54 protein-coding genes and 1 pseudogene (2 of these 55 cut by a window edge) are annotated in these 56,931 nt (G+C 61.0%); 25 read left to right on the top strand and 30 right to left on the bottom strand.

Translation table 11 applies throughout. The features are described 5' to 3' along the window. The 8 genes from P3T17_RS05025 to P3T17_RS04990 form a co-directional block, all read right to left on the bottom strand. Positions 1-479: the 5' portion of a beta-ketoacyl synthase chain length factor gene (locus P3T17_RS05025; protein ID WP_429405518.1), read on the bottom strand. It extends 364 nt beyond the left edge of the window; only the first 479 of its 843 coding nucleotides appear in the window; the start codon lies at positions 477-479; its stop codon lies off the left edge, out of view. Then, a complete protein-coding gene (locus P3T17_RS05020) occupies positions 479-1,744 on the bottom strand; it encodes a beta-ketoacyl-[acyl-carrier-protein] synthase family protein (RefSeq protein ID WP_429405077.1) in 1,266 nt (421 codons plus the stop codon). Before P3T17_RS05020 ends, P3T17_RS05025 begins: the two co-directional genes overlap by 1 nt. A gap of 126 nt (positions 1,745-1,870) precedes the next feature. Continuing rightward, positions 1,871-2,743, bottom strand: coding sequence for a polysaccharide deacetylase family protein (locus tag P3T17_RS05015; protein WP_429405075.1), 873 nt, complete (start codon positions 2,741-2,743; stop codon positions 1,871-1,873). Continuing rightward, positions 2,740-5,301 (bottom strand): MMPL family transporter, encoded by a 2,562-nt coding sequence (locus tag P3T17_RS05010; protein WP_429405073.1) that lies wholly within the window; start codon positions 5,299-5,301, stop codon positions 2,740-2,742. Before P3T17_RS05010 ends, P3T17_RS05015 begins: the two co-directional genes overlap by 4 nt. Then, entirely contained in the window at positions 5,301-5,939 is a 639-nt protein-coding gene (locus tag P3T17_RS05005) for an outer membrane lipoprotein carrier protein LolA (protein WP_429405071.1), read from the bottom strand. The genes P3T17_RS05010 and P3T17_RS05005 overlap by 1 nt, the downstream gene beginning before the upstream one ends. Before the next feature lie 3 nt (positions 5,940-5,942). After that, positions 5,943-7,076 (bottom strand): acyl-CoA synthetase, encoded by a 1,134-nt coding sequence (locus P3T17_RS05000; RefSeq protein WP_429405069.1) that lies wholly within the window; start codon positions 7,074-7,076, stop codon positions 5,943-5,945. Then, positions 7,073-9,058, bottom strand: a complete 1,986-nt coding sequence (locus tag P3T17_RS04995) for an AMP-binding protein (protein WP_429405067.1) — start codon at positions 9,056-9,058, stop codon at positions 7,073-7,075. Before P3T17_RS04995 ends, P3T17_RS05000 begins: the two co-directional genes overlap by 4 nt. A gap of 70 nt (positions 9,059-9,128) precedes the next feature. Further along, on the bottom strand, positions 9,129-9,785 hold the full coding sequence (locus P3T17_RS04990; protein ID WP_429405066.1) for a hypothetical protein: 657 nt from the start codon (positions 9,783-9,785) through the stop codon (positions 9,129-9,131). Positions 9,786-10,371: 586 nt separating this feature from the next. Between P3T17_RS04990 and P3T17_RS04985 the strand changes: the two genes are divergently transcribed. The 4 genes from P3T17_RS04985 to P3T17_RS04970 all read left to right on the top strand — a co-directional run bounded on the left by P3T17_RS04985 (position 10,372) and on the right by P3T17_RS04970 (position 14,186). Further along, on the top strand, positions 10,372-10,632 hold the full coding sequence (locus tag P3T17_RS04985) for a phosphopantetheine-binding protein (protein ID WP_074264581.1): 261 nt from the start codon (positions 10,372-10,374) through the stop codon (positions 10,630-10,632). A gap of 23 nt (positions 10,633-10,655) precedes the next feature. Then, on the top strand, positions 10,656-11,453 hold the full coding sequence (locus P3T17_RS04980) for a glycosyltransferase family 2 protein (RefSeq protein WP_074264580.1): 798 nt from the start codon (positions 10,656-10,658) through the stop codon (positions 11,451-11,453). Positions 11,454-11,606: 153 nt separating this feature from the next. After that, the gene (locus tag P3T17_RS04975) at positions 11,607-12,632 is read left to right on the top strand and encodes a substrate-binding domain-containing protein (RefSeq protein ID WP_429405063.1); all 1,026 of its coding nucleotides are present in this window, start codon (positions 11,607-11,609) and stop codon (positions 12,630-12,632) included. Between the two features lie 366 nt (positions 12,633-12,998). Beyond that, positions 12,999-14,186 (top strand): porin, encoded by a 1,188-nt coding sequence (locus P3T17_RS04970; protein ID WP_074264578.1) that lies wholly within the window; start codon positions 12,999-13,001, stop codon positions 14,184-14,186. A gap of 102 nt (positions 14,187-14,288) precedes the next feature. Here the strand turns inward: P3T17_RS04970 and P3T17_RS04965 are convergent, their stop codons facing one another. Next, the gene (locus tag P3T17_RS04965; protein WP_429405061.1) at positions 14,289-15,350 is read right to left on the bottom strand and encodes an aldo/keto reductase; all 1,062 of its coding nucleotides are present in this window, start codon (positions 15,348-15,350) and stop codon (positions 14,289-14,291) included. Between the two features lie 183 nt (positions 15,351-15,533). Between P3T17_RS04965 and P3T17_RS04960 the strand changes: the two genes are divergently transcribed. Together P3T17_RS04960 and P3T17_RS04955 are read left to right on the top strand one after the other, a co-directional pair. After that, entirely contained in the window at positions 15,534-16,856 is a 1,323-nt protein-coding gene (locus P3T17_RS04960; protein WP_429405059.1) for a TIGR00366 family protein, read from the top strand. Positions 16,857-16,916: 60 nt separating this feature from the next. Further along, positions 16,917-17,609, top strand: a complete 693-nt coding sequence (locus P3T17_RS04955) for a cytochrome b/b6 domain-containing protein (RefSeq protein WP_429405057.1) — start codon at positions 16,917-16,919, stop codon at positions 17,607-17,609. Between the two features lie 33 nt (positions 17,610-17,642). Here P3T17_RS04955 and P3T17_RS04950 read toward each other — a convergent pair whose 3' ends face one another. Further along, complete coding sequence (locus P3T17_RS04950) at positions 17,643-18,104, bottom strand: CHRD domain-containing protein (RefSeq protein ID WP_429405056.1); 462 nt, start codon at positions 18,102-18,104, stop codon at positions 17,643-17,645. Between the two features lie 587 nt (positions 18,105-18,691). Here P3T17_RS04950 and P3T17_RS04945 point away from each other — a divergent pair. After that, positions 18,692-18,940, top strand: a pseudogene (locus P3T17_RS04945) (helix-turn-helix domain-containing protein); the annotation flags it as partial. Between the two features lie 168 nt (positions 18,941-19,108). Here the strand turns inward: P3T17_RS04945 and P3T17_RS04940 are convergent. The 9 genes from P3T17_RS04940 to P3T17_RS04900 form a co-directional block, all read right to left on the bottom strand. Next, entirely contained in the window at positions 19,109-20,020 is a 912-nt protein-coding gene (locus P3T17_RS04940) for a hypothetical protein (RefSeq protein WP_429405054.1), read from the bottom strand. Between the two features lie 325 nt (positions 20,021-20,345). Further along, a complete protein-coding gene (locus tag P3T17_RS04935) occupies positions 20,346-20,861 on the bottom strand; it encodes a hypothetical protein (protein ID WP_429286988.1) in 516 nt (171 codons plus the stop codon). Between the two features lie 166 nt (positions 20,862-21,027). Further along, positions 21,028-22,473, bottom strand: a complete 1,446-nt coding sequence (locus P3T17_RS04930) for a DEAD/DEAH box helicase (RefSeq protein ID WP_429405053.1) — start codon at positions 22,471-22,473, stop codon at positions 21,028-21,030. Positions 22,474-22,501: 28 nt separating this feature from the next. Beyond that, positions 22,502-23,467 carry a hypothetical protein gene (locus tag P3T17_RS04925; RefSeq protein WP_429405051.1) on the bottom strand — a complete coding sequence of 322 codons (966 nt, stop codon included), beginning with the start codon at positions 23,465-23,467 and terminating at the stop codon, positions 22,502-22,504. Between the two features lie 9 nt (positions 23,468-23,476). Beyond that, entirely contained in the window at positions 23,477-24,514 is a 1,038-nt protein-coding gene (locus P3T17_RS04920; protein WP_429405050.1) for a hydroxyacid dehydrogenase, read from the bottom strand. Between the two features lie 102 nt (positions 24,515-24,616). After that, a complete protein-coding gene (alsC, locus tag P3T17_RS04915; RefSeq protein ID WP_429405048.1) occupies positions 24,617-25,606 on the bottom strand; it encodes a D-allose ABC transporter permease in 990 nt (329 codons plus the stop codon). A 20-nt stretch (positions 25,607-25,626) separates the two neighbouring features. Beyond that, complete coding sequence (locus P3T17_RS04910; RefSeq protein ID WP_429405046.1) at positions 25,627-27,135, bottom strand: sugar ABC transporter ATP-binding protein; 1,509 nt, start codon at positions 27,133-27,135, stop codon at positions 25,627-25,629. Between the two features lie 52 nt (positions 27,136-27,187). Further along, positions 27,188-28,135 (bottom strand): D-allose transporter substrate-binding protein, encoded by a 948-nt coding sequence (gene alsB / locus P3T17_RS04905; protein ID WP_429405044.1) that lies wholly within the window; start codon positions 28,133-28,135, stop codon positions 27,188-27,190. Between the two features lie 111 nt (positions 28,136-28,246). Then, positions 28,247-29,386, bottom strand: a complete 1,140-nt coding sequence (locus tag P3T17_RS04900; RefSeq protein WP_429405042.1) for a Gfo/Idh/MocA family protein — start codon at positions 29,384-29,386, stop codon at positions 28,247-28,249. 168 nt (positions 29,387-29,554) lie between these two features. Here P3T17_RS04900 and P3T17_RS04895 point away from each other — a divergent pair, with 168 nt between their 5' ends. Then, a complete protein-coding gene (locus tag P3T17_RS04895) occupies positions 29,555-30,799 on the top strand; it encodes an ROK family transcriptional regulator (RefSeq protein WP_074264568.1) in 1,245 nt (414 codons plus the stop codon). A gap of 54 nt (positions 30,800-30,853) precedes the next feature. Here P3T17_RS04895 and P3T17_RS04890 read toward each other — a convergent pair whose 3' ends face one another. From P3T17_RS04890 to P3T17_RS04875, 4 genes are all read right to left on the bottom strand, one after another. Further along, positions 30,854-31,750 carry an amidohydrolase family protein gene (locus tag P3T17_RS04890; protein ID WP_429405040.1) on the bottom strand — a complete coding sequence of 299 codons (897 nt, stop codon included), beginning with the start codon at positions 31,748-31,750 and terminating at the stop codon, positions 30,854-30,856. An 85-nt stretch (positions 31,751-31,835) separates the two neighbouring features. Then, the gene (locus P3T17_RS04885) at positions 31,836-32,846 is read right to left on the bottom strand and encodes a substrate-binding domain-containing protein (protein ID WP_429405038.1); all 1,011 of its coding nucleotides are present in this window, start codon (positions 32,844-32,846) and stop codon (positions 31,836-31,838) included. Positions 32,847-32,896: 50 nt separating this feature from the next. Beyond that, positions 32,897-33,892, bottom strand: a complete 996-nt coding sequence (locus P3T17_RS04880) for an ABC transporter permease (RefSeq protein ID WP_074264565.1) — start codon at positions 33,890-33,892, stop codon at positions 32,897-32,899. Positions 33,893-33,932: 40 nt separating this feature from the next. Then, entirely contained in the window at positions 33,933-35,486 is a 1,554-nt protein-coding gene (locus tag P3T17_RS04875; RefSeq protein ID WP_429405036.1) for an ATP-binding cassette domain-containing protein, read from the bottom strand. 419 nt (positions 35,487-35,905) lie between these two features. On the opposite strand from P3T17_RS04875, the gene P3T17_RS04870 reads away from it, so the two are divergent. The 5 genes from P3T17_RS04870 (at position 35,906) to P3T17_RS04850 (ending at position 41,052) form a co-directional block, all read left to right on the top strand. After that, positions 35,906-36,802 (top strand): LysR substrate-binding domain-containing protein, encoded by an 897-nt coding sequence (locus tag P3T17_RS04870; RefSeq protein WP_074264563.1) that lies wholly within the window; start codon positions 35,906-35,908, stop codon positions 36,800-36,802. 211 nt (positions 36,803-37,013) lie between these two features. Continuing rightward, complete coding sequence (locus P3T17_RS04865; protein ID WP_429405034.1) at positions 37,014-37,763, top strand: SDR family NAD(P)-dependent oxidoreductase; 750 nt, start codon at positions 37,014-37,016, stop codon at positions 37,761-37,763. A gap of 76 nt (positions 37,764-37,839) precedes the next feature. Continuing rightward, complete coding sequence (locus tag P3T17_RS04860; protein ID WP_429405032.1) at positions 37,840-39,168, top strand: MFS transporter; 1,329 nt, start codon at positions 37,840-37,842, stop codon at positions 39,166-39,168. 40 nt (positions 39,169-39,208) lie between these two features. Further along, positions 39,209-40,054 (top strand): transketolase, encoded by an 846-nt coding sequence (locus P3T17_RS04855; RefSeq protein ID WP_429405030.1) that lies wholly within the window; start codon positions 39,209-39,211, stop codon positions 40,052-40,054. After that, complete coding sequence (locus P3T17_RS04850; RefSeq protein WP_074264559.1) at positions 40,051-41,052, top strand: transketolase family protein; 1,002 nt, start codon at positions 40,051-40,053, stop codon at positions 41,050-41,052. Before P3T17_RS04855 ends, P3T17_RS04850 begins: the two co-directional genes overlap by 4 nt. Positions 41,053-41,310: 258 nt before the next feature. Here the strand turns inward: P3T17_RS04850 and P3T17_RS04845 are convergent, their stop codons facing one another. Continuing rightward, positions 41,311-41,694, bottom strand: a complete 384-nt coding sequence (locus P3T17_RS04845; RefSeq protein ID WP_429405028.1) for a cupin domain-containing protein — start codon at positions 41,692-41,694, stop codon at positions 41,311-41,313. A gap of 5 nt (positions 41,695-41,699) precedes the next feature. Then, positions 41,700-42,296, bottom strand: coding sequence for a LysE family translocator (locus P3T17_RS04840; RefSeq protein ID WP_429405516.1), 597 nt, complete (start codon positions 42,294-42,296; stop codon positions 41,700-41,702). Between the two features lie 94 nt (positions 42,297-42,390). Here P3T17_RS04840 and P3T17_RS04835 point away from each other — a divergent pair, with 94 nt between their 5' ends. Next, the gene (locus P3T17_RS04835) at positions 42,391-43,248 is read left to right on the top strand and encodes a LysR family transcriptional regulator (RefSeq protein ID WP_429405026.1); all 858 of its coding nucleotides are present in this window, start codon (positions 42,391-42,393) and stop codon (positions 43,246-43,248) included. Between the two features lie 47 nt (positions 43,249-43,295). Here the strand turns inward: P3T17_RS04835 and P3T17_RS04830 are convergent, their stop codons facing one another. Then, the gene (locus P3T17_RS04830; protein ID WP_074264556.1) at positions 43,296-43,772 is read right to left on the bottom strand and encodes a YybH family protein; all 477 of its coding nucleotides are present in this window, start codon (positions 43,770-43,772) and stop codon (positions 43,296-43,298) included. 34 nt (positions 43,773-43,806) lie between these two features. Continuing rightward, positions 43,807-44,478 carry a DUF4336 domain-containing protein gene (locus P3T17_RS04825; protein WP_429405514.1) on the bottom strand — a complete coding sequence of 224 codons (672 nt, stop codon included), beginning with the start codon at positions 44,476-44,478 and terminating at the stop codon, positions 43,807-43,809. A 518-nt stretch (positions 44,479-44,996) separates the two neighbouring features. Between P3T17_RS04825 and P3T17_RS04820 the strand changes: the two genes are divergently transcribed. Continuing rightward, the gene (locus tag P3T17_RS04820; protein ID WP_429405024.1) at positions 44,997-45,968 is read left to right on the top strand and encodes a PDR/VanB family oxidoreductase; all 972 of its coding nucleotides are present in this window, start codon (positions 44,997-44,999) and stop codon (positions 45,966-45,968) included. Between the two features lie 478 nt (positions 45,969-46,446). On the opposite strand, the gene P3T17_RS04815 is transcribed toward P3T17_RS04820, so the two are convergent. Both P3T17_RS04815 and P3T17_RS04810 read right to left on the bottom strand, forming a co-directional pair. After that, on the bottom strand, positions 46,447-47,688 hold the full coding sequence (locus P3T17_RS04815) for an NAD(P)/FAD-dependent oxidoreductase (RefSeq protein ID WP_429405022.1): 1,242 nt from the start codon (positions 47,686-47,688) through the stop codon (positions 46,447-46,449). 179 nt (positions 47,689-47,867) lie between these two features. Further along, the gene (locus P3T17_RS04810) at positions 47,868-48,470 is read right to left on the bottom strand and encodes a TetR/AcrR family transcriptional regulator (RefSeq protein ID WP_429405021.1); all 603 of its coding nucleotides are present in this window, start codon (positions 48,468-48,470) and stop codon (positions 47,868-47,870) included. A 178-nt stretch (positions 48,471-48,648) separates the two neighbouring features. On the opposite strand from P3T17_RS04810, the gene P3T17_RS04805 reads away from it, so the two are divergent. From P3T17_RS04805 to bufB, 4 genes are all read left to right on the top strand, one after another. Beyond that, on the top strand, positions 48,649-49,200 hold the full coding sequence (locus tag P3T17_RS04805; protein WP_429405019.1) for a sigma-70 family RNA polymerase sigma factor: 552 nt from the start codon (positions 48,649-48,651) through the stop codon (positions 49,198-49,200). Continuing rightward, positions 49,197-49,838, top strand: coding sequence for a DUF1109 domain-containing protein (locus tag P3T17_RS04800; protein WP_429405017.1), 642 nt, complete (start codon positions 49,197-49,199; stop codon positions 49,836-49,838). The genes P3T17_RS04805 and P3T17_RS04800 overlap by 4 nt, the downstream gene beginning before the upstream one ends. Before the next feature lie 181 nt (positions 49,839-50,019). Further along, a complete protein-coding gene (locus P3T17_RS04795; RefSeq protein WP_074264537.1) occupies positions 50,020-50,331 on the top strand; it encodes a BufA1 family periplasmic bufferin-type metallophore in 312 nt (103 codons plus the stop codon). Between the two features lie 41 nt (positions 50,332-50,372). Then, on the top strand, positions 50,373-51,302 hold the full coding sequence (gene bufB, locus P3T17_RS04790; protein WP_429405015.1) for an MNIO family bufferin maturase: 930 nt from the start codon (positions 50,373-50,375) through the stop codon (positions 51,300-51,302). A 25-nt stretch (positions 51,303-51,327) separates the two neighbouring features. Here bufB and P3T17_RS04785 read toward each other — a convergent pair whose 3' ends face one another. Continuing rightward, positions 51,328-52,251, bottom strand: coding sequence for a LysR family transcriptional regulator (locus tag P3T17_RS04785; protein WP_429405512.1), 924 nt, complete (start codon positions 52,249-52,251; stop codon positions 51,328-51,330). A 212-nt stretch (positions 52,252-52,463) separates the two neighbouring features. Here P3T17_RS04785 and P3T17_RS04780 point away from each other — a divergent pair, with 212 nt between their 5' ends. From P3T17_RS04780 to P3T17_RS04755, 6 genes are all read left to right on the top strand, one after another. Next, positions 52,464-53,822, top strand: coding sequence for a Rieske 2Fe-2S domain-containing protein (locus tag P3T17_RS04780; protein WP_429405014.1), 1,359 nt, complete (start codon positions 52,464-52,466; stop codon positions 53,820-53,822). Next, positions 53,819-54,307 carry a benzoate 1,2-dioxygenase small subunit gene (benB, locus tag P3T17_RS04775; protein WP_429405012.1) on the top strand — a complete coding sequence of 163 codons (489 nt, stop codon included), beginning with the start codon at positions 53,819-53,821 and terminating at the stop codon, positions 54,305-54,307. The genes P3T17_RS04780 and benB overlap by 4 nt, the downstream gene beginning before the upstream one ends. Before the next feature lie 38 nt (positions 54,308-54,345). Continuing rightward, a complete protein-coding gene (gene benC / locus P3T17_RS04770; RefSeq protein WP_429405010.1) occupies positions 54,346-55,368 on the top strand; it encodes a benzoate 1,2-dioxygenase electron transfer component BenC in 1,023 nt (340 codons plus the stop codon). Beyond that, positions 55,365-56,141 (top strand): benzoate diol dehydrogenase BenD, encoded by a 777-nt coding sequence (benD, locus tag P3T17_RS04765; protein ID WP_074264538.1) that lies wholly within the window; start codon positions 55,365-55,367, stop codon positions 56,139-56,141. Before benC ends, benD begins: the two co-directional genes overlap by 4 nt. A 206-nt stretch (positions 56,142-56,347) precedes the next feature. After that, positions 56,348-56,659 carry a BufA1 family periplasmic bufferin-type metallophore gene (locus P3T17_RS04760; protein WP_074264537.1) on the top strand — a complete coding sequence of 104 codons (312 nt, stop codon included), beginning with the start codon at positions 56,348-56,350 and terminating at the stop codon, positions 56,657-56,659. A gap of 129 nt (positions 56,660-56,788) precedes the next feature. Further along, on the top strand, positions 56,789-56,931 hold the start of the coding sequence (locus P3T17_RS04755; RefSeq protein ID WP_429405009.1) for an HvfC/BufC family peptide modification chaperone. It continues 637 nt past the right edge of the window; the window shows 143 of its 780 coding nt (coding positions 1-143); its start codon is at positions 56,789-56,791; its stop codon lies beyond the right edge, outside the window.

Raw genomic sequence — 56,931 nt, 5'->3', positions numbered from 1 at the left:
CCATCGACCGCCACCTGGCAAAGACTCTCGAGGAGGCCCGCGGCGAAACTGCCGTCGTACGCGCACAGCACGTTGGACGGCGCCATCGCCCGTGTCGCGATGCTCCAGTAGCCGGCCGGCGCGTTATGGACCGAGTTGTGGAAACGGGTGGGCGAGAGCTTGCGGTCGTCGCTCGCGAGCGTCTCGCAGATTGCATGGCAGTTCTGACCATCGCCGCCCGATGCCGAAAACACCGTGGCAAGCGAGGCGGCATCACGGCCGCTTGCCGCCACCGCTTCATGGCCCACCGCGAGGGCGAGTTTAACGCTGGTGCCGGTGCGGCGCCGCTCGGCGGAGGGCAGGCTGGCCGGTGCCGGCACTACCGTGCGCGCAGCCTCGTAAGGCGCGCGGCCGGCAAGGACGGCCTGGGCTTCGACCCAGCTGGCAAGGCCCGGACCTATCAAACCGACGCTTTCAATGACAGCGCTCAAGGGAATCATCACGCTGCCCTCCCGTTGTTTCCGCTAGTCCCGTCAGATGCTTGATCCGCATGGCTGAACCCGCGGGTGAACAGCAGGCTGCAATTGGTGCCGCCAAAGCCGAATGAATTGCTGAGCACACTACGCAGGCTGGCCGGCCGGCTCGTCAGCAGATAGTTGAGACCCAGCGCTGGATCGGCCTCGCTCGTGTTGATGCCGGCGGGCAGCCACTGCTCGCGCAACGTCAGTGCGGCGATGACGGCTTCCAGCGCTCCCGCCGCGCCGAGCGTATGGCCGGTCGCCCCCTTGGTGGAACTGCAGGGCGTACCGTCGAACAGCGCGTTGACCGCGAGGCTTTCCGCGGCATCGTTGCTGGGCGTCGCCGTGCCGTGCAGGTTGATGTAGTCGATTCCGGCCGCAGCGATCCCGCTACTCGCCAGGGCTTGCTCCATCGCAAGGCGTGCGCCGAGTCCCTCGGGATGCGGCGACGACATATGGTACGCATCGCTCGATTCGCCGATGCCGGCGAGCAGGATCGCATCGTCGGCAAGCGGAGCGCTTGCGCTGTCGTCTCCATCCGGCACGCGCTCGAGCAGCGCAAACGCCGCGGCCTCGCCGATCGAGATGCCGCTGCGATGAGTATCGAAAGGCTTGCAGGGACCATTCGAAAGCAGCTCGAGCGAGTTGAAGCCGTACAGCGTGGTGAGACACAGCGAATCGACGCCGCCCACCACGGCCGCATCGATCAGCCCAGCGGCGAGCATGCGGCGCGCCGAGCCGAACACTTTGGCGCCCGACGAGCATGCCGACGAAACGACCAGCGCCGGACCCTTCAGCGCAAAATAAGTGCGCACGAAGCTGGCGGACGAATAGGGATTGTGCGTCTCGGCATAGTGAAACCCGGCGGGCAGGGCACCGCTTTGCGGATCGCGCTGCCGGTACGCGAGTTCGGTCTCGAGGATGCCAGCCGTGCTGGTGCCGATAAACACGCCGACACGCTCTGCGCCATAACGCTGCGCTGCCGCCGCGACAGCCTGCGCAAAGCCGTCTTGCGTGAGGCCGAGTTGCGCGAGCCGGTTGTTGCGGCAGTCGAAGTCGCGCAGGTCGGCGCGCACCGGCTCGTCATTGACGCCTTCGACCTCGCCGATCCAGGTGTCGAGCGTCGCGCGCTCGAAGCGGCACGGTGCGAGCCCGCCGCGTTGCTCGCGTAGCGCGGCGAGCGTGGCGTCGAGGCCGCGTCCGGCACAACTCGTGGCGGTGAAATGCGTGAGCAGGAGAGGTTTCACGACGGTTCGGTCCTGTTACGGTTCGATGGAACGGCCCGGGCGGATTGTGCCAACCCAGGGCCGGCCGATGACGCCGAAGTCCTTGCGTCAATGGTAGCAAACGGCAGGCTCGTGCTATCCGGCATCTCAGGCATCTTCAGCTCCCGGTGCGATTGCGGCGCGCAGCGTTGTGCAACGCAACTGCGCAGCCGCGGCGGCTCCGAGCACGCGAGGCAATACGTCAAGCACCACCGGTTGATTGTGTGCATCGCGAGCCGGATTGCCGTCGTGCACAAGCAGGATGTCGCGCGGCGCGAGCCCGCGCAGCAGCCGCTGCGCCACCACCTCGGCGTCGCGCGTGCGGGTATCGAAGCCGCGCCGGGTCCAGCTCGCCAGATGCAGCCCGAGCCCACACAGCACCGGTTCGAGGAACGGATTGCGCAATCCGGCTGGTGCCCGGAAGAAGAGGGGCCGCGTCCCGGTAATGTCGGTCAACGTCTGTTGCGCCGCCGCGATTTCGCGCGCCAGGGCACGCGGTCCCGTCACCGAAAAGTTATGACGATGCCGCTGACTGTGATTCTCCACGGCATGGCCGCGGGCCACGATCGCTTCGACGCAGTGCGGATAGCGGCGCGCCATATCGCCGATGCAGAAGAACGTCGCGCGGGCGTCGTAACGGTCGAGCAGGTCGAGGATGCGCGGCGTGACCTCGGGATTGGGTCCGTCGTCGATGGTCAGCGCGATCTGTCTGCCGGCGCTTTCGGGCAGCGCAGTCCAGTTCAGGCCCAGCAGGGTGCTGCGCGGCCACAAACCAGCGGCTACCAGCGCCAGATGCGAGGTGACGAGACTCCCCATCGCCCAAGGCCAGAGCGCCGGCTGTGCCAGGAACGCTGCCGCAGCGCCGACATGCAGCGCGGCCGAGCCGGTGACAAAAGGCGACGGCTTCCAGCGTCGCGCGACGCCAGGCGCTGCATACGAGGTGCGCGAGGGCGATGACGTGCGTGGTGTCGTCGAATTCATACGCGCTCTCCAGTACGGCGTGCGGCCGCTTCGAGTGGCTCGACTGTTTCTGCTGTTTCGGTCGCGTCACCCCGCGTGATGGCCGGTGCGAGAATCGCCGAGAACAAAAGGGCGAGGATTGCGCCCGGACCCACGGTCAAACCGAACGCCTTGAGCAGGGGCACACGGGCGAGCACCAGCAGTCCGAAGCCCGCCACGGTCGCGAGATTGGCAATCAGCAGTGAAACCAGAGTTTGCGGGGCAATACTTAGGCCCCCTGTCGAACCACGGTTGGGCTTGTTGAAAAAGAGCGCATAGTTCGAGCCCACGGCGACGATCAGCAACATCCCGATCAGATGCAGGATAGTCAGTTGCTCGCCCGCCAGCGCGAGGCCCGCGCTAACCACCAGCACGGCGGCGATGAGCGGCGCGAGCGTGCGGACCACCGCCTGCGGCGAGCGCAGCGCGATCAGCAGCAGCACGACGATCGCGCCGAGCCCGGCGAGCGACAGATGAATATCCTCGCGCACGTAGTTGATGTAGAGGCGATCGGCCTCTGCCTTCATGTCGACGAAGAGCGCGTCCGGCACCTGGGCGCGTGCGACCGCGGCGCCGATCGTGGCGGCGTCGAGGCTCGGTTCGTCGGGGGCGGCGGCATGCCCCGCGTTCTGCACGCTATCCGGTGCGCGCAGCGACAGCATCGCGCTCCAGCGGCCTGCGCGTTCGGTCAGGAGAGCGTCGACGGCGAGCGCCATCGAAGTGCCACGCAGATCCGCGCGCTGCAGCAACGGCTGCTGACGGGCCGCCTGGACATCGGCAATAAACGGTGCGAACGCCTCCGGCTTGACGCTGATAGCCTGATTGGCGACGGCCTCGCGCATCCGTGCCGTCAACTCATCCGCGGACGGCAGGCTGGCGAGACGCGCGCGCTGCGCGGCAACGCTTGGCAGATACAGCGCCGGACTCTCGTAGCCCGCCAGCACGCCCTTGTCCACGAGTGGCTGCAATTGTGCGGACACCTTCTCGGCGCCTTCCAGCACCGCTTCCTGGCTCGCACCCGAGATCACCACCAGAAAACGCACGTCGGGCGCGCCGACATCGGCCCGCAGGCTTTCGTCGAGCGCCTGGCTTTGTGCCGACACCGGGCTCAACGCGGACAGTTCGTGACTCCAGACATGCTGGCGATGAAAAGCCAGCGTTGCGACCGACGCCACCAGCAACGCGACCAGCAGCCAGCGCAGACGAGGTGCGGCGGCGGTCAGCGTGGCGAGTCTTGCGCCGAGCGGGGCGACGTCGCGAATCGCGAAACGCGCGCCGCGCAGATGCGGCAGGACGAAACGGGTGACGAGCGCTGCCACTACCAGGCCCGCGACCGAATACGCGCCCAGTTGCACGAGGCCCGGGAAGCCTGAAAACAGCATTGAAGCGAACCCGCAGACCGACGTCAGCATGCCGAGGCGGATGGTTGGCCAGTAGACGGCAATCCAGTTGCGCAGCGTCGCATCTTCGCGCAAGGATGCAGAAACAGCAGCAGACAAGGCACCATGAGCCTGCGCGCGCGAAGACTGCACGAACAGATAGATCGAATAATCGACCGCCTCACCGATCAGCGTGGTGCCGAAGCCGAGCGTAATGCCGTGCACCGTGCCGAACGCGAGGCTGACTGCGGCGAGCCCTGCCGCCACGCCCGACAGTACCGGCAGCAGACCAAGCAGGAGCGTGAGGGGCGAGCGGTACACCACCAGCAGCAACGCTACGATCAGCAGGAGGCTAACCACGGAGAGGCGGGCAACGTCATGCTTGATGTTGTCGCGCGTCTCGACGGAAAACACGCCCGGCCCGGTCATTACCAGGCGGAACGCGGACGGATTCGGGACGCTTCGCTTCGCGGCATCGAAAGCCTGTTGCAGCGTGGCCATGGCGCGGGCCTGAGCGTCGGTGTCGGAGCCGGCTCCGGTGGTCTGCACGACCATGACCGCACGCTTGCCGTCGCGCGAGGCCCACACGCCTTCCTGCGACCTCGGTTGCGCGCCGCTATCGAGCCGGTTGACGAGCGCGGCAACTTCGCCGGTCGGATCGTGCGGCAGCAGCTCCTTGGTGAACATGCCCGCGGATGAGCCAAGCAGATCGAGACTGTCACCGAGCGCCTGATGCAGGCCGTCTGCGGAGAAACGCTGCGGCGTCACCGCAGGGCCCAGCACATAGCGATGCTGGAAGATGAACTGCTGGTCGCGCGTCTCGCTGACGGGTTCGCCGTTGTTTACCGAGGCAAACTGCGTGTCGCCGCGCAAGCTGGCGGCCATGTTGCGCGAGAGCGCCGCGCGGGTCGCAGGATCGCCACCTTCGATACCCACCAGAATCAGCCGCGACACCAGGCCGTCGCGCAACTGGTCGACCAGCACGCGCTGGCCGGCGCTCGGCGAGCGCGGCAGGAAAGCGGACAGGTCGGCGGTGAACGTCGTACGGCTGATCACCACCGCGCAGGCCAGCAAAAACACGAGCCATATCAGAACGGCGCGTTGTCGCAGCAGCCGCCCCATGCCACCTGGTGATGTACCGCCGACAGACTGCTCGCGCATCAGTTGGCCGCGTCGTTTTGCAGGCGCATCAGCGAATGATCGCCGTCGGCCTGCTGGATCGCGACGGTATGCAGAACGTCGCGCGTACCCGTCAGCGTAATGGTGCTGATCGTCTTCAGCATGCGGGAATCGAGCGGGGTGAGCGTGAGCGTCCAGTCGTCGCCGGTTCCCGTGACCGCCACCTTATACACCTGCTCGAGCGCGAAACGGTTGCCCGATAAAGTCGCGCGAATGCTTTCGATGAAAGCCGACAGATCCGGGTACTGCGTCAGCGCGAGCGTGTACTTGTGGCCGTTGCGGGCAATCGTCAGCTTGTCGCCGTCGACCACGAGGTCTTCCGGCTTCGGGTTGTCCGTGCGCTTTTCCAGATGGTCCGGTGCCGTGAACGTCAGTTCGCCTGAGGATGTCACGGGCTCGCTGGCGATCGACAGATACTTCGTTTCGACGAAGCTCGCGCGCCCGGATTTTTTCTGTCCCAGTGTGGACATCAGACGGTCGAGGTTCCAGCTCGTGGTGTCGGTGCTGGCCGCGTTGGCGGCGCCGGCGGCACAGCAGGCGCTGGCAAGCGTCAGTAGCGCGGCAAGCGCGCGAAGCCGGCAGTGCAGGGAAACACGGGGCAGTGGGCGGGCTGCAGTCATGCGTCAGGTATTCCTGCTCGTGGTGGTGATCGTCGTATTGATCGCGGTGAGATCGGCGCTGGACGCCAACGGTGTCGCGAGCCTCCGGCTCGCCTGCCGGGCGACGGGTTCGGCCGTGGCTTCACCGCGTGGCTGAGTTTGCACCGTGGCCGCCACTTCGGGCGCGGTCTCGACCTCGACCCTCGTCGCAGCAACGGTCTGCGGTCCACTCGCGGCTGCGCCGTCGGGAATCGGCTCGGCGTGCCAGAAATCGAAGAAGTTGAACCAGTTGTACGGCGCAGCGCGGCAATGTTTTTCGAGCAATGCCGCGTAGCGCGTCAAGGCGGCCTGCACCTCGGCGCCGCGTTTGCCGCGCTCTACCCTGGAAAAATCCGCCAGCGTTTCGAAGTGAATATCGTAGCGGTTGCCGCCGCGATACAGTCCGGTCATAAAGATGACCGGGCGTTTGAGCATGGCCGCCATATGCAGCGGTCCGAGCGGAAACGCCGCGGGCGCGCCGAGAAAATCGACCCAGCGCATTGAATCGCGGGCGTCACCCAGTATGGTGCGGTCGGCGAGAATGCCGATCATGCTGCCGGTGTCGAGATGCTCACGAACCTTGAGCATCGAATCCACCTGTCCCAGGCCGATCACGGCCTGCTTCGCCGCCGGGTTGATGGACGCAAGGATCTTGTTAGTCCGGCGCGCGTTGTCCTCATACATCGTGATGGCGACCCGCAGATTCGGCTGGGTACGCCCGAGCGCCCGCATGACTTCGAAACTGCCCAGATGCGCACCCATCAGGAACGCGCCGCGTCCTTCGGCCAGCGTGTCGCGCATGACTTCTCTGCCGTGCACGCGCAGGTCGAACAGGTCGAAGCGGTCGTTGAGCAGATAGATGCGGTCGTGGATGGTCGCACCGAACACGATCAGGTGCCGCCAGACGTCGAGCCAGGTCGCCGGCCGTCCGAGGGCACGCGTCAGATAAGCACGCGACGCTTTGCATGCGGCCGGGGAAAACAGCATGAAATAGGCGCTGGCGGGCGAGAGCACGATACGGCTTACGCGCCGGCCGAGGCGTAGCGACAGCCACGTCATGAAGCGCATCAGCGGGATGTTGCTGCGCTCCTTGCGTTGGGTCCAGGCGGGGCGTTTCATGAGCACACCGCCTCGGTTGCTGGAGCTACTGGCGTGGCCGGGGCGGCTGGCTCCGTGCCAGCCAGCAGGCCGCTCGCCACGACGCGGGTTGCGGCGTTGATGGTGAAGCGGATGGCACCGCTCGCCGTGATCCCGAAGCTCAGATCGAGCGGCGTGCCCGGTGTAGCCGGACCTGGAAATTTGGCGGAACGCAGGCGGCAGGCATCGAGCGACCGGTTCAGCGCGGTGCCGATGGCGCTGATGGCGTGGTCGAGCAACACCACGCCGGGGACGATCGGTTGGCCGGGAAAGTGTCCGGCGAGGGCAGGGTGGTCGGGGGCGATGGTGAAGCGAATCGTTGAGGTGGCGGCACTCGCGCCGGCGGCCGGGCTTGCGGACGACGCAGCGGCTGCCGGTTGCGCGTGCCGTGCGTGTGGTGCCTTCCGGGCCTGTTGCATCCCTTGCATCTGTTGCGTCGATTGGGCCTGTTGAGCCTGTTGAGCCACTAGCGCCGTCAGCACATCACGCGGCAACTTGCCCGTTGCGTTGCGCGGCAGCGCATCCACGAAGTACAGCGGGCGCGGCATGAATGCGGCGTCGATGCGTTCGCGCAGCGCACGCTGGAGACCGGCGGGCGTAAGGCCGGGCGCAACCACAAACGCCGTCAGACGCGTCACCTGCTCGCTGCGCCCTGCGCCGGTGATGCCCGAAGTGCCCGCGGTGTCGGCGGTGTCCGCAATCGCAGCGGCAGGTTCGTCCGGCATGAAGAACACACCATCGACCACGCCAGGTATTTCGTTTAACTGATGATTCAGATAACCCAGCGAGGTCCGCTTTCCGGCGATATTGATGAGATCGCCCTTACGGCCATGCAGCAGAAAACGGCCGGCATCGAGCAGTTCGATTGCGTCGCCCAGCGGTAACGGCGCTTCGAGGTGGCCGCCGGACGCCCAGACCGTAGCGTCGCCGTCTCGTGGCTCACCCTCACTTTCTCCGCTCGTACCTTGAGCATCGCCGCTGCGCCGCGTCTCCAGGCTGATACCCGGATAGAGATCCCAGGCGGCTCCCTGCGCGGTACGGCGCGTTGCGATCTGGCCGCTTTCGGTGCTGCCATAAATCTCAAGCAACGGTGCGCCGATGCGAGCCTCGGCGGTGCGCGCGAGTTCCTGCGTGAGCGGCGCAGTCGCGGACAACATCAGCGAGACCGGCGGCAGTGCCTGGTCGGACAGCATCAACGCGCGCAGGTGAACCGGCGAAGTGACCAGCACCCGCGGCTGCGGGACGGCAGCGAGTTCGGCGGCGACATCGCCCGGATAGAACGGCTGGCGGTTACTGAACGCAAAGCCGCCGATCAACGCCAGCAGCACGGTGGTCTCGAAACCGTACATGTGCTGCGGCGGCACCGTGCCGACCAGCGTGCAGGCACCCATCCCGAACAGGCCGAGACGGTCCGCCGAGGTGCGCAGGCACTGCACCAGGTTACCCCATGTTTTGCCATGCGGGACCGGCGCGCCGGTCGAACCGGAGGTGAACAGATAAGCCATGACACGCGTCGCGTCGATTTGCGGCACGACGGTTTCTGCGGCAGCGGGGAAGAGGGGCGCGGAGTCCGCTAAACCAGCAGAGGAATCCTTGCTGGAAGACCCACAGGACTGCGCAGCAATACCTGCCAACGGAAACCGGAAGCGCGGCAACTCCACGGCGCAGTCGGCGGCGTCGTGCAGGCAAAAAGTATCGGGAGCAAACGACGCCAGCTGGCGCACCGCTTCCGGCGTATGCGCGGAAGGCAGCAGGCTGATCTTGCCCGCTACCAGGGCCGCGCAAAGGCCGACCGCGAAACGATAGCGGTCCGTGCACATGTTGAACACATGGCCACCGGCCGGCAGTGCCTTCGCGAGGGCCGCCACGTCGGCGAGAAACTCGCGTACGGAGACCGGCGTGCCGTCGCGCCAGGCAATCGTCTGTGCAGACGACGAGTGGAACAACAAAGGAAAGCTCGGCATAACGTCAGTCAGGGCAGTTACCGTGGCTCCGCGCTACGCCATTCAAGGCTGCGCGGAGGTTGAACCGGATTCATTGTGCGCGTCCGGCCCGGCCGTGCATCGTATGCCGGTAGGCGCGCGCCGTGGCGACCATGCTGGGACGCTGCACATCCGGCAACGCGACGCGCCGCCATGCATGTTCCGCGACGAACATCGCGGCCACCAGCGGCAGCGTCATGTAGTTGGCGAAGGTTGACCACACAACCACCGGCGCCGCAACGAACAGCAGTGTCGAGAGGGCCGCGATGCCCAGAAAGAACGCGGTCCACGCAACCGTGATCCGGCGGGTGTAATGAGCAATGGCCGGCGTCAGCTTGCCATGCACCAGCGCGGCAAACTGGCTGCACAGGGGGCGTTGGCCGGCCGCGAGCGTGCGCCCGAATGCGAACGCCATGATAAGGGTGACGGCGAGGTGCTCAAAATAAGCGCCCCATTCGAAGTGACGCACGAGCGGCGCGCGCGCAAACCACAACGCCACGCAGCCGCAGACCCAGCCCGGCAGCATCCAGGCACGCTGCGCCGAGCGGGCCGCGGCGGCCAACGTCAGCAACAGAAGCGGTGCGAGGACGACGGCCAGACCGAAGCCCTGCGCGCCCGGCGTGCTAGCCGCGTAGTGCGTGCCGAGCTCGCATGCCGCGATCACGCCGACCGTCGCCGCGCCGCTCACGATACGCTTTAGCTGAGCCACGACGACCTCCCTCGACGAGCCGCCGGCGCGCTCGCCCCGCGATACCAGTCAGGAATAAGGACAATGTGCTGCATAAGTAGGGGTATTTTTAAAGCCAGTTCGTCCGCTGTCTTGCACGACGCCTGGCCGGTTCTTTCATCACATGAATGGTTGCCGTTTGTCCTCGGCATACCCGTCATCACGCATTTTTCATTCCCGCAGGAGACCTCTTAAAGACCCGCCCGGGCACACGGGGTTCGCACCCGCTTTTGTAACTGTTTGTTTGACCCCGGCCGCGCACGCGGCGGGCGCAATTCTAGCGTACCGTCCGTCCCGGGCGAGGTCCGCGACGGGTTTTGCCTTTCATGGCCTTACAAAAGACGCATGCCGGCCCAAAACTTCATGTAACCCTTTGCCCGTATACGACCGGGGATGGCTTCGTCTAGAATCGCCCCACACTTTACAAACTCGAAGACAGCGGGCAGATCGCCGCTGCGACGGGGTTAGAGGGCCTGCCCATGCGCCAGCCAGGAGGAGCGGCGCAGGGACCCGATACGGGCCGTTCTGCACCCCTTCCACTGGCGTTGATCTCCGGCACACCAAGGCAATGAATAAACTGGAAGAAGAGCTGGCCGCGATGATCGTCGGCGAACTGAATCTCGAAGACGTGCAACTCGACACGGTGACGGCCGACACTCCGCTATACGGCGAAGGGTTCGGACTCGACTCGATCGATATCCTCGAAATCGCGTTGCTGATTTCGAAGAAGTACGGCTTCGAACTGCGTTCGGACAACCCGGACAACGAGAAAATCTTCGCGACGCTCGGCGCGCTCGCTGCGTACGTGGCGACCCATCGCATCCGCTAGCCGCACTCAACCTGCTGTTTGCCATGCGCACACTCCGTCCATCGTCGACCCACGTGGTCATGATTCCGAGCTATAACCCCGGCGAAAAGGTCTATGAGACCGTGCGCAGTGCGCGCGAGAACTGGAACCCTGTCTGGGTGATCGTCGACGGCAGCACGGACGACAGTGCCCAACGGTTGCAGGCGATGGCCGAACACGACGAGGGCTTGCGCGTAATCGTGCTGCCGCACAATCAGGGCAAAGGGGCGGCCGTGCTGACCGGACTTGCACAAGCGTCCAGCCTCGGTTTCACGCACGTTCTCACGATGGATTCCGATGGCCAGCACCCCGCCTATCTGATCGCGAGTTTCATGGCCACCTCGCAGGCACACCCCGGCGCCATGGTGCTGGGCTTGCCGAAGTTCGATTCGAAAGCGCCCTGGTTGCGCGTATATTGGCGGCGTCTGTCCAACGCCTGCGCCAACCTCGAAACCCTGTGGTCAGGCATCGGCGATTCGCTCTACGGTTTTCGCGTGTACCCGGTCGAGCCATTGCGCGAGGTGATGAGCCGCCATGTGTGGATGCGGCGCTTCGACTTCGATCCGGAAGCGGCGGTGCGTCTGTGCTGGGAAGGCGTGCGGCCCATCAGGATCGAAGCGCCGGTGCGCTATTTCCGCGCCGACGAAGGTGGCGTATCGCATTTCAACTACCTGCGCGACAACCTGCTGCTGTCGTGGATGCATCTGCGGCTCTTCTGCGGCTTCCTGTTGCGCTTGCCGGTGCTGGTGCCGCAGCGGCTCAAACAGCGCCTCGACCAGCGTCTCGAGCAGCGCAGCAGTTAGCTGTGCAATCGATCTCCCAATCGACCGTGCCGTTGTCCCTGCGTTGACCTTCCGGCTTGTGCGGATCAGCCAGCACGTTTTCAGCGCCGCGTCCCCGTAGTACCATCCGGCACGGATATCACCGTCGTTACACCCTGCCGCGAGGAAGCCCGCGTGTCCCAGTTCGAGCGTCTGACCATTGACGACATCGCCCGTCTGGCGAACGTGTCCCGCACCACCGCGAGCATGGTGCTGAACGGCTATGCCGAGCGCTATCGCATCTCGGCGGCCACCGTCGAGCGCGTGCTTCAGGTCGCCAAAGAGCACAATTTCACGCCGTCGAAGTCGGCGCGCGCGCTGCGCTCGCGCCGCAGCAACACGATCGGCCTCGTAATTCCCGACCTCACCAACTCCGTGCACTCCGCGCTGGCCCAGGCGATGGAATGGCGATGCCGCGAGCAATACAGCTATCAGCTGGTCGTGGTGACCAGCGACGAAGATCCGGTCCGCGAAACCGAAGGGATTGCGCACCTGGTTTCGCATCAGGTGGACGGGCTCGTGGTCGTGCCGTGCACCGCCGATCCGGAGCGCTACCAGAAGTGGGTAAAGCGCCTGCCGCTCGTGTTCGCCGATCGCCGGGTGGAGCAGAGCGAAATTCCCTATGTGGTCACCGATGCAACCGAAATCGTCGCCACGCTGGTGGGCGACGCGCTGAAGCAGGGCGCGAGCGAAGTGGTGTACTTCGGCGGCCAGGCGGAACTCTCGGCAAGCTGCGACCGGCTCGCCGGGTACCGTCAGGCGCTAGCGGCGCACGGCCTGAGCGAGCAGCCCGACTGGGTTCACCAGCGCGACTTCCAGCGCGAATCCGGCCGCGCGCTGATGCAGGACTGGTTCAAGACGCACGGGCGCTATCCGCAGGCGCTGTTCGCCGGCTCGATTACCCTGCTCGAGGGCGCGCTGTCGTTCATGAGCGAGGCGCACAAGCTGGCGCAGGCGCCGGGCCGGCTGATGTCGTTCGACGATCATCCGCTGCTCGACTGCCTGCCGCTTGCCATCGACGCCATCGTCCAGGACAGCCGGCAACTCGCCGAACACAGCTTGCGCTGCGTGTTTTCGATGCTGGAAGGCAATGCACATCCCGATTCGCTAAAGGTCCCCGCGCATATTCATTACCGGCGTTCGCAGAATGCGGCGGAGTGAGTTTTAAAGCCTGAAAATGGGTTCATAAAAATAACTCACGAACATGCGTTGAGAAATGGATTAAGCAGCTAATTGCGGAGTCATTTTAAAATCACCTGAACATTTCAGCCCGCTTTCTTGCCTGAATATGAAAGAATGAACCGGATAACGGGCCATCTATTGCAATCCCGTTAACGATGAATCAATACCCTCCTTTGCATCAAATGAGTATTTCTCCTCCAGCAATAGTCCGGGAAATCCTTACAGGCAAAGGCTTTCAGCCATTGTAGACTTTTTACGACAGAAATTTTTTTCAGTGTCCCGGAAGAGTCCGGCGCGTTATTGTCCTTTTCGCAATAACCAATCGTTCATCTGCACGGAGAAATGATGAAAAGAATAACGCTGTCCACGCTCTCTCTCGCACTGCTGGGCGCTGCTGGTGCGGCCCATGCACAAAGCAGCGTAACCCTTTACGGCACGATCGATACCGCCGTTACTTTCATCCATAACGCCAATGCGGCTGGCCAGAACCAATGGTCGGTCGGCAACGCCAGCAATGGCGACCTGTCCGGCACCCGTTGGGGCCTGAAGGGTTCCGAAGATCTGGGCGGCGGTCTGAAGGCGATTTTCCAGTTGGAAAACGGCTTTAACCCGAGCACGGGCGGCCTCGCACAGGGCGGCCGCGAGTTTGGCCGTCAGGCATTCGTCGGTTTGAGCGCAGACCAGTACGGCACGTTCACGCTGGGTCGCCAGTACGATCCGCTCGTCGACCTCGTACAAGGCATCACGGCTGACAACTATTTCGGCAGCACCTTCGCGACTGCGGGTGACGTCGACAACTACGACAACAGCTCGCGTACCAGCAACGCGATCAAGTACGTGTCGCCGGTGTTCTCGGGCTTCCAGGTCGAAGGCATGTATGCGCTGGGCGGCGTGGCCGGACAGACGGGTTCGGGACAGACCTGGTCGGCAGCAGCGTCGTATAGCAACGGGCCGATTTCGGTGGCCGCCGGTTACTTCGTTGCCGACAATGAAACGACCGACGGTCTCGTGCGCGCCTCGACGGCCACCGGCTCGGGCTGGGCCAGCACGTCTGACGGCACCTTTGACGGTTCGCTGATCAACCTCGGCCTGCAGAGCGCCAAGTCGATCAATATCGCGCGCGTTGCGGCGCAGTATGTGGCCGGTCCGTTCACGTTCGGCGCGGGCTACAGCAATGCGCAGTACAAGGCGGATGGGCAGTCGGCATTTGCCTCGACGGAGAAGTTCAACACCGGACAAGGCTTCCTCGACTACCAGTTGACCCCGGCGATGCTGCTGGGCGTGGGCTACAGCTACACGAAGTCGAGCGGCGAGACGGGCGCGACGTACCACCAGGTTTCGGTGGGCGCGGACTACAACCTGTCGAAGCGCACCGATGTGTATCTGGTGGGCGCATGGCAGCACGCCAGCGGCGATACGCTTGATGCAGCAGGTACGGGTATCGTGGCTGCGCAGGCTTCCGTGGGCTCGTATGGCTACGGCGGTACCAACACTCAGGAACTGGTCAGCCTCGGTCTGCGCCACAAGTTCTGAGCGGGGCGCGCGGATAGCGCAAACCGGGCAGTATAAAAAGCCGGTCGCCAGCGAGAGCTGACGGCCGGCTTTTGTTTGCGTGCGGCTCCAGCGGCAGTTTGCCTACGCCTTCTTTTTCAGATGCGGCCCCAGCAGCGACAGATCGGCCGCGCCAAGGCGGTCACTGGCGGTCTGCAACTGATGCCAGTACGGGTAGAGCAGAGGAGGGGCGCTGACCTGATCGAGCCGCTCGCGCTGCGCATCGCTCAGCTTGACGTCGGCCGCGCCGAGGTTGTCGCGCAACTGCTTTTCGTTGCGCCCGCCGATGATCACCGAAGCGACTGCCGGACGTCCCAGTGTCCACGCCAGCGCGACCTGGGCGGCGGAGATATTGAGCTCGCCGGCAATCTCGACGAGGGCGTCGACGATGTTCCAGAGGCGGTCCTGATCGCGGATCGGCGGTTCGGTCCAGCCCGCGAGTTGGCGCGTGCCTTCCGGCGTCGTGTCGCGGCGATGCTTGCCCGACAACAGACCGCCGGCTAGCGGACTCCACACCAGAATGCCGAGCCCCTGATCGAGCGCGAGCGGCGCAAGTTCATATTCCGCTTCACGCGCCTCGAGCGTGTAGTGGATCTGCTGGCTGACGAAGCGCGGCAGACGGTTCCGCTCGCTCACGTGCAGCGCCTTCATCAGATGCCAGGCGGAGTAGTTCGAGCAGCCGACGTACCGGATCTTGCCGTGCCGCACCAGCATATCGAGCGCCTCGAGTGTCTCCTCGAGCGGCGTGAGACCATCCCACTCGTGTACCTGATAGAGGTCGATCACATCCGTCTTGAGACGCCGCAGGCTCGCCTCGCACGCTTCGATCAGATGATGCCGGGACAGGCCGCGATCGTTCGGGCCGTCGCCCATCGGAAAGCGCGCCTTGGTGGCGATCAGCACGCCACCTTTACGCTTGCGGCCGAGCGCCGCGCCGACGATCTCCTCCGACGCGCCGTTCGAATAGACATCGGCCGTGTCGATCAGGTTGACGCCGGCTTCCAGGCACATATCGATCTGCCGGCGCGCCTCTTCGAGGCCCACTTCACCGACGCTCGCAAATTTTCCTTTACCACCCATTGTCATCGTGCCGAGCGTGACGGTCGACACCTTGAGGCCGGAACGGCCGAGTTGACGATATTCCATGATCAGACAATCTCCTATGTAGACACGCTGCGACGCAGGACGTGTGCTTGCGTCGCAGCAAAACCCCTCGTTTCATGCAAGAATCGCGGCCGGGGAAGTGGGCGGAAAAGACGCGGCCAACGCAATCCGGCGCAAGATTTAAACCGCCCGTTAAAAATATCATTGGTGACGAGGAGTAGACAGTTGATTCAGCGTATCTCGCGCTTTTTTACTCAGGTGGTGCATCGCGTGCTGCCTGACCCGCTGATCTTTGCGATCTTCCTGACGATTGCAACGTTCGTGCTGGCCTTTGCCTTGACGCCGAAAGCGCCGGCGGAACTGGTGACGATGTGGGGCGGCGGTTTCTGGAACCTGCTGGCCTTCTCGATGCAGATGGCCATGATTCTGGTGACAGGTCATGCGCTCGCCAGTTCTGGCCCGGTGAAGCGGTTGTTGATCGCCCTGGCAGGTTCGGCCCGCACGCCTGCACAAGGCGTCATGCTGGTGGCGTTTTGCGGCGCGATTGCATGCGCCATCAACTGGGGCTTCGGCCTCGTGCTCGGTGCGATGCTCGCGCGCGAAGTCGCGCGGCGCGTGAAGGGCACCGATTACCGTTTGCTCGTGGCATCTGCATATATGGGCTTCCTCACGTGGCACGGCGGGCTGTCCGGGTCGGTGCCGCTGGTTGCGGCCACCAAGGGCAATCCGATGGAAAAGACCATTGGACTGATTCCCGTCTCGCATACGATCTTCACCGGCTACAACGCCTTCATCACGTTTGGTTTGATCGTGCTGCTGCCGATCCTGGCGCGGCTGATGATGCCCAAACCCGAGGACGTCGTAGCCGTAGACCCGGCGTTGCTCGAGGACCCGCCATCCGTCGAACGAAAGCTTCCGGCTGATGCAACGCTTGCCGAACGGCTCGAGGAAAGCCGCGTGCTGGCGTTGCTGGTTGCGCTGGTGTGCGCGGTCTATCTGGTGGTGCGTACGGTGCAGAAGGGGTTTACGCTCGACATCGATACCGTGAACCTGGTGTTCCTCGCCGCCGGCATGGTGCTGCACAAGACGCCGATGGCATACGCGCGCGCGGTGGGCGCGGCAGCGAAGGGCGCTTCCGCGATCATGATCCAGTTTCCGTTTTACGCCGGGATTCAGGCATTGATGGATCACTCGGGACTGGCCGGCATCATCACCACATGGTTCGTGGAGATTGCCAACGTGCATACGTTCCCGCTGCTCGCGTTCCTCAGTTCAGCGGTAATCAATTTTGCCGTGCCGAGCGGCGGCGGCCATTGGGTGGTGCAGGGGCCTTTCGTCATGCCGGCCGCGCAGGCGCTGCATGCCGACCTCGGAAAGTCAGCAATGGCGATCGCTTACGGCGAGGCGTGGACCAATATGGCGCAGCCGTTCTGGGCGCTTCCTGCGCTGGCGATTGCCGGCCTTGGCGTGCGCGACATCATGGGATATTGCGTAACGGCGCTGCTGTTCTCGGGCGTGGTGTTTGTCGCGGGGCTTTATCTCTTCTAGATTTCTGTTGCATCCGGATCGCTGTTGCTGCTGGCCGCTTCACTGGGGAGGCCCAACTTCATGAACGCTGACGAACCCGTTTCGCCGCCGGGACAACCGGGTCGTCGCCGCGTACTCGTGTGGGATGCGCCGACGCGCCTGTTTCACTGGTTGATGGTGGTACTGGTTGCGGCCGCTTATACGACCTTGAAGCTGAATCTGATCGACTGGCACGTGCGGGCCGGCGAAGCACTGCTGGCGTTGCTGCTGTTCAGGTTACTGTGGGGCTGCTTCGGCAGCGATACGGCGCGCTTCAGAAATTTTGTGACGTCACCGGCGGCCGCGGTGCGGCATCTGTCACACCTGTTTCGCCGCGAGCCGGACGATCAGGTGGGCCATAACGCGGCCGGCGGATGGATGGTTTTGTTGCTGCTCGTGCTGCTCCTGCTTGAGACGCTAAGCGGCCTGTACGTGTACAACGAGGTCGCGGACGAGGGTCCATTGAGCGAATGGGTGCCCGCCTGGATCGCCAGTGCGATTTCCACACTGCACGGGGTGGTGTGGGACGTGTTGCTGGCGGCGGTCGCACTGCATGTGCTGGTGATCGCACTCTACGCCGTGGTGAAGCGGCACAACCTGCTACGTCCGATGCTGACGGGCTATAAGGCGTTGCCTTCGAATATTGCCGCGCCGCGGCAGCGGCCAGCGGTGCTGGCACTGCTGCCGCTTGCGATTGGCGCTGCGGTGGTGGTGCTGCTTGCGGCCTATCTCTGACCAGGTCTGCTGCTATGGCTGAAGCGCGGTGCGTCAGTTGCCCTTCGGCGGCATGACCTGGCCGCGGATCTCACCACCCGGGTTGGTCTTGGTGTGGACGTTGATGTACATATTGCCGGCTTCGAAAATCTGGACGTCATCCGCGGACAAGGTTGCCTGACCGCTGAGCGGACTCGTCACGGACATATTGCCTTTCTGCGAGATCCACACCTTCACGCCGGCGTTTTTACCGGCAGGAGCCGGGCCGTGAAAATGCGCCATGGTGGCTGGGCTCGTCAAACCGCTGAAGGTGATGTTCCACGTCACGACGTGGGTGCTCGAGTCGTACGTGAGATTGGCGGTGCCGCTGCCGGGAGTTTGCACCGGAGGCACCTGCTGGTCGCCCGTGAGCGGTACGGTAAATGAGACCGGCGCCGCTTGCGCGAGCGACAGCGTGCCCGAGAGTGCGAGACCGGTGAACAGCAGAATGGCGCGCCGCGAGATCGATACTGTCATTGGGTTTTCTCCGTTTTAGGTTTTCCCCCTTGCTGGGCTTTGGACGGCTTCGGTTGGCGCGGAAGCGTCGTTGGCGCTGCGAGTGGCCAAGGGGTTAAGGAAGCATAGACATAAGCGGGCGGTAACACCAGGTGGGATGGGTTGGGGAAAGGGCTCAGGTGAGGGCGTGGCTACAGCGGAAAGTTTTGGACGCTGATGTTATTAATGGCGGCGTCATGATGTACGGTGGAATGTCGATGGGCGGATTGGCGTGCGCAGTGAAACCGAGTTCGTTGAGTAACTGCAGGACCTTGCCTATCTAAGCTGTTGGCTCGCTTGCCTCGGCTTGCGAAAATCAATCACTTCATTTCCGTACGGATACGAAACGTGAGAGACCGGCGGGGTTTTCGGCCGCTTCAAACTGGATGAGGCTCCGAAGCACGTTTTGTGAATAGCCTCCGTTGAAAAGTCAATTTGACATAAGATAAATTATCGAACTTTTGTATGTAGCAGCAATATGAGAATGTCGTGTTTCAGCAAGATACAGATGTCGTGTTTTACGGCAGGTGTCATGCTGGATGCTTCCGGTCGGACTGCGGGAGCCCAGCATGCGTCAAATCGAACTGGTGACATTGAACATGCGCGAACTCGACCGGTTGAAGGTGGTGCAGGCGATTGTTGAGATGGGACTGAAGCCCGGGCGCGCGGCGGAACGGCTTGGGCTGAGCGTGCGGCAAGTCGAACGCCTGGTGCAGCGCTACCAGGCTGCGGGTGTTGCCGGACTGGTTTCGGGCAAACGCGGTCGAGCGGGCAACCATCAATTGCCGGATGGAATGGCTCGACGCTCGCTGGCCATCAAACCGAATCCCGCAGCTAACGACGCCCTGTTTGCCCACCAGTTCCCACTCGATATCAGGGCAATGTAGGCGTTGCCACATGCCCGTACCTGAAAGGGCTTTAGGTACGGGCAAACGCCGCCACACGACAGCGCCGCCGAATTTGCGCTAGAAGAGTCCTAGTCTCGCTCACAGGACAGAATTTTGCGAGGTTGACTGCATAAACACAAATCTGCTGCGTCCATTTTCCAGTCCGTCGTACAGAACTTCCACGCAGACTTCTGTATGCCTCAAATCCTTTGAACCATACACATCGAAATATCTTGCGTAGCCATACATGAATATACGAATCTCTCTCTTTTTAAGCCGCTCAATATCGACCGCCTCGAATTGCTGGGGAACCGACGTGACTAGAGATTCCGGAAATAAAACCCCCTGCTTTACATTAATTTCCGTCCCCTCATACTTAAAACTCGGCTCACCATCTTGGAGCGATATTACCTTATTTGAAGAAAACAAAATTACATCTCGTGCAGGCGTCTTTCCGGTATTCTTCCATCTAAAATTAAATTGCGTGCCATTATGCAGTTGGTTATTATGATCAACCGCATTCTGAAATTCGACCGGTTGTATATCAACAACTGAAACCCAGGCCCGTTCAGCCATCATGTAGGCATCGACTGTATGTTTAGCAGCCTCCGCTGCCAGCTTAGCTGCCAACGCCGATTCGTCTGCTGTTTTTCCTGATGATTTCGCTTCAATCCAGAGCCGCGTGGTCGTTCTGGATAATTGAATCGTATAAATTGCAAGAACAAGAGTAAAAAGGGCAATAGGATCATTGACTAACTTCAGAAGCCACGCATTAAATCCGACAAAACCTGTCTCCGTACCATTTAAATCCGACCCAAGCGGATCTCCATTCGAAATAGACTGTTTGCTTTTTCTTAATCCTTCGACTTCGTGATTGCCGCCTGCAGAGGGAGACGGCGCGGGCTGCCCCTCGACTTTATTGGACTCACCGATTGCCGACGCAGGAATATCTTGCGGATCAGCGGAAGCAATATTAGCCAGCAACAATAGGGCAATTAAATATATTTTCACGATTTATAATTTTCCCAGTTGGCGTTAAGCAAAATCATTGATTATTCAGCTGAGTCAATTGTCAGTCGTCCGCGGTGTGGTTCACACCGTCGAAACACCGATACTCGACGTCCGCGATCCCGTCAAGCATTCGCACACCCGCCTCGAAGGGTTCTGACCTAGTAGAACCGAGTCAAAGTGCGCTCAACGAAGCCTTTAACAACGTCGGCAACTTCGCCGTGTCGCCAACCAACTCACGCTCGATATTAAAGCAACGTTGGCTGTCGCGCCGCACCGACTGCGCTGAGCCTTCCGGGTAGTAGTCGACGGAAGCACGCATAAGTCGTTAGACTCGCCTAAGCAACGTTGTCTTGCCCGACCCATTATCCCCATAGAAAATAGCCACATCGTCTACGGTACGAGTCGGAATTCGTAAACCTCCCTTCATGGTTGGTCGTCTGCGTATCCGAGTCATGCAGCAGGCCACCAAGCACCCTATTTCGCCATCCTTCATGCTCACGGTCGTGGTCATCTCGCGCGTGTTCTTCGTCGGCGAGTTATTCACGCCAGTAGTCGTCGGCACGAAGCTCGATATCTGCTCATCGAGCTTGACCTGTATCGCGTCGGCCATCACTGCAGGCTGTACCGCGAAGATCACGCCGGCATCCTGATAATCGACCGACCGGACCGGTGTCCCCGTCGCGCCCAGGTAGCTGATGCTGCCAGGCGTCGGCACCTGTGCCCTTCCCCCTATGACCACCTCGCCGTGATCGGTCACGGCGAGGTGGTCGAGCACAAGCGGCTGGGTCACGCGCGGCAGGTGGCGCAGCGCGATGACCGGCGCGCGACCTCGACCGGACACTCGCTACGCACGATGTCAACGTCCGTTCGGCTCCGAAGTTGCCGTCGATCCTGAATTCAGTGCGCCGGTCCCCGACGATCTGATGCACACCGAAGCCGCGCCGCTGCCTGCCAGCGGTCCGCAAACCGCCAGCCCGTTCCAAGGCTGGCGTCACTCACCCCAAGGATCAGGGTTTGCGTTTGCCGCGGCCACCAGCGGGTTTGCCAGCCGGCTTACGAGAACCCGCTGCTGGCTTGCCGGCGGCTTTGCTGCGTGGCTTCTGCACGCCGAACGGGTTACCGCCGGACAAGCTCATGCCTTTACCCGCGGCCACAGCGCGCTGCGCCGCAGGTTTGTGTTCGTTTTCGCCACTTTGCGGGCGCGCTTTTTTGCCAAACACCGCCATGCCGCCCGGCGCAGCTTGCGGCGCTTTCGGCTTCTTGGGCTTTTTCGGTTTCTTGATGATCTGGCCCGTCGCGCTAGTTTGCGGCACGCGGTGTTCGGCTTCAAAACCCGGCTCTTCTTCACGAGGCAGCGTTTGGCGGATCAGCGCTTCAATCGCGGCCAGTTGCGGCGCTTCATCGGCGCACACAAGGGACACCGCCACGCCGCTAGCGCCCGCTCGACCGGTACGGCCAATACGGTGCACATAGTCTTGCGCCACGATCGGCAGATCAACGTTGATCACCAGCGGCAGGTCGTCGATATCCAGCCCGCGCGCAGCCACATCGGTGGCGACCAGCATAGGTACTTCGCCCGTCTTGAAGCGCTCCAACGCACGCAGGCGCGCGGATTGCGGCTTGTCGCCGTGGATGGTGTCGACCGCATAGCCCGCTTCGTCCAGCATGGCCGCGAGGTAATCCACGCCATTGCGGGTTTTGACGAACACCAGCGCGTGCTCCCACTTGTTCTCAGCCACAAGGTGCATGAAAAGGTCAGGCTTGTTCTTTTTATCCACCGGCACCACCCACTGCTTGATCCTGGCGGCCGTGGCATTGGGCGGGCTGACGCTGATATTGACCGGGCCGCGCAGAATGTCCGCCGCCATGGCGCGGATGTCATCGGTAAACGTGGCGGAGAACAGCAGTGTCTGGCGCTGAGCGGGCAAGGCAGCAAAGACAGCGTTGAGTTCACGCGCAAAGCCCAGATCCAGCATGCGGTCGGCTTCATCCAGCACCAGCGTTTGTACTTGATCAAACTGCACTGCGTTCTGGCGATTGAGATCCAGCAAACGGCCTGGCGTGGCAACGAGCACGTCCACGCCTTTGCGCAACTTCATCATCTGCGGGTTGATACTGACGCCGCCGTAGGCGGCCAGAAATCGTAAGTCGAGGCCTTTGCCGTAATCGATAAAGCTTTGTAGCACCTGTTCGGCCAGTTCACGCGTGGGCACCAGCACCAGAACACGCGCGCGGTTGCTGGACACCGCCGGGCCGTGTTGCGCTAGCCGTTGCAACAGCGGCAGCGCAAAACCCGCCGTCTTGCCAGTGCCGGTCTGTGCCGCGGCCATGACGTCCTTGCCACTGAGCACAGCAGGAATCGCCTTGGCCTGCACCGGCGTAGGTGTCTGGTAATTGAGGTCCTGCACATTACGCAGCAAGAGATCGATCAGGCCAAGCGAGGCAAAAGACATTGGCGTATTCCAGGCTAAAGCCGCAATTCTAGCGCGACGAAACCCATTCCTTAACCCGCAATTCACATGCAGCGCCAGCCGCCAAGGTATGCGCCGGCCCATGCGATTCAATCTCAAAGTAAGGCAACGCCGGTGCATTGAACACTTCCATCGGCGCGCCATGCAGGTACCGCGCATCAGCAACTACGTCGAAGCTTCGCAGCAGACGCTTGTTACCCTCCGGTAGCATCAGTCGAACGTCCAGAGTACCGCCCGATGCGTTGATACCAAACTTGAACTCAATGGCGTCGTCGCAGTGGGCTGATAGCACGCCGTCGGCGAAACTCAGGAATCTCGAACCGCGTACGTCACCTATCGGTCCTTTTTCTGGAAACGGCACAATTGCCTCACGCCATTGGTCGCCGGTTTGATCGAGTCGTACGCTTACCGAGCCAGGGCGCCGGAGCATCAACACATCCCAGATGCCGCACTCACGAATCTCGCCGGAGCGGTTGATCAATCGATGCACCGTCGTCCAGACGCCGTTTGCTGCAAGCTCGATGCGCCGGGTAATCTGCAGCCCGCTTCGCCCGCACACACCACTGCCCAGTTCCACGCCCATCGAATCAATGCCGTTCCATGTGGCTAGCACACCGTAGGGTCCGCTATCGAGATCGCGCTGCGGCGCGCCATCAGGCCAGTTCGACTCCGGCGCAACCCACGTCTTGCCCCCACCCCATAATGGAAAGCCCCATTCACCACATAAGACTCGCCACTGCTCATCACTGCCGTCCGGTATTTTGCCAGCCAGGGCATCGTTGACGTAGGCGAGCTCCACACCTCCGTGGCGTATGCTTATCAGACGCCCACCAATTGACGGCACTACCGTCAATTCGAGTTCATCCTGAGTCAGAACGAGCGCCTGCCAGCCACGAAAGCAGGTCCATCGCAGAGACCGTCGCGACCGCCGGCTCTCGTCAGGCGTTGCCAGAAAATGAGAGATATCGCCAATCATCAACCGGTCCTAGCTCTTTTCGATTGGCTTGCTGCGCATCAGACCCACCGTCTCCGGCTGCGCAATCTTGCACATCACTGGCGGTAGTCCACGCGCGATCAGTTCGATATCGGCCAGCGCCCTGCGGCCTATCTCGCGAAGCACCGCGTCAAGCGCTCCGGCCTGATGTGGCGATAGCAGCACGTTGTCCAGCGAACGTGCGCGGTGATTTTTCGGCAATGGTTCAACAGGAAATACGTCGGTTGCCACCCGGATGTGGCGCTGCCCGGCGACGTCGAGCATCGCATCGAAATCGACCACACCAGCACGACTCACGAGGACAAATGCGGAGCCAGGTCTCATGGACATGAACTGCTCGCGTGTCAGAAAGCCCTGATTTTGCGACGTTACGCCAGCTACTACGAAAACGACCTGCGACTCACGCAGCACATCCTCGAGCGTCGCCGGCTGGCAACCCAACGACTCGATGTAGGCCGCTGGCAGCCAGGGATCAAATGCGCGCACCGTTCCGCGAAAGGGAGCGACGAGTGGCAAGATCGCGCGTCCCAGATCGCCCATGCCGATGAAACCTATGGGTGCTTCGTAGAGAGAAAACGCGTCACGGTTTGCCTCAAGGCCATACTGCTCGCTATTGTGGCGAAAGCGCCGGTCCGCCTGGCTTATGCCACGCGCCAGGTCGATCGCCATGCCAAGCGCCGCCTCAGCTACCGGCTCAGCGAAGACGGGACTCACGTTCAGGACCCGGACACCCTGCCGGAAACACTGGGCATAGTCGACGTTCGGCAGGAAGTTACCTTCCACGTTGACAATGGCCCGCAGATTCTTCATCCGGTTCAACCGGTCAACAGGAAGATCGAACTGGCCGACGACAATATCGGCCTGCACCACATGTGCGTCGAAGATTGCATCGTCGACGACGCCATCTTCGTGTAGGTAGACCTCACCGAGGTCGCGCAGCCGCGCAAGATCGGAAGCGCTAAAGATATCCGCGACCGCGCGCGGCGCCGGTGCAATGAAAAGTCGCATGGGCTTGACTGCCTGATTCATGGAAACTCCACAAAAACAACTGTAGTTCGTGTGTATCGCCAATCCGCGTTATCACACGGACAATCTGCAATACTGATCACGCGCTCGAACAAGTGCGACGGGCTAGCGCCTGCGGCGCGTGAAAAGCTTGTCGGCCGTTACCGCCGCGATGATCAGTACACCCATCACGATCTGCTGGTAATAAGACTCGACATTCATGATGTTCAGGATGTTATTGATGACGCCGATAATCAGCCCGCCAATCACTACGCCTGCGATTTGCCCACGCCCGCCGAAAAAACTGGTGCCGCCGATGATCGCCGAGGCGATGGCGAAGGTTTCGAACCCTATCCCCGCATTGGGCTCGGCTGCCCCAGTTCGCGCGGTCGTGACAATGCCGGCAATACCCGCGCACGAGCCTGAAATAATGAATACGACGAGCGTGTGCAGTTTGACGCTGATTCCGGAATAGAACGCTGCCTGCGCGTTGCCGCCAAGCGCATAGAGGTTACGCCCGAGTTTCGTATATCGCGTGATGAAGAACAGGAAACCGGCAACTGCAGCGGCGATGATAATCGGCACGGGTACACCGAACGCGCGTCCTGCAACGACGTCGCCAAACCCTCGATCAAAACCGAATACTGAACGCGAATCGGAAATGATCAGCGTGACTCCACGATAGATCGCCGCAGTGCCGAGCGTGATGATGAAGGGGTGCAATTGCGTGAGATTGACCAGCGCGCCATTGACAGCGCCCAGCAGTGCGCCCACGCCGACACCTCCGATCAGTACCGCCAGCCAGACAGGCATTCCAGCCATCATCAGCTTGGCCATCACCATGCCGGAGAGCGCCAGTACCGACCCTACCGAAAGATCGATTCCAGCAATCAGAATCGTAAAAAACACGCCGCAAGCGAGCAACACCATCACAGCGCTTTGCAGCAATACCTGCACGAGATTTTCCCGGGCCAGGAAGTACTGCGGTGAGGCAATGCTGCAGAAAATAAGCAGGAGCACCAGAATGCCGAAGGTGCCGTAGCTCTGCCACAGGCTTGCGAAGTCGCGCCGCGACGCGCGTTCGAGCGGCAAGCCCGAGGTGTTCGACTGGTTCATTTTGTCCCCTTCCCGTTTGTTCATGACGTGGCGATCTTCATGATCGATTCCTCAGTAGCGTCGGCATTGACAAGGGTGTCGGCCACCGTGCCGTCGCGATAGACTGCAATGCGATCACACACCGCGATCAATTCCGGCAGCTCCGACGACACCATCAGGATCGCTCTACCCTCGTTGGCGAGCGTGCGCATGATTGCGTAAATCTCGGACTTCGCGCCAATGTCGATCCCACGCGTCGGTTCATCGAAGATAAACAGATCACTTTGCGCCGCGAGCCACTTTGCGATAATCGCTTTCTGCTGATTTCCCCCGGAGAGTTCGGTGATGTTTTGAGTCGGCGTGGCGCAGCGAATCCGTAAGCGATCCTTGTAAATCAGTCCAAGCTCACGCTGCCGCCCAAGGTCGATCCGGCCGAGCGACAACGCACGTCGTGTGCTGCGTAACGCAGGCGCGATGAAGATGTTCTCTTCGATGCTCAGATTGTGAAAGAAGCCCGTCGCGCGGCGGTCTTCCGTAACGAAAGCGAGCCCCTGCTTGACCGCCTGATACGGGGAATCAACCACAATGTCGCGCCCGTTCAGCGCCATGCGACCGCCTGACTTGCTACGCACCCCGAAAATGGTCTCCATCAATTCGCTGCGGCCCGACCCCATCAATCCGGCAAAGCCGAGGATCTCCCCGCGATGTACGTCGAATGAGACGTCGCGTACCCTGCCATCACGAGAGGACAGACTGCGCACAGAGAACACGATTTCAGCGGCTCTCGTTGCGTCGCCCGGCCGTCCATGGACGATTTCGCGCCCCACCATCAGCGAGACAAGACGCTCGGTCGAGGTGGCCCTGGCGTCGTATGTACCCACGTAACGTCCGTCCTTTAGCACCGTCACGCGATCTCCGATTATCGGAATCTCCTTTAGCTTGTGCGAGATGTACACTATCCCAACACCATGGCGCTTCAGTTCAGCAATCACTTCGAAAAGCCGGCCGACCTCAGTGTCGGTCAGTGACGAAGTAGGTTCGTCCATGATGATCAAACGCGCTTCGCTGGCCAGCGCCTTGGCGATTTCCACCTGCTGCTTCTCGGAGATGCTGAGGTCGCCCACGAGCGTATTCGGGTCACGCTCGAGGCCGACGCGTGCCAATACGTCGCGCGCCTTGCGTTGCATCGTTCGACGGTCAACCACCGGAATGCCCAGGCGTCGTATAGTTGGAATTCGCCCGACGAACAGGTTTTCCTCGATGCTGAGATAGTCGATAACACTTAGCTCCTGATAGATCAGGCAAATGCCGAGCTCAGTGGACAGCGTCGGCGACAGCTTTGTGTACTCCACACCGCCTGCGACGATCTTGCCCGACGTCGGCTCGTAGATTCCGCTCAGCAGCTTCATCAAGGTCGACTTGCCCGCACCGTTTTCACCCAGAAGCACATGCACTTCGCCAGCCCTGACGTCGAAGCTGACGTCCTTGAGCGCCACTGTGCCAGGAAATACCTTCGACACACCGCGCACTTCCACCAGAACTTCGTTCATCTTCACTTCGCTCCGCGACTGAAGCGTGGCGCGCGCTGGCGCCACGCGAGACTCATTTGGTCACCAGGTGCGATTCGATCGGGAAAAAGGTCGGTGCGGTATCGGCGCTGATCGCGGGCTTCGTTTTCAAGGCGTCAAGCAGCAGGTCGACTGCCTTCGCACCCATCGCTTCAGAATCCTGGGCAACGGTCGCAGTCAGCTCACCGTGCTTTACCGAATCGATCGCCTCAGGTACGCCATCGGTGCCCACGACAATCACCTTGCCAAGCTTGTCGCCGTTCTTGACTGCCTGCACCGCGCCAAGGGCCATCGTGTCGTTGGCCGCGTAAATCGCCTTCAGGTCCGGATTCCGTTGCAGAATATTGGTCGCCACGTCGAGCGCTTTCGAGCGGTCCCAGTCGGCCGGTTGACTGGCAACTACCGTCACGTTCGCAGCTTTTGCGAAAGCCTGTTTTGCGCCGTCACGACGCGCGTCTCCCGTCACATTGCCGGCCTTACCTTCAACGATTGCAACCTTGCCACCCGCTGCGCCCAGCTTCTGGACAATAAAGTTGCCCGCCTTGTTGCCGAGTGCGACGTTGTCGGTCGCGATGAAGGCCAGGACCGAGCCGCCTGCAGCTTTCAGCTGGCCCGGGTCAATCTTTTCGTCGATATTGACGACATAGATGCCCTTCTTCGTTGCATTGGCAACGGATTGAACCAGACTTACCGCTGTGATCGGTGCCACACCGATGGCTTTGTAGCTCTTGTTCAGCGCGTCTTCGAGAATCCGCTGTTGCCCCTGAATATCGTCCTCGCTATTGCCAGCGAACACGTCCACTGTAACGCCTTTGGATTTCGCTTCCTTGAGCACACCATCGCGCATTGCTACCCAATAGGGGTTCGACAAGGTCTTAAGCACGATAGCGATGTCAGCCGCGTGTGCAGGGGTCCAGGCGGTTAGCGTGATGGCCAGTGCTGCAGCGCCAGCCGTAAGAAGGTTGCGTTTTTTCGTATTCATTCTGCGTCTCCTGATGTGCCGCATAAGCGGTCGTTATTCGGTACAAAAAGCCGTACCGCGTGCTTTGTTGCATGGGTTTCCTGTTTTGCGCGGGAGTTGACGCCTGACGCACTAACGGATGGCCTGCCAATGTCCCTCTCGACTCGACGCGAGCACTGCTTCGACGATGCGTGCCGAGCGCCAGCCATCCTCAAAAGTTGGCAGACCGATGCACGTCTCGCCACGAATGGTCGCGTAGGTGTCGGCGACGAATGCCTCAAAGCATTGGGCGTAACCTTGTGAGTGACCGGCTGGCAAGGTCGCGAGCCGACGTTGTTCGGCGCTGCCGCGCGAAGGGTCACGTACCAGCAACCGGCTTTCGTCGCGTGCACCGACCCAGAGCCGCTCGGGTTCTTCCTGATCGAAGGTGACGCTCGCGCGTGCCCCGTCGATTTCGAACCAAAGCCGATTCTTGCGTCCGGCTGAGACCTGACTGATGGTCAACGTGGCGAGGACGCCATTCGCCGTACGCAGTAACGCGCCCGCTACGTCTTCGGTCACCACTGCTTCGGTCGCGGCAGATTTGCTTTCCGTGCTCTCTGAGCCAGATGAGAAAGTACGCGCTGTATGCGTCGGGCGCCTCGCCACAGTGGTTTGCAAGGTCGCAGCGACCGATGCAAAACGCTCTCCGCTCACCCATTCGATCAGATCGCACCAGTGGGATCCGATGTCGGCAAACGCGCGAGACGCACCACCTTGGGCTGAGTCGACGCGCCAGTTCGTATCGGATGCGCCAAGAAGCCAGTCTTGCAGATAGCTGCCGTGGATCAGTTGCAATGCGCCGACAGTTCCGTCCTGAACCAGTGCGCGCGCTTCACGCACCATCGGATGGTAACGATAGACAAAGGGAATCGTCGCAACGCGACCGCTTTTGCGCGCCGCAACAACAAGCGCGGATGCATCACGTTCAGTAATAGCGAGGGGCTTCTCGCAGACCACGTGCTTGCCGGCTTCGAGTGCCGCGAGCGCCAGCTGAAAATGGCTCGCATTCGGCGTGCAGATGTGCACGACATCCACGGCGCGATCTTCGATTGCTTCAACCGATGACCGATACGCCCGTGGGATAGCATGCCGCGCCGATGCCTCCACCGCACTGGCTTCGCTCGATGCGGCTATACCGCATACGGTGGCTCCGGCGAGCCGTGCCGCGCGCGTATGCACCGCCCCCATCATGCCCGCGCCGATGATCGCGACGTGAAGCGACTCCGTCATTCGATTCTCCGTTTTGTTCACGGAAGCACGATATCGAGTGAAGGGAACAGGCGACAATTTGTATTATTTAATTCGATTGCCGACATAAATACTGCGTCTATGGGGGATGCAACGGGGCCTTGCTGCGTCGGATCGGAGAAAGTAAGCTCGCTGCAAACAGGACCGCTCATGACCGACCGCACACTCTCTTCCCTGCCTTCTCGGCTGGCTACCTTCGATCGCGCCTTCCGGCTCGAGGAGTACGAAGTCCACAGCAAGCTCGCGCAACTCATTGCTTCGTCTCAGGGCGTCAGCCGGGCGGACCTCGCGCGTCTTACGGGGTTTGCGCGATCAACTATTTCGCAACTGGCCCAGCCCTTGATCGATGCAGGACTCGTCAAGGAACAGGCAGCGGGGGCTGCGAGCCGCGGACGGCCCGGCACGATGCTCGTACTCAATCCGCGTGCAGGACTCGTACTGGTTGCCGACATGGGCGCGACACACGGTCGCCTCGTGATCTCCGACCTCGCGCAACGCAGACTCGCCGAAACGGTCTTCAGCGTAGACATCGCGCTAGGTCCGGAGCCGGTACTCGATCTCGTGATCGAAAGGTTCCGGCAGATGCTCGCCGAGCATCATCTCGCCGATCTCGCCATACGTAGCGTAGTGGTGGGGCTGCCAAGCCCGGTCGATTTCGGGCGGGGGGTCTGTGTACGGCCACCTATCATGCCTGGCTGGGACGAATTTCCTGTGTCCGAGTATCTGCAGGCACGCCTTAAGGCGGCGGTGCTGGTGGACAACGACGTGAATCTCATGGCACTCGGCGAGGCGCGCACACGTCCGGCCGGCCAGTCGCCCTTGCTGTTTGCAAAGGTATCGACCGGGATCGGCTGCGGTGTTGTCACAGCGGACGGAAGTCTGCATCGCGGCGCAGACGGATCCGCGGGCGACATCGGCCATATCCGCGTTCCAGGACGAGACGATGTGATCTGCGGATGCGGCAACATCGGTTGTGTAGAAGCGGTTGCTTCTACAACGGCCGTGTTGCGCAGCCTGCGCCAGTTACCCGACGCGGGCGCGGACACTATCGACGATCTGGTGCGGCTCGTACGTGCAGGCGACCGTCACGCGATCAGACTGGTGCGGGAAGCTGCAGCGGAAATTGGCGAGGTCATCGCAATGGTCGTGCATATGTTTAACCCCGCCGCGATCGTACTGGGTGGCCGCATGGCACGCATCAGCGACGATCTGCTGGCCGGTGTGCGCGCAGTCGTCTACCGGCGCGCGTTGCCACTGGCTACACGCAGCCTTCTGATTGAGAATACCGCGCTGAATCAGTATGCAGGTGCCATCGGTGGCACTGTCCTTGGTATCGAACATGCCCTTGCGCCTCAGTGCATCGCGTCCATTCTGGACGGCATAACCAACCGATAACCCATTCCGGCTTTCGGCGGGCGATCGATGACCGACATAGCAATTTGACGAACTTCAGAGCCTGTACACCCGTTCTGCATTGTCGTGGAAAAGCGCGCGCCGCTCGTCGGAAGAGAATTCTTTCGTGATCTCCTTGAATGCATCGAAGACTGCGTCGTAACTGCTAAAAAGTTTGTCGACCGGGAAATTGCTCGCAAACATACAGCGATCCACACCGAACGCCTCGATCGCATGCAGAACAAATGGGCGGATGCTGTCAACCGTCCATTTCCAGTCGCCCATCCCCAGTCCGGATATCTTGCAGAAAACATTCTGAGCCGATGCGAGCGACCTCATGCCCTGCTTCCAGCCCTCGATCTCTTCCGGCGTCCGGTCAACCGGCATGCCGGTGTGGTTGAGCACCATCGGTGTATCCGGAAAGTCGCGCGCCAGCGCCAGCGCATCTTCCATCTGGGTGTAGTAAAGCTGCAGGTCGAACGACAAATTGTGACGTTTGAGCAGCGCATACCCTTTACGCCATTGTGGATCGCTCATCAGGCGAGGGTTCTCGATAAACGTCTTCACCGGATCGCGGTGGAAGTTCAGGCATTGGCGAATACCGCGTACGTTCGCATACTGGCAGTGCTCTTCGATCACGGCCTGCGCTTTCGGTGCTGACAGGTCCGCGAATCCGACGATACCGTGCGGATAGCCGTGCACGTCGGCGACGCTCTGAAGCCAACGCGTTTCCGCGACCGGGTCGTTGTGATCGTACTCGACCTGAAGATGAACCGTCTTCACGACGTTCTGATTCCTGATGTCGGCCAGGAAGTCGTCGATCAGATAGTCCTTGCGAATAGCGGTGTAATCACCGAATACGCGCTTGAGCATCGGCCCCTGCAGCCAGGGGTAGGTACCGGTCCTGAGATCGTAAAGATGATGATGCGGGTCGATGATGGGCAGATTGTCCATGGTGTCTTCCGTATGAGGTCGGTCGGCGTTGAAGCGCCGCTCGCGAAATGCGAGCGACGGATCCGCGGCGCGTCCTGCTGAAGCATTAGTATTGACCCGCTGACGGCGGATAGACCCGTTTGACGGTTGCCTGTGCGTCCGGCTGGTCAATCGTCTCCTTCGTCACGAGGGGCTCCTTGAGCGCCAGTTCCTGAGTGGTCGGCTTGTGATTCAGCGCATTGAAGACCTGTGTAGTTGCATCAATCCCCTGTCCTACGGCCTCCTGCAAGTAGATACCCTGGATCTGCCCATAGCGCAGCAGCTTGATCGTCGTCGGGCTGCCGTCTGCCGTGACCACCGCTACCTTGCCGACGCTGCCGCGCGTCTGCAGCGCCTTCGCAGCGCCGGTGGCGGCTTCGTCATACATGCCGTAGATTGCCTTGACATCAGGATGCGCCGTGAGAACATCGTTGGCCTGCTGGACTGCCTCGTTGACGGTCAGCCCGTGGGTCTCGAGTACCTGCGCAACGTCACAGCCGCCGCTCTTGAACGACTCCTGGGCGCCCTTCATGTATTTCTGCGCATTTTCCCGGTCCTGCGGCAACGATAGCACCGCCACCTTGTTGCTGCCTCGATCCTTCGCGAGCTTGCAGACGTACGCACCCTCGGCTTTGCCGGTGTCGTAGTTGTTCGCAGTCACAGCTGACGTGTAGTCAGTTTCACCGGCCTGCGGCCCAATACCCGCAAATGCCACCGGCACGGACTTTGATTTCAGCAGCCGCAGCACGGGAGGCGTACTGGTCGAACTGACCGGTCCCATCACGATTGCGCTGACTCCGCGTGTCAATGCGGTGCGAACATTGTCCATCTGCCTGGCCGGCGAATTCTCGGACGTGAACTCCACGTAGTTCATGCCCAGCTCCTGTGCCCTTTGCTTGACGCCATAGGCAACCCATTGCCAGTACGAAATATCCAGCGACGGCGCGATATACGCGATGGTTTGCTTGTCCTGCGCGACCGACATCTGCGACGCGAGTCCCGCGGCGAGCGTCAGTGCCGATGCTGCAATAAACCTTGCGAGCGGCTTGCCCGAAAACCCGCTTCCTGATTTTGACACGCGCTTATCCATCATTGTCTCCTTGACTGCTAGCGTGAGTGAACCCGTGCCTAACGCCGGGCTTTGGTTACGCGGTCCACGAGGACCGCAACGAGAATCACGACACCGGTCACGGTGCCTTGCCAGAAGCTGTTGACGCCAATGAGGTTTGCGCCGTTCTGAATGATCGTGATCATCAGCGCACCGAGCAGCGCGCCAATCGCCGAACCGGTGCCGCCAAAGAGACTCGCACCGCCAATGACGACCGCTGCGATCGCCTGCAACATCAGGCTCGACCCTGCTGTGGCTTCCGCGTTGCTGATGTATGACACGCTGACTATGCTTGCGAACGAAGCGAACAGTCCCGAAAGCAGATAGGCACCGAGCCGTACGCGATTGACGGGAATCCCGATGACGCGTGCCGAAGAACTGCTGCTGCCGATCGCATACAGCCACCGGCCCGCGACGATCTTGCGCAGACTGAATTCGATGGCGATGAGCAGTAGCACGCACCACAAAGCGTAATTGGGTAGGCCCGGAATCAGCGTTCCCGAATTCAGCAGCCAGTAGTCGGGGTTGGAGATGGGCAACGAATGGCCATCCGTCACGATGAATGAGAGACTGCCCGCAATCGCATAGGTGCTGAGCGTTACGACGAATGGCGCAAGTCCAACGAATGTAACGAGCGCACCGTTAATGGCGCCGATAAGGAGACCTACCGACAATCCGGCAAGACTACTGACGATCGCACCGTAACCGTGCGCCATGACAAGACCGGTGACCATACCGGTAAGCGAAAACACCGAACCCACTGACAGATCGATGCCGCCCGTAATGATCACGAGCAGCACGCCGAATGCCATGATGACGAGCGGTGCGGCCGCTTGCGTAACATTGGATATATTGCCGCCGGACAGTGCCGCCGGGACGATCATGCCGACCGCGAGTTCGATCACGATGATCGCAATCGCAATAGCAATCTCGGTGCGATACGCCGAGAACAGGCGACGACCCGTGCCGCCTTGCCGCACGTGCCCCTCCGCGATCGAATGAGTGACTGATTTCATGACTGTCTCCAGGTAGATATCGTTCTTTCACCAACCGAGCCTAGGCGGCCATGCCTGTTGCGGTGGCGAGCTGAGTTTCATTGACGTCGGCGTGCCGCAGAACCTCGGTTGGCTTACCGTCGAGATCGAAAGCGAGCACGGTGTCGCATAGTTCGACCAGCTCGATGTATTCGGTGGACCACCAGACGACCGTGGTTCCCTGCTTCGCCATCTTTCGAATCAGCGTGTAGATCTCGCGCTTCGTGCGGATGTCGACGCCGCGGGTCGGCTCCTCGAGCACCAGCAGCTTCGGACTCAGCAACAGCCAGCGGGCAATCAGCAGTTTTTGCTGGGTGCCGCCGCTCAAGGTAGCGGGGAGATCCCAAAGCGAGCCCGCGCGGATCTTCAGCGCTTCGAGTAGTTGCGCGCTCTGTGCAATTTCGGCGCGTCCCACGACATTGCGTCGGTTGACGACACGCGCTGCCGCAACGAGGTTGTCCACAATCGGCAGAGTGGCGAGGATGCCCTTGTTCGAGCGATCCCCCGACACGAATCCGACGCCATCGCGCGCACCAGCTGAGGGATGCGAATAACTGACGCGGGTACCGTCTCGTGTGATAGTCCATGCGCCCGCGGGGGTGATACCGGTCAGCGCATCGATCAGCGACGACGGGCCAACTGGCGCACCCGCAAGGCCGATAATTGCGCCGGCCGGAACTTCAATTGCCACGCCGTCTCGCTCGATGCGAAGCGTGCCGCCGGCAGCAGCATGCGCGACCGGCGCGTTGTCATCGCCATCTTGCGCCAGTGCTTCGTTTGAGCTCCGCTGGTTCGCCACCTCTATGAAATTCGCCGGCGCTTCTTCCACCACGACGTTTTGCCCCATGCATTCGACGATCTCACGGTCTGTGATCGCATCCAGTGCGATGCGGTCGACCGCGGTCTTGCCGTCACGGATAATGGTGCAGACGTCCGCAATCTGGCGAATCTCGCGCATCCGATGCGATACGAACAGCACGGCGAGGCCGGTGTCGGCAATCAGCCGGCGTATCACCGAAAACAGGCGGCCCGTTTCCGCAGCGGTCAGATTCGCAGTGGGCTCGTCGAGCAACAACAGCTTCGCACCAGATCCCAGCGCACGGGCTATCTCCACCAGTTGTCGCTCGTGCAACGTCAAGCCACTGACCGGTCTCGCCGCCGATTCGCGCGCGAAGTGTGGATCGATCAGCGAAAGCGCTTCGATCGCGATGCCCATTGACGCGCGTTCGCTGTATTTCGCCGTACCACGACGCAGCCGCGGCATGGCGATGTTCTCGGCCACGGACAGATGCGGCAGAAGCGCCAGTTCCTGATTGACCACCGCGATCGTGCCCGCTGCGACGTGACCGCCTACGGATGCACCGATCGCTTGCCCGTCGAATTCAAGCGCACCACCGTCGCGCTCAAACTGACCGGAGATGATCTTGATCAGCGTCGATTTGCCCGCGCCGTTGCCCCCCAGAAACGCGTGAACTTCGCCGGGCGCGATCGAAAGATCGAATCCCTTCAGCACGCTAGTGGGTCCGAAGCTTTTGACGATCGAGCGCGCTGTCAGCAAGTAGTGTTGCTCTGCCATGGGGTGTCTCCTGCGGCGATTGCCCCGCGAGGCTGCACACTTTGTTTGTCTTGCGACGAGTGTTGTCAGCGCAGCGGTAATAAGCGGTACGTATAGCTAACGGACGCGTTAGCGGGATGCTGGCGGAATCGTCGAAGTGGTCAAGCAACGGGCGAGTTGCGCGGAGCCAAGGTCCCTTATGTGTGCGTCGACTGATCGCGCTTTCAGCCGGAAAGTCGGATAATTCATTGCTGTCTCCTACGCAGTTGTTGCACTGCGCAATGTCTGTGTATGGTTTGCCGCGTCGCCACCCTGTAAATTGCCGGGTCAGCAGCGGGAGCGCTGTGGCTCCCAGGTTGTGCGGCTTGTTGACAGAATGGCAGCGCAGATGGCGTGCGAACAAGGCGGTTTCATTCAACTGCATCTGAAATAAATTCAATATGCGCATTCCACCGGTGAAAGCCATCATCGCTTTTGAGAGCGTGGCCAGGACGAAGAGCGTCAACCGCGCGTCTGAAGAATTGGGGCTTACCGCATCGGCGGTCAGCCATCAGGTCAGCAATCTCGAGTCGATCATCGGCCAACCTCTCTTCTATCGATCCGGCCGCGGCCTTGTGCTGACGCCTACTGGCGAGCGTTACCTGTCCGATGTGACGGGGTCGCTCGCGGACCTTAGTCGCGCAACCGAGCGCGCATCGAGCCGTGCCGATGTCGAAATTCTGCGAGTGCATTCCAGTCCAAGCTTCGGGCTCATGTGGCTGCTGCCACGGCTCGAGTCGTTTCAGAAAGCCAACGGGGATATCCAGCTGAATCTGGCCTGCTCGTATGAAGACGTATCGTTCACGAGCGGCTATTACGACATCGACTTGCGCCACGGCTATGCCCACTGGCGAGATCTGGAAGTGAAGACGCTACGTGGCGAATTTATCGCGCCACTTGCTTCTCCTCGGTATCTGGAAAGCAACCCCGTGGAAACCCCCGACGATCTGCTGAAGCATCGTCTTATCTACTCAGAGACGCCGCTCGTGCAGTGGAAGCAATGGTTTGGGCGTACCGGTGTGTCTGCCGCTCACAAGACCTTCGACTTTTCGTTCGACAGGTCCTACATGTCGCTGGAGACGGCTGCGCTTGGATTGGGCATCGCGCTGGAAAGCCTGATGCTCGCGTCTGTCCGGATCAAGGAAGGCGCGCTCGTGCCGGTATTCGACAGTACGCATGCAGTTGAAGTGGGCGCGCATCACCTCGTGTACCCGCCTCAAAACGCAGAACTGCCGCGTGTCACGCGCTTCATTGCGTGGATCGAGCGGGAGATTGGCCAGATGGAACGTCCCGCCTAGCCCCCGAATTCCTCCTGCAGCACCAGGGTATTCCAGCACCCGGATCGACCGGATGAATGCGGACGCCGTGCGTATGCGGCGTCACGCCAAGGTTCCCGCTCCTCAGCACGTCACCTGAAAATTTCTCACGCACAGTTGAGCAGTACCTCGTTGATGCGACCAGCCGTGCAGTAGACACTTCGGCCATCACATCAACACTCAGGAGACAACGATGCTGCTCGAGAACAAGGTCGTAATCGTTACAGGTGCGGCTTCGCCACGCGGAATCGGCAAAGCAGCCGCCAGGGCCCTCGCTGCACAGGGCGCGCACGTTGTGATCCTCGACCTGCGCGAAGAAGACGCAAAGCAGGCCGCGGCCGATCTCGGCGACCCTCACCTCGGCCTCGCCTGCGACGTCACCGATAAGGCCGCGTGTTTGTCAGCCGCGAAGGCGACGATCGAACGGTATGGCCGCATCAACGGCCTCATCAATAACGCCGGCATCACGCAGCCGGTACGCACACTCGATATCAGTGCCGAAGGCTTCGATGCCATCGTCGACGTCAATCTGCGCGGCACGCTCTATATGTCGCAAGCGGTCCTGCCGGTCATGAAAGAACAGAAAAGCGGCAGCATTGTTTGCATGTCGTCGGTCTCGGCCCAGCGGGGCGGAGGTATTTTTGGCGGGCCGCACTACAGCGCCGCGAAGGCGGGTGTCCTCGGTCTTGCACGCGCGATGGCCCGCGAGTTCGGTCCCGACAGTATCCGCGTCAACTCGATCACACCGGGTCTGATCCAGACAGATATCACCGGTGACAAGCTCACCGCGGAAATGCGGGTCGACATTCTCAAGGGGATTCCCCTTGGCCGGCTCGGCGATGCCGCCGACGTGGCTAACGCATGCCTCTTTCTGGTCAGCGACCTCTCGACCTACCTCACAGGAATCACGCTCGATGTGAACGGCGGCATGCTTATTCATTGATGACGGCGTCCCTTGCGGAAAGGGACGTTGCATCCCAGGCACCCGGGCTAACCCGAGGTCATGGAAGGAGACAAACATGAAATCGAAGTACACCGCTTCGCCCGTCGCAGACGATGTCCTGCCACAGACAAGCTCGACCAGCTTCGAGTCGAGAACCTACGCGAAGGTCAGCCGGAGGCTCATCCCGTTCCTGATGTTGTGCTATCTCGGCGCCTATCTCGACCGGGTCAATGTTGGTTTCGCGAAGCTGCAGATGCTCAATGATCTGCGCTTTAGCGAAACGGTCTACGGCATGGGCGCGGGTATCTTCTTTCTCGGCTATTTCCTGTTCGAGGTGCCGAGCAATCTGGTTCTGCATCGCGTCGGGGCACGCAAATGGCTCGCCCGGATCATGCTGACGTGGGCGGCGATCTCCGCCTGCTTCATTTTCGTCAAATCGCCGACGGCCTTCTACGTGCTCCGTTTTCTGCTTGGCGTCGCGGAGGCTGGTTTCGCGCCCGGCGTGATCCTCTATTTGACCTACTGGTTTCCGGCCGCACGCCGGGCCAAGGCCCTATCGCTGTTTTTCATGGCGATTCCCCTCGCCGGCATGATCGGTGGTCCGCTATCGGGTTGGATCATGCACTCGCTTCAGGGCACCCTGTCTCTTGCTGGCTGGAAGTGGCTGTTTCTTCTTGAAGCGTTGCCATCCCTCGTGCTGGGTGTCGCGATCCTGCTATATCTCGACGACAGCATTGCCAAGGCAAAGTGGCTAAAGGAGTCCGAAAAGAACCTGCTCGCACGCAATGTCGTCAGCGACAACCAGCACAAGATTGCGCACATTTCAGTCAAATCGTTCATAGGCGATCGCCGTTTGTGGTTGATGGCGGCAATCTACTTTTGCGTCGTGCTGGGCCAGTATGGCCTCACCTTCTGGCTGCCGACCATCATCCGGAAGTCAGGCGTGGCCGATCCGCTGTGGGTAGGCTTCTTCACCGCGATTCCCTACCTGTGCGCCATCATCGCGCTGCCACTCGTGGGAATGAGCGCGGATCGGTGCCGCGAACGAAGGCTGCATCTCGCGATACCGATGCTGGTTGCCGCCGCAGGTTTCGCGGTACTGCCTGCACTTGGCAGCGTGCCGGCATCCATCGTCTGTCTGAGCATCGCGGCAGCCGGCATCCTGGCGTCGTCCTCGCAGTTCTGGTCGTTACCGACGGCTTTACTCGGCGGCATGTCCGCTGCTGCCGGAATCGCAGCCGTGAACTGCGTCGCCAATCTCGCAGGCTTCTTCTCCCCGGCCATCGTAGGCTGGCTGAACGACCTGACAGGGAGGTCGACCGCGGGGCTGATCTTCATCTCGCTGGCTATCACACTAGGAGCCTGCCTCGTCTTCCTGGTGCCCGCAAAATCAGTGAACCGCTGAGCCTCTTTCCACCCCTTTCCGACTGATCACAGGAGACCATATGAACAGTCCGTCCACCGTGCCCACGGCGGCTCTTGCCGAACACGCTTATCGTATCCGCAGGAATGCACTGTTGATGGGTGAAGTGCAGGGCCAGGGCTATATCGGGCAAGCGCTCGACATAGCGGATGTGCTGGCCGTCGCTTACTTCGGCGCCATGCGATATCGCCCGGAGGAGCCAGAGTGGGAAGACCGCGATCGCTTCCTGCTGTCCAACGGGCACTACGCCATCGCGTTGTATGCCGCGCTGCTCGAGGCAGGTATCCTGCCGCAGGAAGAGCTCGAAACGTACGGCAGCGACGACAGCCGTTTGCCAATGTCCGGCATGGCCAGTTATACGCCCGGCATGGAGATGTCAGGTGGCTCGCTCGGCCACGGCTTGACCATCGCGGTTGGCCGTTGTCTGGGGCTCAAGCGAAAAGGATCGCAATCGTTCGTGTACACGCTGTTTTCGGACGGCGAACTGGACGAAGGTGCGATCTGGGAAGGCATCATGTCCGCAGCGCACTGGAAACTCGACAACCTGATCGCTATCGTCGACGTCAACAACCAGCAGGCCGACGGCCCCTCGACACAGATCATGTCGTTCGAACCCCTCGTCGAAAAACTGCAGGCGTTCGGATGGTTCACGCAGCGTGTCGACGGCAACGACATCGCCGCCGTGGCTGCCGCATTCGAAGCGGCCCGTCAGCACCCTGCTGCACAACCTCGCATGATCATCGCCGATACGCGTATGGGATGTGGCGTGCCGTTCCTGGAACAACGCGAGAAGAACCACTTTATCCGCGTCGATGAGCATGAATGGCAATTGGCGCTTCAGGCACTCGAAGCTGGGAGAAAAGCATGAGCAATGCAACGATGAACAAGCCGCGCCTGAAAACGTCAGCGATGATTGCGTCAATCGCCGGCGAAGGACAGGTCACGCGTTCGGCGCCTTTCGGTCACGCTCTGGTGGAGTTGGCCCGGCAGAAGACAAACGTGATCGGCATGACGGCCGATCTCGGCAAATATACGGACCTGCATATCTTCGGCAAGGCGTTTCCTGAGCGCTACTATCAGATGGGGATGGCGGAGCAGTTGCTGATGGGCGCAGCAGCGGGGCTCGCGCACGAAGGTGCGCAACCGTTTGTTACCACGTACGCGGTATTCGCGACACGCCGCGCCTATGACTTCATTCATCAGGCGATCGCCGAAGACAATCTCGATGTGAAGATTGTCTGCGCATTGCCTGGGCTGACGACGGGCTACGGTCCCAGCCACCAGGCCGCTGAAGATCTCGCGTTGATGCGCGCCATGCCGAACATAACCGTCATCGATCCATGCGATGCACTGGACATCGAGCAAATGGTGCCCGCAATGGCAGCGCACAAAGGACCGGTATATGCGCGCCTGTTACGCGGCAACGTACCCGCCGTACTCGACGAGTACGATTACACCTTTGAGCTAGGCAAGGCCAAGATGCTGCGCGACGGTGCTGAAGTACTGATCATCTCGTCCGGCATCATGACGATGCGCGCACTGGAAGTAGCCAAGGTGCTTGAAAGCGATCGGATCGGTGTAGGAGTTCTTCATGTGCCGACGATCAAGCCGCTCGACACAGAGACAATTCTACGTGAAGCTCGGCGCTCCGGCCGGCTCGTCGTCGTAGCGGAGAATCACACCGTGATAGGCGGTCTGGGTGAAGCCGTGGCTGCGGAACTGATGCGCTCGGGTGTCTCATGCCCATTCAGGCAGGTGGGGCTTCCCGACGCGTTCCTCGCTGCCGGTGCGCTGCCCACGCTCCACGACCGTTACAGGATTTCGACCTCTACAATGGCAGAATCGATCAAAGCCTGGCTAACCTGAGTAATCTTGGCTGAACTGGCGCGCCTGGTACTGGCCACGACGACTTCACCCGTTCTGGATCGGATCAACCGCGCGCTGGCTCTGCTCATGGCAGGAGTGCCTGCTTCGGATGCATAGGTCGCAGGTCATCCGGGCTGTCATCGAGGAGCGACTGATGCCTTGGCGCGCTGCTGAACAGCTTGGGCTGAGCGTGCGTCAGGATCAGCCGCCGCCGGATTATGCTCCGGTCGACGCGACCGGCCGCGCAACCCCAGCGACTCAAGCCAGCTGCTGCGCGAGCGTCCTGGTTAGTGGCGTAGTGACGTTGCCCGTGTGCCGTGTCGTGACCGACTCGATCAGGACGATCCAGCATTCCTCTTCTGCTACGGGATTGTGCAGCACGCCACGCGGCACGACGTGCATGTTCCCTCGCGCCAGGGGCACCACACGCCCATTCTCATACTCCATGCGCAGATTGCCGCGCACGATATAGAACAGTTCGTCCTCGCCGTCGTGGCTGTGCCATGCAAGCTCGCCACGCACCTTCGCGACCTTGACATATTGGTCGTTGACCTGTGCCACGACCTTCGGCGACCAGAACTCGTGTATCGAATCGAAGGCAGAAAGCAGATCAAAGGATTCGGCAAACAACATCGTGTTCATCTTTTTCATCTCCACATTGGAATGATCGATACCGCGAGCAAAATCGCCATTGATACGTTCAAAAGCCGCCATTGCGCCGGTGTCTTCAATAACCGTGCAAGCAGCACACCGGCAGCACACCAAAGACACAACGACACGGACGCGGCCAACACGAACGCACAGCCGAGCAGTGCCGCGAGATGCACTGGCCCTTCTGCCAACATGGCGAACGACGCCGCTGCCCCCAGCGCCATCGCCCAAGCCTTGGGGTTGAGCAAAAGTAAGCCGGCACCGCCGATGAAGGTAGTCGGCAATACGGCGCCGTCATTCGTCACAGGCGCCCCGCTACGCGCGATTTTTATCGCCAGCCAGAGCAGATAAGCAGAGCCGATGGTTTTCATGCCGGTCTGCAGGAATGGCGCGGCAAGCAGGATGCCCGCCAGGCCGGCTGCCGCCGCCGCTGCCAACGCGCCGAGCCCTACCGCAATGCCCGCGAGCAGAGGTGTGGAACGGACGAACCCGAAGCGTGCGCCCGACGCAGTCGCGAGCGTTGTCGCGCCGCCCGGTGAAATCGTGGCGACGGTGACGAAGAGGAAGAGCGGTGCGATCGATAGAGCAGACATGGCGATCCCTAAATGAGACCGCAGTGTAGGCAACCGCTGGGCATTAGTGAAACGAAGAATACTGATGCCATCCATTACGGGACATAATGTCTGTATGAACAGGAATCTCGACATCACCCTCGTCCGCACGTTCGTGACGGTGGCCGACACAGGCAGCATGACGGTCGCGGCGAATATCCTTCATCTGACGCAAGGCGCGGTCAGCCAGCAGATCAAGCGGCTGGAGGAAACCTTCGATTGTGTCCTGTTCGAGCGCGACGGGCGCCGGCTCGAACTATCGCCCGTCGGCGAACGTTTTCTCGGCAAGGCGAAGCGCCTGCTCGGCATGAACGACGAGATCTGGGTCGACATGACGGCACACCCGGTGTACGGCAAGCTCAGGGTTGGCGTTCCGTATGATCTGGTCGGAACGCACTTTCCACCGGTGTTCAAGGCGTTCGGCGAGGCTTATCCGAACGTCGAGGTATCACTGGTGTGCGCCACGTCTCCTGAACTGAGCGACGCGATGGACGTCGGTTCGCTCGATCTCGCGGTCGTAGAGGAAACTGTTGGTGTGGCGAGCGGCGAATGCCTGCGCGTCGAGCAGCTCGTGTGGGTCGGCGCGCGCGGCGGAAACGCGCATCTGAAACGGCCACTGCCTATCTCGATGGTCGCCGATTCCTGTGGCTTCAGGCCGGTGGTGCTGGCGGCACTTCGCGACCAGGGCATCGAATGGCGCACCGTGTTCGAGAGCGGCAACCTCGAGGCCACCACCGCCACCGTACGCAGCGACCTGGCTGTTACCGCATGGCTCGCCTCGACCATCCCCGCCGACCTCGAGATTCTGAGTGGCGACGATGATCTCCCTGGCTTGCCAAACTTTTCGATTAATCTGCGCCTGCCGTCAGTCGTGCCACCTGCTGCGCAGGAGTTTGCGCGGTATGTGCGCGAGCGGTTGGTGCGGATTTCATAATCGACCAACTGAACTTGGGGCAAGTCATCGCCGCAGCAAGCGGCTGCTTACGGAAGCACTTCGTTCGGCGTAGCGCTGAACGAAATGAACCGGGCAATGGACCACTTGCCATCGGGCTGCCGTTTGAAAATGTCCATCCCCGCTTCGGTACTCACGCTCGACTTGCCCCCCTTCTGCGCAGTAAGTGTCCAGAACAGCCGAACTATGGCGATATCCCCGGAAACAATGATCTCGCGAAGATCGGGACTGTCGTAGTGAAGTTGCAACTCAGGTTTTGCCAGCACAGCCTTTAGCCGCCCGCAGAGCGCGTCCCGGCTACCATCAGGCGCCTCGGGAACGGTCGAAATCAGATCGGGGGCGAACAGGTCGCAGACCCCTGCAGCATCGCGAGCGTTGAACGCCTCCGTCCAACGCTGCAGCCGATTCGTGATGGCGGCCGTGTCTGAATCCACGTCCGCGCGAGCTGAAGTCGCCGCGCCGACGGCGGTGAACACGATGGCCATCGCCAGCAGCAATCTGCTCATGGGAGGTCTCCAATCAATCGGTCGCGACGCCGGTTCAGAGCCACGCCAAGCCGGCGCGGACCTGCGCGTGAGCATCGTCCGTCAGCGGCTCGCCATGGGCCAGTACGACTTGCTCGAACGGCCAGGCGAGCAGCCGATCCACACAGGCGCGAGCCCGCTTGCGGTCGCGATAGACCAGACGCAGGAGGGGATGCCAGCCGACGTGACCGAGCACGCCACCCAGGCGCAAGTAGTTGCGCGTTAGCCAATGCGGCGACACGCGAAAGTTCTCGACCAGATCGCAGGTGATTAGTGTGCGCGTTGCCGGGTGATAAAACACCGTCTCGCCGAGCATGGAGCCTTCAATCGTCAGCAGTTCGAGATCGTTACGCCACTCGGGATGCGGCTGGTCCGTCAGCGTCGCGCCGAAACGCAGGTCCCGGCGCTTGCGTTGCAAGGCGACTGGACCATGCAGCAGTGCCTGTGGATACGTGGCCACTGCTTCTGACGCGTACATATGGTGAAACAGGTTTGGACAGACGATATGCGCGACTGGCCCGAGCGCGTCGATCTCACTGCGAAGCTGCTCTGGGAGCGCGACGGGCGAATGCAGCAGCAGCTTGCCCGATGACAGGCGAATCACAGTCATTCGCGTGCCGAGGTGCAAACCGATGAAAGAATGATGAACCGAAGCGGTCCAAATATTCTTTGCCAATTCCTGCAGCACCGGCGCCACCCCCGACAATGTGTAAATCTGACCATTCTCGACGGTTACGTTCGCTACCGTCAAACGAGTACTAACCCGAGTGATCAAGAGTCTGCACGCTGCCTTCACTGCGACTATCCGCGTTCGCGAACCTCAGCCTCATCTCTACCGCACACATCCTTGCACACCCTCCCCCTGGTAAATCCTTTATCCCCTTAGGGAAAAGCAACAGTACTGCTGAAGACATTGCGCATATCTTCCGGACAGCATCGCTTCAGATTCAAGGTGCACCCAGTGTGGAGGCACCGTATATATCGGTCAAATCGATCGAAAATATTTCAAGTTATTAGGCCGACAGATATCAGGAATGCGAGAGTATTGCGTGTCCCTCCCTGACGCTTAATATCCATCGCACTTATTTAACAACCAATTTTTAATCGATTTGCCTGATTCGCCAGATAGCCCTACGCTTGCCGAACTACCGCATGCAGCGTTGCGTGCGACCTGCTTACTTCTCGCCTCAAGCGCCCAGCAAGACCATGGAAACAACCACACTCAGCGTTCGGGTCGACGCCGTTCACGACGAAGCAAGCGACATCCGCTCGTTTAGCGTCTCGCGTATCGACGGCCTGCCGTTCGATCGCTACGAACCCGGCGCGCATATCGATGTGATGAGCCCTGCCGGCGTCACACGCCAGTACTCGCTGTGCGGCGACCCCGCGCGGCACGATGTGCACACTTTTGCGGTCAAGCGCGAGACGCAGTCGCGAGGGGGTTCCCGCTCACTGCACGACGACGTCAAGGTCGGTAACGAACTGACGATCGGCGCTCCGCGCAATCTTTTCCAGTTATGTCCCGACGCCAGCGACCATGTGTTGATCGCGGCGGGCATCGGTATCACGCCTTTGCTCAGCATGGCGTATCAGCTAGTCCGGCAGCATGCCCCGTTCGTCCTGCACTACTTCGCGCGCAGCGAGCAGCACGCCGCCTTCCTGCGCCTCCTGTCGAGCGCACCATTTGCCGGTCACGTGCAGTTTCACTTCGGCGTCGAACGTGACAAACTGGATGCGGTGTTGAGCTCATGTATCGCCGACGTCCGCGAAGGCACGCATCTCTACACTTGCGGGCCCGCGCCGTTCATGGACCGCGTGGTCGAGATCGGCTCAACTCGCCTGAGCGAGGACGCGGTTCATCTGGAACGCTTCGCAGCGCCTGTGGCCGCCGACAATGTCGAAAGCGGCCTTGACACGTTCGAGGTCAGGATTGCAAGCAGCGGCGCTACCGTGCGTGTCGATGCATCTACGTCGATCGTCGACGCGTTGGCGGAAATCGGCATCGAAGTGGAAACGTCGTGCGGTGAAGGCATCTGCGGCACCTGCATGGTCGACGTCGCGAGCGGCGAGCCGGAGCATCGTGACCATTGTCTTAGCAAAGCGGAGCGCGCAAGCGGCAAGGTGATCTGCTGCTGCGTATCGCGCTCGAAATCGGCCGTACTGGTGCTCGACCTTTGAGTTTTCGATCGACGTGGCCAATCCACCCAACCAGGCGCGCACCACGAGTAACGCCACGCCGGCCGCCTATGCAAGCGGCAGCGAGAAACGGCATTCGAGACCGCCTTGCGCGACCGGTTTCGTGCATATCTGACCACCATAGTGCGTCACGACGGTGACTTTCGATCTGCGGCCTTACAAGGTGGGCTGGCTGGCATCGGTAAAGCCGTCCTGCTGGTGACGCCCCCTGTCGCCCTGGCGCCGGGGAATGCAGAGGGAAGCGCAGATACCGTGTTTAGCGCCGCCGCCATAGCTGCGCTGTGGCTGGAGAGGGTCATCTTTTCCATTGCCGTAATGCTCAGACGTTCAATACCCTGGTGGCTTCCTGGGCTGGTTAGCTTTGCTAACTATTAGCGATGCACTTCCGGACTAGGTTCCGCCATGTCGCCAGGAGAAAGGCAACTCACCCTCATTCCTGGGTCGGCTGCCTCTATGTCGCCTACCGGAATCGCTCGGGACGAAACGGATAGGGATCGGCAACAGGCGTTGCGCCAGTCATCATTTCCGCCAGCAGGCGGCCTGACACGGGGCCGAGTGTCAACCCGTGATGGTTGTGACCAAACGAGAACCAGAGCCCGCGATGGCGAGGCGCCGCTCCGATAACCGGCCGCATATCCGGCGTACAGGGACGCAGACCAAGCCAGGGCGCGTTGTCCAGCCGCCGGCCGAGGCCGAAGATGGGTCGGGCAATCTGCTCCGCCCGACCCAGTTGAATGCCCGTCGGCGCTGCCTCACGTCGGGCGATCTCCACGCCGGTCGTCAACCGCAGGCGTCCTTGCATGGGTGCGATCACATAGCCTTTCTCCGTGTCGACAAGCGGCACGGAAAGCATTGCCCGGGTGGCCTCGTAATGCATGTGATAACCGCGCTTCGCCCGCAGCGGTATGCGATAACCGAGCGGTGCGAAAATCTTGTCGGACCACGGTCCGAGGGCTACTACAACCTCCCCTGCGCTGATCATGCCTTGCGATGTCTGCACGGTCCATGCGTCGGCCTGCTGGCGCAGCGTGGTCGCCTCGCCGGTCAAAAGCTGGCCGCCACCTTCCTCGAACAGTCGCGCGTAACCCTTCGTCAATGCGCCGGGGTTGGCAACGCTCGCCGGATCTTGCCAATGCAACGCGCCACTGAATCCCGGCGCAAGACCGCATTCGCGCGCCTGGAGTGCGGCGGCATCGAGCGGTGTCACGCGCAATCCATGGGTACGCGCTTTCGCTTCGGCTACTGCGGATTGCCGTTCAAATTCTGCCTCCGTACGGAATGCCTCGAGCCAGCCGCCGTGATGCACGAGGCTGGCAAGGCCTGCGCGTGCGATCAACGCATCGTGTTCGACGACGCTTCGCCGGATCAACGGAAACATGTCACGCGCAGCAGCTTCGAGGCGGCTCGGGGACGACTCCCACCAGAAGCGCGCGAGCCACGACGCAAACGTCGGCAGCGCCTTGTAGTCCCAGTAAAGGTCCGTCGATTGATTGCGCAGATAGCGCAGCAGCGTAGCGGGATGGCGTGGAAAGGCGTACGGGACCACAGACGAACTTTCGATCAGCCCGGCATTGCCGAAGCTGGTCTCCTCACCCGGGCCGCGCCGGTCGACGAGTGCCACGCGGCGTCCGCGATCCTGCAGATGCAGCGCGCTCGACACGCCAACCATTCCGGCTCCCAGCACGATCACATCGAAATCCATCCGCTCGCTCCAATTGCCATGCCACTCACTGCTTCGCGATGATGTCGCGCTTGTGCGTCAACGACAACATCTCCGTGATCGAGGACATGAAGCATGTCATCGATCGCGCGGTTTCAGGCGCCGGAGTGCTGCCAACTACGTTGCCAACGTTCCTGGCATGGAACGGCGATCCGCCCCGCTCATTGACGGCTCGCCGCTCCCACCTCGAGCAGCGCCAGCGCCGGCCGCACGACTCCCTCCAGCAGCGCACGGTCCGGCCTGGTCCGGGCAAGCACCCGTATGCCGAGATGAACGCCCAGCAGCAACCGCGCAAGATCGTCGGCAGACTGTGCAGTCGAAATCTCGCCGGCCTGCTGGCCGGCGTGCACACAGCGCCGGAAAAACGCTTCTACGGCCACCAGCACGTTGGCGATCGTCGCCTGAAAGCCCGCGTCGTGTGGCGCGACCTCGAGCGCCGAATTCACCAGCAGGCATCCCTTACGATCCCTGTCGCTAACCGAGCGTTCGACAATCTCCCGAAAGAACGCCTTGATGGCATCGAGCGGCGGCAGGTTGACCTCGAATCTCGACACCCGGTCGCCGAAGCTTCTTGCAATGTAGTGTGTCAACGCCCGCTCGAACAACGAGCGTTTGTCCCCAAACGCGTTGTAAAGACTTGCCCCCGTTATTCCCATGCACTGAGCGAGATCCCGCACAGTAGTCGCCTCGTAGCCATAGACCCAGAACTGGTGGGCGGCGGCATCGAGGACCTCATTTTCATCGAATTCCCGTGGTCGGACCATGCTCCCTCCAGCCATCGTGTCGCGTCACGCCGGTCGCGATTGCAACGTCACATACATTGCGATATTCTAAATCATCCGATCTAAAATAACCTGATGTAATGGCGAAGCTCCTTTGCCATCACACCACAGCCATCACGCATCCATCTGGCGGCCTGAGAACGCAAGGCACAGGAACATCATGACCGTGTACTCCGCAGAGGAGCGTCTGAGAACATTGTTTGTCGCGGGCCTTGCAGGCGACGCATCGCAGTACCGCGCATTCCTGTCCGAACTGACGCGTCACCTGCGAGGCTTTCTTCGCAAGCGGATTCCGCAACTTCACGACGACGTCGAGGATCTCGTTCAGGAAATCCTGCTAGCCGTGCATAATGCACGTCATACGTACCGTCCGGATGAGCCGCTCACCGCGTGGGTCCACGCGATCGCGCGTTATAAACTTATGGATTTCTTCAGAACGCGTGCGCGACGGGAGTCGTTGCACACGCCCCTTGACGAGCACGATGACATTTTCGCCGAGGTCGACGACGAACCGGCCGACGCCCGCCGCGATATCGGGAAACTGCTGGACCACCTGCCGGACAAGCAGCGGCTCTCGATCGTGCACGTCAAGCTGCAGGGACTTTCGGTTGCGGAGGCCTCCCGGTTGACGGGGCTATCGGAGTCGGCCGTCAAGGTCAGCATCCACAGGGGGCTCAAGGCTCTGGCCACATACGTCCGGAGAATCGCATGAGAACGGATGATCTCGTCGGACTGCTCTCGACCGGCATCACGCCCGTAAAAGGTGGCACTGCGGGCCGTCGGTTCGGCATCGCCCTGCCGCTCGCCGCTATTGGCGCGACGCTATTGATGGCTACGGTATTTGGCATTCGCCCCGATCTGGGCGCCATCGTCAAAACCGCGATCTTCTGGGAAAAGCTCGCGTTCCCGCTATGCGTTGCAATCGGCGCCCTGGTTGCGACCGTGCGGCTGGCGCGCCCCGGCGCCAGGGTTGGAGCCGGATGGCCTGTCATGGTGACGCCGGTGGTCATCGTCTGGATTGCCGCAATGGTGGTCGTCGTCAGTACCGCGCCGCAATACCGCTTGCCGGTGATACTCGGGCAGACCTGGCGCACCTGCCCATTCAATATCCTTCTGCTGTCCGTTCCGGGTTTCATCGCCATCTTCTGGGCGGTCAAGGGACTGGCTCCTACCCGGCTACGATTGGCTGCCGCCATCTCTGGCCTGCTGGCGAGTTCGACCGCCACGGTCGCGTACTGCTTTCATTGCCCCGAAATGAGCCCCGCGTTCTGGAGCGTCTGGTACGTGGCCGGCATGCTGCTTCCAGTCGCGCTCGGGGCCGTTCTGGGCCCCAAACTGCTTCGGTGGTAGGCGACGGTAATCGGCACCGGGAATGCTCTGCCGGCTCGTTGATCGGGCCGCCTGCTTTCGTCGCACCGTAGCGCCGAATGCAAAAAAATAAAGTTTCCCTGTAACCGGACACCTCCAGCGCACGAATTAGATGGCGTATCCAGCACGGGTACTCCTCTATTTCAACTTCTGGAGAATTTCCATGTCCGCCAAAGCCACTGTCAGCTCCACCCTGCTCGCCGGCGTCGTCGCAAGCCTGCTCGCTTCGGCCGCCCATGCAGCACCGCTCACCAGTGCGGAAGCTAGCGCCGCTGTCGCCGCTCACAAGGAAAAGTGCTACGGGGTCGCGCTCAAAGGTCAGAACGACTGCGCTGCCGGTCCCGGCACCACCTGCCAAGGTACGTCCGCGATGGATTTCCAGGGCAACTCATGGAAGTTCGTTCAGGGCGGCACCTGCACGAATATCCAGGTGCCCGGTGGCGGCCACGGCTCGCTGACTCCGCTGAAGTCCTGATCCTCCAGACCGCAAAAGCCAGAACAGGACAGGAGGCGGCCATGACCGATTTCCCCCGAACGACGCAACCCGGACCCGACGGGCGCGGCCGTCCTCCCCATGCACCGGCCGCCGCGCAGCACGTTGTCGGCACCAGTTTCAAGCACGAACATCTTGCCGATATTTTCGCGGACGGACTAAAAGACGGCTTCTTCGAAGTCCACGCAGAAAACTATATGGGGGCTGGCGGTCCGCCGCATCGGCTGCTTGCTGCGATCCGCGAGCAATATCCGCTCTCGATCCACGGTGTCTGCATGTCGATCGGCGGCCCTGGCGCGCTGGATGCGGCTCATCTCGCGCGCTTTCGCGATCTGGTTGCACGCTACGAACCCGCGCTGGTGTCGGAGCACCTCGCATGGTCCTCACATGGCGGCCAGTTTTTTAACGACCTGCTGCCTTTGCCGTACGCAAAAGAAACGCTCGAGCACGTGTGCGAACACATCGAGCAGGTGCAGGACGCCATCAAACGCCCCATCCTTCTTGAGAATCCGTCGACCTATGTCGCTTTCGCGTCGTCGACGATGAGCGAAACCGATTTCATCTGCAGCGTCGTTCAACGCACCGGTTGCGGCTTGCTGCTGGACATCAATAACGTTTTTGTCTCGGCAACCAATCACGGCTTTGCAGCCGCGGCGTACCTCGACGAATTGCCGCTTGATCAGGTGGGCGAAATACATCTGGCCGGACATAGCGAGCAACGCGACGACGAAAACGAACTGCTGCTGATAGATAGCCACGACCGCGCTATTCCCGAGCCCGTCTGGAATCTGTATAGGGATGTCGTATCGCGTACTGGACCGAGGCCGACGCTGATCGAATGGGACAGCAACCTTCCTGCCTGGCCTGTGTTGCGAGATCAGGCCATGACCGTCCGGCAGATCATCGTCGAACACGAGACGTCACTCGCGGAAGCGCCTGGCCATGGCGGCTGAAAATCGTCGGTGCCTCTCGTACGCGTTACCGCCCCCAGTCGGTACGCGGTACATGGGGTATCTGTTGTTCATCGTACAGCCGGTAGACAAGCTCAAGCATTTCCCGAATGTCACGCGACTCGTCCAGCGCACGCATGCTCATTATGATTGGTGATACAAGCGTGGGGTCGTCCAGTTCCTTGTAGCTCACGTCGTCACGCTTGAGGCCATATACGCTGCTGGGAACGACAGCAATTCCTTCCCCCGCGGCTACGAGACCCAGTGCAATCTGTAGCTCCCGTACTTCGTATATCCGGCGCGGCTTGAGCGCACGGTCGTGGAAGGCCGAAAGCACCTGGTCTGCATAGCTGGGTCGCGGCGCCTTGGGGAAAATAATCAGCGTCTCGTTGACCAGATCTCCAAGCGCGAGGGCTGGCTTGACGAGAGAAAGTGGATGCCCCTCGGGCAGCGCCACAATCATCTTCTCCTCACGAAGAATCACCCGGCGGATATTCGCATCCTCATGACGGATACGCCCAAATCCGATATCGATTACGCCGTCTTTCAGCGCTCTGAACTGGTCCATCGTCGACATCTCGTGAAGACTGAGTTCGACGGTCGTGTTCTCGTCGCGGAAGCGACGGATGATTTTCGGCAGCATTCCATACAACGTCGAACCCACAAAACCGACCGAAAGGCTGCGCTCGATGTTGCCCACGCGCCTCGTCATGGATTCCAGTTCGGCTGTCTGAGCCAGCACCTGCACTGCGTGGGAATAGAAGAACTTGCCCGTCTCCGTCAGCTTCAGCGGACGCGAGTTGCGCTCGAATAGCTGCACGCCAAGGATCTCTTCCAGTTGTTGTATCTGACGACTCAATGGCGGCTGGGCGATATGCAGCCGCTGCGCCGCACGCGTGAAATTGCGCTCCTCGGCAACGGCCACGAAATAGCGAAGGTGTCGCAACTCCATCTCTATACCTCCAGGATATAGCCCGATACCCAATCAGTGTTGGACGGTGCCTTTTGGCGTCCATTAATCTGCATTCATAGGGCGTTTCGGAACCCGATTATACCTTTCAGGCATTCTGGGTCACCTTGCATCAAGGGTTAACCCGGCAAAAAACATTCAGAGCAAGGACAACCAGATTGTCCTTCGCCTGGAGCACGCATAGAGGAGCACACATGTCAGCCATCATCGACAAAGCCAGACAGCTGGATGAGTTGCTGCACACCGCGGTTCAGGAGGACAAAGGAAGTGGCGTATTCCGTTGCCGGCGCGACATCTTCACCAACGCCGATCTGTTCGAGCTCGAGATGAAACACATCTTCGAGAACAATTGGGTGTACCTGGCGCACGAAAGCCAGATTCCCAACCACAACGATTACTACACCACGTGGGTTGGCCGTCAGCCCGTGGTTGTCACCCGCGACAAGAGCGGTGAACTGCACGCCGTCATCAACGCCTGCGCGCACAAGGGTGCGATGCTGTGCAGACGAAAGCATGGCAATAAAGGCAGCTTCACCTGTCCATTCCACGGCTGGAGTTTCTCCAATACAGGCAAGCTGCTGAAGGTGAAGGATGCGAAGACCACCGAATATCCGGTGCAATTCAATACCAATGGCTCGCATGACCTGAAAAAAGTCGCTCGTTTTCAGAACTATCGCGGCTTCCTTTTCGGCAGCCTTAACGCGGACGTTTTGCCGCTGGAGGACTACCTCGGAGAGACCAGGATCATCATCGACCAGATCGTCGACCAGGCGCCAGACGGACTCGAAGTACTGCGCGGCAACTCCTCGTACATCTACGACGGTAACTGGAAGATGCAAATGGAGAACGGCTGTGACGGCTACCACGTCAGCACGGTGCACTGGAACTACGCCGCGACGATGGACCGGCGCAAGGTCGATGGAACCAAGGCAGTGGATGCGAACGGCTGGAGCAAATCGGTAGCGGGCGTGTACGGGTTCGAACATGGCCACATCCTGCTGTGGACCAACACGATGAATCCCGAAGTGCGCCCCGTCTACCAGCATCGCGAAGAAATCGCGGCGCGCATCGGTGAAGCGAAGGCGAAATTCATCGTCGGCCAGACCCGGAACCTGTGCCTGTATCCGAACGTGTTTCTGATGGACCAGTTCAGTACGCAGATTCGCGTAGTGCGCCCGCTCGCCGTGGACAAGACCGAAGTCACCATCTTCTGTTTTGCGCCGAAGGGTGAAAGTGCTGCCGAACGCGCTACGCGGATCCGCCAGTACGAGGACTTCTTCAACGTCACGGGAATGGGCACCGCAGATGACCTCGAAGAATTTCGCGCGTGCCAGGCCGGTTATGCCGGGACCGCTGCGTTGTGGAACGACCTTTCGCGCGGCGCGCCGTTGTGGGTCGACGGCCCGGACGAGAATGCCCGGAGCATGGGTCTCAAGCCGCTTGTTTCAGGCGAGCGTAGTGAGGACGAGGGGCTCTTTGTGTGCCAGCACGAATACTGGGTGCAAGCGATGAACCAGGCACTGAAGAAGGAGCAAGAGGAGGCGCTGACATGAATTTCGACTACCAGACAATCTGCGCCACCCTGTACCGTGAAGCGCGTCTGCTCGATGACCGTCAGTGGGACGAGTGGCTGGCCTGCTACGCGGAGGACGTCTCCTACTGGATGCCGGCATGGGACGACGACGACCAGCTTACCGATGACCACGAGAGCCAGATCTCACTGATGTATTACCCGGATCGGGGTGGCCTTGAAGACCGCGTGTTCCGCATCAAGACCGAGCGCAGCGGTGCATCGATGCCTGAACCGCGCACCAGCCACAGCGTGACGAATGTGGAAGTGATGGCCGAACGTGGCAATGAAGTCGATGTGCGCTACAACTTCAACACGCTCAATCACCGCTACAAAACCACCGACCATTTTTTCGGCACGATGTTCGTCACCTTGCGAAAGGCCAATGACGACCTGCTGATTTCCAGCAAGAGAATCGTGCTGAAAAACGACTATATCCGCCAGGTGCTCGACATCTATCACGTTTGATTGGCATGTCGGGACGGGTGGGAAATGAAGGAGACAACATGTCCAGCTACAACATTGCCCTGAATTTCGAGGACGGCGTGACCCGTTTCGTGGAATGCAATGCCGGCGAAAAGGTGCTCGATGCGGCCTTTCGCGCGAGGATCAACCTGCCGATGGATTGCTCCGATGGCGTGTGCGGCACCTGCAAGTGCCGCGCCGAAAGCGGCCAATACGATCTGGGCGACGATTATATCGAGGACGCTCTGAGCGACGACGAGAAGAACAGCGGTCTCGTCCTCACCTGCCAGATGGTGCCGCAAGGTGACTGCGTGATTGCGGTACCAGCATCGTCCCATGCCTGCAAGACCGGGCAGAGCCGGTTCGCCGCGACGGTATCGAAGGTCGAGCAGCACAACGATGCTGCCGTCGTTCTCGAACTCGAGGTAGAGGCAACGGCACCGGCATTTCTGCCGGGCCAGTACGTCAATATCGATGTTCCCGGCAGCGGCCTCCATCGTTCGTATTCCTTTTCGTCGGCGCCCGGTGAATCAAGAATTAGTTTTCTGATCAAAAAGATCCCCAATGGCGTGATGAGCACCTGGCTCGAATCGGCACAGCCAGGCAACAAGGTGGAGCTGACCGGGCCGCTTGGCAGTTTCTATCTGCGTGCCGTGCAGCGCCCGTTGTTGTTCCTCGCCGGCGGTACGGGCCTGGCGCCGTTTCTGTCGATGCTGGAAGTGCTGGCGCGCGCCGATACGCAACAGAAGGTTCACCTCATTTATGGCGCGACGCGGGATCTCGACCTGGTGCAGGTCGATGCCATTGAATCGTACCTGGAAAAGTTGCCGAATTTCACCTACAGCACCGTCGTGGCCAGCACGGACTCGGCCCATCCCCGCAAGGGCTGGGTGACGCAGCACATCCCGGCAGAGGCCTTGAACGATGGCGATGTCGACGTCTACCTGTGTGGGCCACCGCCGATGGTCGATGCAGTCCGCAAGTATTTCGACGACAACGGCATGAAGCCCAACAGCTTCTACTACGAGAAGTTCACGCCGAACGCAGCATCGGCGACCCCATGAGCACGCAACGATTTGCCGGCAAGGTCCTGGTGGTCACCGGTGCAGCACAGGGCATTGGTCGCGCTGTGGCACTTCGTGCGGCCGCCGAGGGCGGCAAGGTGCTGTTCGTCGACCGCGCCGACTTCGTCTGCGAAGTGGCCGCCGAAGCGAACGGCGCTGACACGGCGGGATTCGTTGCCGACCTCGAAACGTATGAGGGCGCCGCATCTGCGATGGCTTTTGCGGCGCGGCAGTTTGGCGGCATCGATATTCTGGTCAACGGTGTCGGCGGTGCGATTCGCATGCGTCCGTTCGCCGAGTTCGAACCCGCACAGATTGACGCGGAAATTCGCCGCTCACTCATGCCGACGCTGTACGCCTGCCATGCTGTGCTGCCTCACCTGCTTACGCGCGGTAGCGGAACCATTGTCAATGTTTCATCGAACGCCACGCGGGGTATCCGCCGCGTACCGTATTCGGCGGCCAAGGGTGGTGTCAACGCGATGACGCAGTCGCTGGCAATGGAATACGCGGAGCACAACATCCGCGTCGTCGCTACTGCGCCTGGCGGGACCGACGCGCCTCCCCGGCGTGTTCCTCGCAATCTGGCCGGCGACAGCGAGCAGGAAAAAGTCTGGATGGGCGATGCGGTGAAGCAGGTTACCGACTCGACCTTTTTGAAGCGCTACGGCAGCATCGACGAACAGGTCGCGCCCATTCTGTTTCTCGCTTCGGACGAGGCGAGCTATATCACCGGTACGGTGCTGCCGGTCGCGGGCGGCGATACAGGCTGACGGACAGGTGCACTTCCGTCTTCTCTAACGGCACCGGGAATGCTCTGCCGGCTGGTTGATCGGGCCGCCTGTTTTCGTCGCACCGTAGCGCCGTAGCGTCGAATGCAAAAAAATAAATTTTCCCTGTAACCGGACACCTCCAGATCACGAATTAGATGACGTATCCAGCACGGGTACTCCTCTATTTCAACTTCTGGAGAATTTCCATGTCCGCCAAAGCCACTGTCAGCTCCACCCTGCTCGCCGGCGTCGTCGCAAGCCTGCTCGCTTCGGCCGCCCATGCAGCACCGCTCACCAGCGCGGAAGCTAGCGCCGCTGTCGCCGCTCACAAGGAAAAGTGCTACGGCGTCGCCCTGAAAGGTCAGAACGACTGCGCCGCCGGTCCCGGCACCACCTGTCAGGGTACGTCCGCGATGGATTTCCAGGGCAACTCATGGAAGTTCGTTCAGGGCGGCACCTGCACGAATATCCAGGTGCCCGGTGGCGGCCACGGCTCGCTGACTCCGCTGAAGTCCTGATCCTCCCGACCGCAAAAGCCAGCACAGGACAGGAGGCGGCCATGACCGATTTCACCCGAACGACGCATCTCGGACCCGACGGGCGCGGCCGCCGTCCCCGTACGCATGCTACTGCGCAGGAGCTCAGCCATGCAGCCTGAAAACCGTTCGCTCCGGTACGCCGCAGCGTTTGCACCGGGACTGATTGACCCAGCGATCGCGGCGCCTGAAGACCTGATCGCCGCAGCGGGGAAGCGTGTGGTCAAGCGCTATAACGTCTATCGCAACAACGT

Source organism: Paraburkholderia sp. GAS82, assembly GCF_050436285.1.
Lineage (GTDB): Bacteria > Pseudomonadota > Gammaproteobacteria > Burkholderiales > Burkholderiaceae > Paraburkholderia > Paraburkholderia phenazinium_B.
Note: the sequence above shows the minus strand (reverse complement) of the source record. Positions and strands in the feature narration are given on the sequence as shown.

Excerpts from the sequence above, each read along its gene's own strand:
- P3T17_RS04855 (WP_429405030.1), top strand. The coding sequence starts at position 39,209 with ATGAACAGTCCGTCCACCGTGCCCACGGCGGCTCTTGCCGAACACGCT.
- P3T17_RS04900 (WP_429405042.1), bottom strand. The coding sequence starts at position 29,386 with ATGACGGAGTCGCTTCACGTCGCGATCATCGGCGCGGGCATGATGGGG.
- P3T17_RS04995 (WP_429405067.1), bottom strand. The coding sequence starts at position 9,058 with ATGCCGAGCTTTCCTTTGTTGTTCCACTCGTCGTCTGCACAGACGATT.
- P3T17_RS04820 (WP_429405024.1), top strand. The coding sequence starts at position 44,997 with ATGGAAACAACCACACTCAGCGTTCGGGTCGACGCCGTTCACGACGAA.
- P3T17_RS05005 (WP_429405071.1), bottom strand. The coding sequence starts at position 5,939 with ATGACTGCAGCCCGCCCACTGCCCCGTGTTTCCCTGCACTGCCGGCTT.
- bufB (WP_429405015.1), top strand. The coding sequence starts at position 50,373 with ATGACCGATTTCCCCCGAACGACGCAACCCGGACCCGACGGGCGCGGC.
- P3T17_RS05010 (WP_429405073.1), bottom strand. The coding sequence starts at position 5,301 with ATGCGCGAGCAGTCTGTCGGCGGTACATCACCAGGTGGCATGGGGCGG.
- P3T17_RS04865 (WP_429405034.1), top strand. The coding sequence starts at position 37,014 with ATGCTGCTCGAGAACAAGGTCGTAATCGTTACAGGTGCGGCTTCGCCA.
- P3T17_RS04970 (WP_074264578.1), top strand. The coding sequence starts at position 12,999 with ATGAAAAGAATAACGCTGTCCACGCTCTCTCTCGCACTGCTGGGCGCT.
- P3T17_RS04845 (WP_429405028.1), bottom strand. The coding sequence starts at position 41,694 with ATGAACACGATGTTGTTTGCCGAATCCTTTGATCTGCTTTCTGCCTTC.
- P3T17_RS04860 (WP_429405032.1), top strand. The coding sequence starts at position 37,840 with ATGAAATCGAAGTACACCGCTTCGCCCGTCGCAGACGATGTCCTGCCA.
- P3T17_RS04880 (WP_074264565.1), bottom strand. The coding sequence starts at position 33,892 with ATGAAATCAGTCACTCATTCGATCGCGGAGGGGCACGTGCGGCAAGGC.
- P3T17_RS04920 (WP_429405050.1), bottom strand. The coding sequence starts at position 24,514 with ATGAATCAGGCAGTCAAGCCCATGCGACTTTTCATTGCACCGGCGCCG.
- benB (WP_429405012.1), top strand. The coding sequence starts at position 53,819 with ATGAATTTCGACTACCAGACAATCTGCGCCACCCTGTACCGTGAAGCG.
- P3T17_RS04910 (WP_429405046.1), bottom strand. The coding sequence starts at position 27,135 with ATGAACGAAGTTCTGGTGGAAGTGCGCGGTGTGTCGAAGGTATTTCCT.
- P3T17_RS05000 (WP_429405069.1), bottom strand. The coding sequence starts at position 7,076 with ATGAAACGCCCCGCCTGGACCCAACGCAAGGAGCGCAGCAACATCCCG.
- P3T17_RS04985 (WP_074264581.1), top strand. The coding sequence starts at position 10,372 with ATGAATAAACTGGAAGAAGAGCTGGCCGCGATGATCGTCGGCGAACTG.
- P3T17_RS04890 (WP_429405040.1), bottom strand. The coding sequence starts at position 31,750 with ATGGACAATCTGCCCATCATCGACCCGCATCATCATCTTTACGATCTC.
- P3T17_RS04850 (WP_074264559.1), top strand. The coding sequence starts at position 40,051 with ATGAGCAATGCAACGATGAACAAGCCGCGCCTGAAAACGTCAGCGATG.
- P3T17_RS04980 (WP_074264580.1), top strand. The coding sequence starts at position 10,656 with ATGCGCACACTCCGTCCATCGTCGACCCACGTGGTCATGATTCCGAGC.
- P3T17_RS04810 (WP_429405021.1), bottom strand. The coding sequence starts at position 48,470 with ATGGTCCGACCACGGGAATTCGATGAAAATGAGGTCCTCGATGCCGCC.
- alsB (WP_429405044.1), bottom strand. The coding sequence starts at position 28,135 with ATGAATACGAAAAAACGCAACCTTCTTACGGCTGGCGCTGCAGCACTG.
- P3T17_RS04780 (WP_429405014.1), top strand. The coding sequence starts at position 52,464 with ATGTCAGCCATCATCGACAAAGCCAGACAGCTGGATGAGTTGCTGCAC.
- P3T17_RS04965 (WP_429405061.1), bottom strand. The coding sequence starts at position 15,350 with ATGGAATATCGTCAACTCGGCCGTTCCGGCCTCAAGGTGTCGACCGTC.
- P3T17_RS04840 (WP_429405516.1), bottom strand. The coding sequence starts at position 42,296 with ATGTCTGCTCTATCGATCGCACCGCTCTTCCTCTTCGTCACCGTCGCC.
- P3T17_RS04815 (WP_429405022.1), bottom strand. The coding sequence starts at position 47,688 with ATGGATTTCGATGTGATCGTGCTGGGAGCCGGAATGGTTGGCGTGTCG.
- P3T17_RS04955 (WP_429405057.1), top strand. The coding sequence starts at position 16,917 with ATGAACGCTGACGAACCCGTTTCGCCGCCGGGACAACCGGGTCGTCGC.
- P3T17_RS04800 (WP_429405017.1), top strand. The coding sequence starts at position 49,197 with ATGAGAACGGATGATCTCGTCGGACTGCTCTCGACCGGCATCACGCCC.
- P3T17_RS04875 (WP_429405036.1), bottom strand. The coding sequence starts at position 35,486 with ATGGCAGAGCAACACTACTTGCTGACAGCGCGCTCGATCGTCAAAAGC.
- P3T17_RS04830 (WP_074264556.1), bottom strand. The coding sequence starts at position 43,772 with ATGAGCAGATTGCTGCTGGCGATGGCCATCGTGTTCACCGCCGTCGGC.
- P3T17_RS04925 (WP_429405051.1), bottom strand. The coding sequence starts at position 23,467 with ATGATTGGCGATATCTCTCATTTTCTGGCAACGCCTGACGAGAGCCGG.
- P3T17_RS04930 (WP_429405053.1), bottom strand. The coding sequence starts at position 22,473 with ATGTCTTTTGCCTCGCTTGGCCTGATCGATCTCTTGCTGCGTAATGTG.
- P3T17_RS04895 (WP_074264568.1), top strand. The coding sequence starts at position 29,555 with ATGACCGACCGCACACTCTCTTCCCTGCCTTCTCGGCTGGCTACCTTC.
- alsC (WP_429405048.1), bottom strand. The coding sequence starts at position 25,606 with ATGAACCAGTCGAACACCTCGGGCTTGCCGCTCGAACGCGCGTCGCGG.
- P3T17_RS04870 (WP_074264563.1), top strand. The coding sequence starts at position 35,906 with ATGCGCATTCCACCGGTGAAAGCCATCATCGCTTTTGAGAGCGTGGCC.
- benD (WP_074264538.1), top strand. The coding sequence starts at position 55,365 with ATGAGCACGCAACGATTTGCCGGCAAGGTCCTGGTGGTCACCGGTGCA.
- P3T17_RS04950 (WP_429405056.1), bottom strand. The coding sequence starts at position 18,104 with ATGACAGTATCGATCTCGCGGCGCGCCATTCTGCTGTTCACCGGTCTC.
- P3T17_RS04760 (WP_074264537.1), top strand. The coding sequence starts at position 56,348 with ATGTCCGCCAAAGCCACTGTCAGCTCCACCCTGCTCGCCGGCGTCGTC.
- P3T17_RS04835 (WP_429405026.1), top strand. The coding sequence starts at position 42,391 with ATGAACAGGAATCTCGACATCACCCTCGTCCGCACGTTCGTGACGGTG.
- benC (WP_429405010.1), top strand. The coding sequence starts at position 54,346 with ATGTCCAGCTACAACATTGCCCTGAATTTCGAGGACGGCGTGACCCGT.
- P3T17_RS04795 (WP_074264537.1), top strand. The coding sequence starts at position 50,020 with ATGTCCGCCAAAGCCACTGTCAGCTCCACCCTGCTCGCCGGCGTCGTC.
- P3T17_RS05015 (WP_429405075.1), bottom strand. The coding sequence starts at position 2,743 with ATGAATTCGACGACACCACGCACGTCATCGCCCTCGCGCACCTCGTAT.
- P3T17_RS04805 (WP_429405019.1), top strand. The coding sequence starts at position 48,649 with ATGACCGTGTACTCCGCAGAGGAGCGTCTGAGAACATTGTTTGTCGCG.
- P3T17_RS04785 (WP_429405512.1), bottom strand. The coding sequence starts at position 52,251 with ATGGAGTTGCGACACCTTCGCTATTTCGTGGCCGTTGCCGAGGAGCGC.